At 45.3% G+C, this 57,671-nt stretch carries 48 protein-coding genes (1 of these 48 running past the window's edge); 41 read left to right on the top strand and 7 right to left on the bottom strand.

Annotated features, from left to right (window positions below; genetic code table 11):
• Positions 1–816 precede the first annotated feature (816 nt).
• Positions 817–2,739 carry a glycosyl hydrolase family 18 protein gene (locus tag HQN88_RS30200; protein ID WP_173119307.1) on the bottom strand — a complete coding sequence of 641 codons (1,923 nt, stop codon included), beginning with the start codon at positions 2,737–2,739 and terminating at the stop codon, positions 817–819.
• A gap of 176 nt (positions 2,740–2,915) precedes the next feature.
• Here HQN88_RS30200 and HQN88_RS30205 point away from each other — a divergent pair, with 176 nt between their 5' ends.
• From HQN88_RS30205 to HQN88_RS30240, 8 genes are all read left to right on the top strand, one after another.
• Positions 2,916–3,449 carry a DUF309 domain-containing protein gene (locus tag HQN88_RS30205; protein WP_173119308.1) on the top strand — a complete coding sequence of 178 codons (534 nt, stop codon included), beginning with the start codon at positions 2,916–2,918 and terminating at the stop codon, positions 3,447–3,449.
• The gene (locus HQN88_RS30210) at positions 3,446–4,174 is read left to right on the top strand and encodes a response regulator transcription factor (protein WP_173119309.1); all 729 of its coding nucleotides are present in this window, start codon (positions 3,446–3,448) and stop codon (positions 4,172–4,174) included. Before HQN88_RS30205 ends, HQN88_RS30210 begins: the two co-directional genes overlap by 4 nt.
• Positions 4,167–5,642: a sensor histidine kinase gene (locus tag HQN88_RS30215; protein WP_173119310.1), complete on the top strand. Its 1,476-nt coding sequence runs from the start codon at positions 4,167–4,169 to the stop codon at positions 5,640–5,642. The genes HQN88_RS30210 and HQN88_RS30215 overlap by 8 nt, the downstream gene beginning before the upstream one ends.
• A 75-nt stretch (positions 5,643–5,717) precedes the next feature.
• Positions 5,718–6,329, top strand: a complete 612-nt coding sequence (locus HQN88_RS30220; protein WP_173119311.1) for a hypothetical protein — start codon at positions 5,718–5,720, stop codon at positions 6,327–6,329.
• Positions 6,330–6,523: 194 nt separating this feature from the next.
• Positions 6,524–8,275, top strand: a complete 1,752-nt coding sequence (locus tag HQN88_RS30225; RefSeq protein WP_173119312.1) for an efflux RND transporter periplasmic adaptor subunit — start codon at positions 6,524–6,526, stop codon at positions 8,273–8,275.
• A 28-nt stretch (positions 8,276–8,303) separates the two neighbouring features.
• Positions 8,304–9,023 (top strand): ABC transporter ATP-binding protein, encoded by a 720-nt coding sequence (locus HQN88_RS30230; protein WP_216855886.1) that lies wholly within the window; start codon positions 8,304–8,306, stop codon positions 9,021–9,023.
• Positions 9,020–10,198 (top strand): ABC transporter permease, encoded by a 1,179-nt coding sequence (locus HQN88_RS30235; RefSeq protein ID WP_173119313.1) that lies wholly within the window; start codon positions 9,020–9,022, stop codon positions 10,196–10,198. The genes HQN88_RS30230 and HQN88_RS30235 overlap by 4 nt, the downstream gene beginning before the upstream one ends.
• 24 nt (positions 10,199–10,222) lie before the next feature.
• A complete protein-coding gene (locus tag HQN88_RS30240) occupies positions 10,223–12,379 on the top strand; it encodes a hypothetical protein (protein ID WP_173119314.1) in 2,157 nt (718 codons plus the stop codon).
• A 55-nt stretch (positions 12,380–12,434) separates the two neighbouring features.
• On the opposite strand, the gene HQN88_RS30245 is transcribed toward HQN88_RS30240, so the two are convergent.
• Together HQN88_RS30245 and HQN88_RS30250 are read right to left on the bottom strand one after the other, a co-directional pair.
• Positions 12,435–13,013 (bottom strand): beta-class carbonic anhydrase, encoded by a 579-nt coding sequence (locus HQN88_RS30245; protein ID WP_173119315.1) that lies wholly within the window; start codon positions 13,011–13,013, stop codon positions 12,435–12,437.
• Positions 13,014–13,064: 51 nt separating this feature from the next.
• On the bottom strand, positions 13,065–13,388 hold the full coding sequence (locus tag HQN88_RS30250) for an iron-sulfur cluster biosynthesis family protein (RefSeq protein WP_173119316.1): 324 nt from the start codon (positions 13,386–13,388) through the stop codon (positions 13,065–13,067).
• Positions 13,389–13,531: 143 nt separating this feature from the next.
• On the opposite strand from HQN88_RS30250, the gene HQN88_RS30255 reads away from it, so the two are divergent.
• The 17 genes from HQN88_RS30255 to HQN88_RS30335 all read left to right on the top strand — a co-directional run bounded on the left by HQN88_RS30255 (position 13,532) and on the right by HQN88_RS30335 (position 35,509).
• A complete protein-coding gene (locus tag HQN88_RS30255; protein ID WP_173119317.1) occupies positions 13,532–15,052 on the top strand; it encodes a carboxypeptidase M32 in 1,521 nt (506 codons plus the stop codon).
• Positions 15,053–15,635: 583 nt separating this feature from the next.
• A complete protein-coding gene (locus HQN88_RS30260) occupies positions 15,636–16,649 on the top strand; it encodes an ABC transporter substrate-binding protein (protein WP_173119318.1) in 1,014 nt (337 codons plus the stop codon).
• Between the two features lie 53 nt (positions 16,650–16,702).
• Positions 16,703–17,476 carry an ABC transporter ATP-binding protein gene (locus HQN88_RS30265; RefSeq protein ID WP_173119319.1) on the top strand — a complete coding sequence of 258 codons (774 nt, stop codon included), beginning with the start codon at positions 16,703–16,705 and terminating at the stop codon, positions 17,474–17,476.
• Positions 17,469–18,311 (top strand): ABC transporter permease, encoded by an 843-nt coding sequence (locus HQN88_RS30270; RefSeq protein WP_173119320.1) that lies wholly within the window; start codon positions 17,469–17,471, stop codon positions 18,309–18,311. The genes HQN88_RS30265 and HQN88_RS30270 overlap by 8 nt, the downstream gene beginning before the upstream one ends.
• A 78-nt stretch (positions 18,312–18,389) precedes the next feature.
• Positions 18,390–19,349: an aromatic acid exporter family protein gene (locus tag HQN88_RS30275; protein ID WP_173119321.1), complete on the top strand. Its 960-nt coding sequence runs from the start codon at positions 18,390–18,392 to the stop codon at positions 19,347–19,349.
• A 114-nt stretch (positions 19,350–19,463) separates the two neighbouring features.
• On the top strand, positions 19,464–20,030 hold the full coding sequence (locus HQN88_RS30280; protein ID WP_056620858.1) for an outer spore coat protein CotE: 567 nt from the start codon (positions 19,464–19,466) through the stop codon (positions 20,028–20,030).
• Positions 20,031–20,173: 143 nt separating this feature from the next.
• On the top strand, positions 20,174–21,643 hold the full coding sequence (locus tag HQN88_RS30285; protein ID WP_173119322.1) for a putative amidoligase domain-containing protein: 1,470 nt from the start codon (positions 20,174–20,176) through the stop codon (positions 21,641–21,643).
• 237 nt (positions 21,644–21,880) lie between these two features.
• The gene (gene mutS / locus HQN88_RS30290; RefSeq protein ID WP_173119323.1) at positions 21,881–24,520 is read left to right on the top strand and encodes a DNA mismatch repair protein MutS; all 2,640 of its coding nucleotides are present in this window, start codon (positions 21,881–21,883) and stop codon (positions 24,518–24,520) included.
• An 81-nt stretch (positions 24,521–24,601) separates the two neighbouring features.
• Positions 24,602–26,041 (top strand): S41 family peptidase, encoded by a 1,440-nt coding sequence (locus tag HQN88_RS30295; RefSeq protein ID WP_173119324.1) that lies wholly within the window; start codon positions 24,602–24,604, stop codon positions 26,039–26,041.
• Between the two features lie 4 nt (positions 26,042–26,045).
• Complete coding sequence (gene mutL, locus HQN88_RS30300; protein WP_173119325.1) at positions 26,046–28,181, top strand: DNA mismatch repair endonuclease MutL; 2,136 nt, start codon at positions 26,046–26,048, stop codon at positions 28,179–28,181.
• 4 nt (positions 28,182–28,185) lie between these two features.
• Positions 28,186–28,962 (top strand): class I SAM-dependent methyltransferase, encoded by a 777-nt coding sequence (locus tag HQN88_RS30305; protein WP_173119326.1) that lies wholly within the window; start codon positions 28,186–28,188, stop codon positions 28,960–28,962.
• Positions 28,953–29,924, top strand: coding sequence for a tRNA (adenosine(37)-N6)-dimethylallyltransferase MiaA (miaA, locus tag HQN88_RS30310; RefSeq protein ID WP_173119471.1), 972 nt, complete (start codon positions 28,953–28,955; stop codon positions 29,922–29,924). The genes HQN88_RS30305 and miaA overlap by 10 nt, the downstream gene beginning before the upstream one ends.
• 192 nt (positions 29,925–30,116) lie before the next feature.
• On the top strand, positions 30,117–30,356 hold the full coding sequence (gene hfq / locus HQN88_RS30315) for an RNA chaperone Hfq (RefSeq protein WP_056620871.1): 240 nt from the start codon (positions 30,117–30,119) through the stop codon (positions 30,354–30,356).
• Positions 30,357–30,582: 226 nt separating this feature from the next.
• On the top strand, positions 30,583–33,174 hold the full coding sequence (locus HQN88_RS30320; RefSeq protein ID WP_173119327.1) for a transglycosylase domain-containing protein: 2,592 nt from the start codon (positions 30,583–30,585) through the stop codon (positions 33,172–33,174).
• A gap of 180 nt (positions 33,175–33,354) precedes the next feature.
• On the top strand, positions 33,355–34,086 hold the full coding sequence (locus HQN88_RS30325; protein ID WP_246320541.1) for a peptidylprolyl isomerase: 732 nt from the start codon (positions 33,355–33,357) through the stop codon (positions 34,084–34,086).
• 44 nt (positions 34,087–34,130) lie between these two features.
• On the top strand, positions 34,131–34,790 hold the full coding sequence (locus HQN88_RS30330; RefSeq protein ID WP_173119328.1) for an alpha/beta hydrolase: 660 nt from the start codon (positions 34,131–34,133) through the stop codon (positions 34,788–34,790).
• A 5-nt stretch (positions 34,791–34,795) separates the two neighbouring features.
• A complete protein-coding gene (locus tag HQN88_RS30335; RefSeq protein ID WP_246320542.1) occupies positions 34,796–35,509 on the top strand; it encodes a YdcF family protein in 714 nt (237 codons plus the stop codon).
• Positions 35,510–35,559: 50 nt separating this feature from the next.
• Here HQN88_RS30335 and HQN88_RS30340 read toward each other — a convergent pair whose 3' ends face one another.
• Both HQN88_RS30340 and HQN88_RS30345 read right to left on the bottom strand, forming a co-directional pair.
• Positions 35,560–36,426 carry an SDR family oxidoreductase gene (locus HQN88_RS30340; RefSeq protein ID WP_173119329.1) on the bottom strand — a complete coding sequence of 289 codons (867 nt, stop codon included), beginning with the start codon at positions 36,424–36,426 and terminating at the stop codon, positions 35,560–35,562.
• Positions 36,427–36,460: 34 nt separating this feature from the next.
• Positions 36,461–37,267, bottom strand: coding sequence for a GNAT family N-acetyltransferase (locus HQN88_RS30345; RefSeq protein ID WP_173119330.1), 807 nt, complete (start codon positions 37,265–37,267; stop codon positions 36,461–36,463).
• Between the two features lie 127 nt (positions 37,268–37,394).
• On the opposite strand from HQN88_RS30345, the gene HQN88_RS30350 reads away from it, so the two are divergent.
• From HQN88_RS30350 to HQN88_RS30400, 11 genes are all read left to right on the top strand, one after another.
• Positions 37,395–37,874, top strand: a complete 480-nt coding sequence (locus HQN88_RS30350) for a GNAT family N-acetyltransferase (RefSeq protein ID WP_173119331.1) — start codon at positions 37,395–37,397, stop codon at positions 37,872–37,874.
• Positions 37,875–37,887: 13 nt separating this feature from the next.
• Positions 37,888–38,889, top strand: coding sequence for a lipoate--protein ligase (locus HQN88_RS30355; protein WP_173119332.1), 1,002 nt, complete (start codon positions 37,888–37,890; stop codon positions 38,887–38,889).
• A gap of 125 nt (positions 38,890–39,014) precedes the next feature.
• Positions 39,015–39,992 carry an AAA family ATPase gene (locus tag HQN88_RS30360; RefSeq protein ID WP_173119333.1) on the top strand — a complete coding sequence of 326 codons (978 nt, stop codon included), beginning with the start codon at positions 39,015–39,017 and terminating at the stop codon, positions 39,990–39,992.
• 189 nt (positions 39,993–40,181) lie between these two features.
• Entirely contained in the window at positions 40,182–41,669 is a 1,488-nt protein-coding gene (locus tag HQN88_RS30365; RefSeq protein WP_173119334.1) for an FTR1 family iron permease, read from the top strand.
• Positions 41,670–41,696: 27 nt separating this feature from the next.
• Positions 41,697–42,863, top strand: coding sequence for an EfeM/EfeO family lipoprotein (locus HQN88_RS30370; protein ID WP_173119336.1), 1,167 nt, complete (start codon positions 41,697–41,699; stop codon positions 42,861–42,863).
• An 18-nt stretch (positions 42,864–42,881) separates the two neighbouring features.
• Complete coding sequence (gene efeB, locus HQN88_RS30375) at positions 42,882–44,147, top strand: iron uptake transporter deferrochelatase/peroxidase subunit (protein ID WP_173119338.1); 1,266 nt, start codon at positions 42,882–42,884, stop codon at positions 44,145–44,147.
• Between the two features lie 211 nt (positions 44,148–44,358).
• On the top strand, positions 44,359–45,687 hold the full coding sequence (hflX, locus tag HQN88_RS30380) for a GTPase HflX (RefSeq protein WP_173119340.1): 1,329 nt from the start codon (positions 44,359–44,361) through the stop codon (positions 45,685–45,687).
• A 31-nt stretch (positions 45,688–45,718) separates the two neighbouring features.
• On the top strand, positions 45,719–46,939 hold the full coding sequence (locus HQN88_RS30385) for a methionine gamma-lyase family protein (protein WP_420794138.1): 1,221 nt from the start codon (positions 45,719–45,721) through the stop codon (positions 46,937–46,939).
• A gap of 95 nt (positions 46,940–47,034) precedes the next feature.
• Entirely contained in the window at positions 47,035–47,445 is a 411-nt protein-coding gene (locus tag HQN88_RS30390; protein WP_047676992.1) for a MerR family transcriptional regulator, read from the top strand.
• Positions 47,446–47,501: 56 nt separating this feature from the next.
• The gene (glnA, locus tag HQN88_RS30395) at positions 47,502–48,830 is read left to right on the top strand and encodes a type I glutamate--ammonia ligase (RefSeq protein WP_173119477.1); all 1,329 of its coding nucleotides are present in this window, start codon (positions 47,502–47,504) and stop codon (positions 48,828–48,830) included.
• A 490-nt stretch (positions 48,831–49,320) separates the two neighbouring features.
• On the top strand, positions 49,321–50,559 hold the full coding sequence (locus HQN88_RS30400; protein ID WP_173119345.1) for an aminopeptidase: 1,239 nt from the start codon (positions 49,321–49,323) through the stop codon (positions 50,557–50,559).
• 70 nt (positions 50,560–50,629) lie between these two features.
• Here HQN88_RS30400 and lexA read toward each other — a convergent pair whose 3' ends face one another.
• Positions 50,630–51,247 carry a transcriptional repressor LexA gene (gene lexA / locus HQN88_RS30405; protein ID WP_056620907.1) on the bottom strand — a complete coding sequence of 206 codons (618 nt, stop codon included), beginning with the start codon at positions 51,245–51,247 and terminating at the stop codon, positions 50,630–50,632.
• Positions 51,248–51,391: 144 nt separating this feature from the next.
• Here lexA and HQN88_RS30410 point away from each other — a divergent pair, with 144 nt between their 5' ends.
• From HQN88_RS30410 to HQN88_RS30420, 3 genes are all read left to right on the top strand, one after another.
• Positions 51,392–51,793 carry a LysM peptidoglycan-binding domain-containing protein gene (locus HQN88_RS30410; protein ID WP_246320544.1) on the top strand — a complete coding sequence of 134 codons (402 nt, stop codon included), beginning with the start codon at positions 51,392–51,394 and terminating at the stop codon, positions 51,791–51,793.
• 144 nt (positions 51,794–51,937) lie between these two features.
• The gene (locus HQN88_RS30415; RefSeq protein ID WP_056620911.1) at positions 51,938–52,123 is read left to right on the top strand and encodes a DUF896 domain-containing protein; all 186 of its coding nucleotides are present in this window, start codon (positions 51,938–51,940) and stop codon (positions 52,121–52,123) included.
• Positions 52,124–52,164: 41 nt separating this feature from the next.
• Positions 52,165–52,959, top strand: coding sequence for an HAD family hydrolase (locus HQN88_RS30420; RefSeq protein WP_173119481.1), 795 nt, complete (start codon positions 52,165–52,167; stop codon positions 52,957–52,959).
• 77 nt (positions 52,960–53,036) lie between these two features.
• On the opposite strand, the gene HQN88_RS30425 is transcribed toward HQN88_RS30420, so the two are convergent.
• Positions 53,037–53,576, bottom strand: coding sequence for a 1,2-dihydroxy-3-keto-5-methylthiopentene dioxygenase (locus tag HQN88_RS30425; RefSeq protein ID WP_171630840.1), 540 nt, complete (start codon positions 53,574–53,576; stop codon positions 53,037–53,039).
• Between the two features lie 218 nt (positions 53,577–53,794).
• Here HQN88_RS30425 and metH point away from each other — a divergent pair, with 218 nt between their 5' ends.
• Both metH and rnz read left to right on the top strand, forming a co-directional pair.
• Positions 53,795–57,232 (top strand): methionine synthase, encoded by a 3,438-nt coding sequence (gene metH, locus HQN88_RS30430; RefSeq protein WP_173119347.1) that lies wholly within the window; start codon positions 53,795–53,797, stop codon positions 57,230–57,232.
• 100 nt (positions 57,233–57,332) lie between these two features.
• Positions 57,333–57,671 carry the beginning of a ribonuclease Z gene (gene rnz, locus HQN88_RS30435; protein ID WP_173119349.1) on the top strand. It continues 591 nt past the right edge of the window, so 339 of the gene's 930 nt are visible here — the first part of the coding sequence; the start codon lies at positions 57,333–57,335; the stop codon falls past the right edge of the window.

Genomic DNA, 57,671 nt, shown 5'->3' on the forward strand with positions numbered 1-57,671 from the left:
CTTCTTTAAACTTTTGATTGTAACGCTGACGGGGTTGGCTCATCTTGGACACCTCTTAAATTTGGATAGTTTTATTATCTAACTCCCCAATTCGTTGTGTCCACTATTAAGTCTAATTGCACGTAGATCCCTTATTTATGTGAAATTGACTGATTTCCAATGAGTAGGGGAACGTCATTCCCTTATTTTGCCCAAAAAATGGGTTAAACGGTTCGAATCAGGCCAATAGAGGATCCACGTTCCCCTTCATCATCCATTGTTTCATTTTTGGCCTAAATAGAGCACTGACGTTCCCATACTTAACTAAATTTGTTGAGCTAGGTGGGCGGAGAAGGGGCATGACGTTTGACAGAATGAAGAGGTTTAGTTTAATTAAGCGTTACTTTAGGGGGCTAGGGGTAAGGTAGCGGAATGGATAGGAACAAATGTGACGGTAGTCCGAATATACTTGAAGTAGCGCATCAACGAACTTCAAGGGGATGAAGAGATGGCCGAGAAGAATGAGCTACAAACCTGTATTAGATGCAAATATGTTGCCGTTAAGGAAGACAGGTACTGCATACGTTGTGGGGCACCACTCAAGAATAAATGTACCAAAGAGAAATCCCTTATGCACAAGGGGTGCTATAAGGTTAATAAGGCGGATGCCAAGTACTGCGCAGATTGTGGTACGGAAACAACGTTCAGCCAGTTGGGGCTCATCTAGATCAAGTAGGCAGGGGTTTATCAAGAAAAAACCTGAGACTAGGACGGAGTCCTCAGCTCAGGTTTTTTGTCTTCTTACCACTCAATGTTTCTCTCAATTGCCCGTATCACTTACTTCTTCTGCAACACAGCCTGCCATAAATCCGGTGTATCATAGCCTAAGCGCCAAGCGGCGACACCAGCGATATCGTACTTCTTGGCAATGTCCATACGAGCCGTAACGGTTGCTTGGTTCTCCAACCAAAATACGAACGTGTAACCATTTTCTTTGTACTCGACCTTATATTGCCCGAATTCGTTGTCCCAAGTTTGTGTAGTTGCTTTGGATGCCATAAGCGCTGGAATGTCTTTCATGAGAACGGTGCGATTTCCGACTAAAGCACCTTTAGAATCCAACTGCCATTCGCGTACATAATACGGGATGCCCAGAATGATTTTATCGCGTGGAACACCGTAGGATAGGAACTCTTGAACGCCGCCATCGGTCCAAGGAATGCCAGCGACCGAACCAGGTGAGGTGCTTCCTTTCCAGTATTGATCGTAGGCCATGATTACCATGTAATCGACAATGGCACCAAGCTTTTCATGGTCAAAAGCGGAAAGATGATTCCATTTTACACTGCCACGCGGCAAATCAATGGAAATGACTAAACCTTTCGCATGTGCAGCGTCTGTCAATTTTGAAATAAATGTTGTAAACGCATTGCGATCAGAACCCGCTAGGCTTTCGAAATCGACATTGATTCCTGGAACCCCCAATTGTACGGAACGGTTAACCAAAGCGGTAATGAACTTATCTTGCGCAGCGCTGTTTGCAAGGAATTGTGTTGTTAAGGTAGAGCTGAATTGATTGCTAACTAATGGATATACGGTATACCCACTTTTTTGTAACCATTTAACCGTGTCAGCATTAGAGGTATCCTTCAGATTACCAGTGTTATCTGCCAACTCGAAATAAGAAGGAGAATCGACATCAAGCCCAATTGTATTCGACACATGAGCTTTAATAACCTCGGCACCTGAGCTGCCGTTCCAGCCCCAGACTTGCAGCTTTTTGAAATTATCCCAGAGTGTACGATTCTCCAATGTTTGAATGGAAGCATTACTGTACTGTTTCCCATAAGTTAAAGCTTCTGGTAAAGTTCGAAACTCACCAATTAGATTGGCGCTCTGATACACTTGATAAGAGGCATAATTGTTCCAAATTTTACGGCCTTCCCGGTAAATGGCACTGTGTCCCCATAGCTTAGCATAATTAATCGCTTCATCTATGGATGTAAACTCCTGAAGAAAAGCATCATTTTGAAAAACTTTGTATAGTTTAAGATTGCTGTAAACCGTTTGTTTGGAGTTCTTATTAACGACCGTGGAGTTTCCCCATTTGAGTGCTTCTTGAATCGCATCCTCTAAGGAGGCAAATCCCCAATTTGGAGCTGAGAACGTTCCTTGATAAACATTGTAGACTACGCTGCCCGCGCTGTTTGCCTCTTTAACGGCTTGGGGGATGTTGTCCCATACCCATCCGTTCGAGTTCAAATCGATAATATGCGCATTTCCCCACTTCTTGGCTTCTGCCATGGCTTCACTAAGACTCGTAAACTTCCACGAATCCTGCGTGATTTCATTTTGATAGAGTTGATAACGCGCATAATTGTTCCACACCCAGCCCGTAGACTGTAAATCCCGCACACTCGCGTTCGTCCATTTCTTGGCTTCTGCGATAGCCTCATTCAGTGTGGCGAATTGCCACTCCGGCAAGGTAATATCTTGCTGATAAACTTGATAGCGCGGGAGATTGCTCCAAACCCAGGTACGCGTGCCTATTTCTTCTACGTGGCTATTGGTAAACCATTTGGCATACGCTTCTGCCTGTCCATATGTTGCAAATTCCATAAGTACCTGGTTGTACTGGTAGACGCGGTATTTCGTCGTTTTGTCTATACTGGAAGGACCATTGCTAGCTGCAAGAACAGTGGAAGGTAACGTCATTGAGAGAAGTAAAGTACCACTAAGTAACCATTTTCCTATTTTCATTCATTCGCCTCTTTCTAGTAAGCTACTCTATTGGACGCATGAAGTAGTAGATTGGTTGCGCTTTCGACTAGTTGGAAGTTCATGGATGATTGCGCGAAATTGGACGATGACCTGACTTTTTAGTAACATGAGAGATATTGGTTTACCGTGATGAACTTAAGGTGAGGGGAATACAAATGACGCAATATCCAGAGGCATACACCGATTATTTATGTTATTTTCACGGAGCGCGGGATTATTTCGAATGTCATGAAGTTATGGAAGAGTATTGGAAAGAGCATCCCAAGGATCCAGCAAGATTAACGTATGTTGGGCTTATTCAAATAGCCGTAGGGATGTATCACAGCCGAAGAGGGAATTATGCGGGTGCTGTGAAAATGCTGCAAAGTGCAGCAAAAAACCTTCAGGCGGAGGATGTTCGTACGTTGGGGCTGGACGATGTGGAGCTGCAGGCGAGAATTACGCAGGCTTGGCAAGCGATCGGAACCGAGAATTATCGCTTTGAAGATATGAATTTGCCTATATCTGATCCTGAGCTATCCAACTTATGTTTTGAATTATGTCAGCTTAAAGGGTGGGGCTGGCAAACGCCAAGTCTGATGTCCGATGAGATGATTATTCATAAGCACACGCGAAGAGATCGGTCCGAAGTCATTGAAGAGCGAGCGAGACAACAAGTTATTCGAAAGGAATTAGGTGATACCCGATGAATTCGGAAGGTAAAATTCTAGTCGTAGAAGATGAACCCAATATATCAGAGGTTGTTAAGTTATACTTGGAGCACTCGAATTATGAAGCGGTACAATTGTTCCGCGGCGGAAACGTATTGAAAGCCATCGTTAGCGAGCGACCTAGTTTGGTACTGCTTGACATTATGCTGCCTGATATTTCAGGTTACGAGCTGTGTGAGCAAATTCGCAAAATGGATGCTCCCTTTCATCATACACCGATCATCTTCTTAACTGCGAAAGGGGAGTCCCTGGACAAGCTGAGAGGTTTTAATTTGGGTGTAGATGATTATTTAGTGAAGCCCTTTGACCCGAACGAGCTCATTGCGCGAATTAAGGCTGTACTTCGGAGAACCATGCAACCACCTGCTGATATGACTGGGCGGCAAAGCTCACCACGCAAATGGTTAGAAATGGGTAATATTATGATCGACTTAGAGCAATATCGTGTTACGGTTGGCGGCAATCGGATTGAATTAACGCCTAAGGAGATTGAACTTTTATTCTTCTTAATGAGCAATCCAGGTCGCGTGTTTACGCGTGAAGATTTGCTAGGGTATGTGTGGAATTTTGATTTTACAGGTGGCACTCGTACCGTGGATGCGCATGTGAAAAACCTACGGAAGAAGTTAGGCCAACATGAGACTTGGAATATTCAAACCCTATGGGGGATTGGGTACTCATTCGAGGTTGTACAGCATGTTTAAGCGTTGGGTCATGGGGAAATATAATAGCTTATATATCAAAATTTTCCTTTCTTTTCTCGCGACCTGCGTACTTTTTTTTATTGGGCTTTTCGTGTTTTGGAATTCTTATTTTACGGATCTTTTTTACAAGGATAAGATTGAGCTGCTGCAAAAAAGAAATACGGAAATTATCGGATTATTGAACTCGGTTCAAGATGGCACCATTTCGACCCGTGAACTCAAGTATACCGTTCGGATTTTGGCTAGAAGTATTAACGGACAAGTCTGGCTCGTAGATGAGTATGGCAACATTGCTACTGGCTCATCGGATAGTGAAGGAAGAGCGATTCCGAAACAGATGGATCCATTGTATATTGATGGCTTGCATGGTCGTACTGGGCATAGCATGATAAGTCTAGAAACGCCGGATGGGAAGCGTAATTTATTTGCGTACTATGCACCGTATCAATTAAATGAACAACCGATGGTGATCATTCTTCATTTCCCAGCAGGTGATATTCGTGAGGTCATCTCTGCGGTACGATTGAACCTCTGGTTGCCTTTGTTGTTTTCTCTCATTGCAGTTGGTATCATCCTGTTCGTTCTGTCACGTAAACTCGCAGGTCCACTTCAACAAATGAATCGTGCGGCTATAGAATTGGCACATGGGGATTTCAAGACACGTGTACCTGTCAATTCACAGGATGAGGTTGGGCAGCTAGCTAGAAGCTTTAACTTTATGGTGGAGAAATTGGAAGAATGGGAAGAGACAAGGCAGGAGTTTCTCGCTAATGTCTCTCATGAACTCCGCTCACCTTTGACATCTTTACGTGGTTTTATCGTTGCCATGAATGATCAAGTTATCCCGCAAGATAAGTACCCGCATTATTTATATATTTGTGATCAAGAGGTACAGCGTTTGCAACGTCTTGTCACAGATCTTCTAGACCTTGCTCAGATTCAAAATGGGGTGGATGTATTTCGATTACGTCCAGTTGACATCATCGAACTTGTTGAGGATTCGCTCGAGCTTTTGAAGCCAGCCATTGTGGAGAAGAATATTACACTGCATCTCATTCTGCCTGACGAAAATGCGGATGGTTGCTTCGTGCAGTTAGATCCAGATCGTTTTGCCCAAATCATTCGGAATTTAATGTATAATTCGCTGAAATTCACCCCAGAAGGGGGAACTTTAACTGTTGCATTAGAAGAGCATCAGAAAGAAGTCCATCTGTATATTCGAGATACGGGAACGGGGATGACAGAAACCGAATTATCACGAATTTGGGATCGATTCTATAAAGCAGATGAAGCTCGGACTTTTGATTCGGATGCTATTTCAGGAACAGGGTTAGGGCTAACTATTGTGAAACATCTGGTCACGGGAATGAAAGGCACCGTTGGCGTGCGCTCCCGAGTTGGGGAAGGTACGGAGTTTCGTATCGTTTTTCCTAGGAACTTTGAAACATTCACAAAATTGTCACAATAGTATCATACTTCATACACATTTATCGCCTATCCTTTTGCTGATGGATAGGTTTTTTTTTGTGGAGGTGTATGTTGGTTGAGCAGTAGTACACGCAATATTTTGCTGTGTGTAATCCTCACGACCTTCTTGTTAGTCGGTTGTACCAAACAGGATATTGGACAAGCTGAATCCTCTGCAACTGGGAACCCGACTATGCCTGCTTCCTCTGATATCTCGCAAGAGATCCCTATGGCTGAAGATGTTCAGAATGCAACAGAACAGCGACTGGTTATGCTATTTCAAGGTTTAATCGTCATGGATCGACAACCTTTATTAGCATTGACTGCAGAGCAATCTCGATCCATTTTGCCCATCGTACGCAAAAGTGAAGAAGAAGGCAGCATTGACGAATCCGAACGAAAAGCAGTCATCCAAGTGTTAACGAATGAACAGAAAGCTTATTTGGATGAACAATCGAAGCAATTGAAGCAGCGTATCGCGGAACGAGTGAAAACTCACAGGGAAGCGTTGACTGCTGCGGAGAGGGAACGATTTGTAAACGCTTTCGAAAAGAGGAGGAAGTCTGAGCAGCGGGTTGAAGCTGGTGTGACAGAGCATGTAAACAATGTCATGCCATCTTTGGACACACGAGGAATGGGAATCAGTGTTGAACAGCAGTTAATCCAATTGCTGATCTCGAGGTTGTAAGGGTCATGTACAAGCATCAGAAAGCTTCTCTCGAAGTACTTTCGAGGATGTGTGACCGCGGTTTAGTAGAGATTTTGGTCTTCGACCAAAGATCCCTATAACTGGTTGTTTTTATTGCCAAATAGAAAGACGTTTTCGAGAACAGAAAGCTTAAACTTTCTAATGTGGAACAATGCTAAGGGGGAAGTAACAGAATGAAATTTTTTCGCAGTAAATGGTTCATTTTGATTGTGGCAATTCTCGTTTGCGCTGGTGGTTCCTATGTGTATCTAACGAAAGGGAAGAAAACCAAAGCAGCAGAGACGAAAGAAGTTACGGTAGATGTCAAAAAAGGGAACATACGCTCATCTGTTTCGGGAACTGCTCAATTTGAGCCTAAGGATACCCAAACGATTTCGTCTACAGAAAATGCTCTCATAAAATCGATTAACCTGACTCGTAATCAAACGGTTAAAGCGGGAGATGTTCTGATCGAGCTGACAAGCTCAAACTTGGAAAACGATCTTCAAGATGCCAAAACGACTTATGAGCAATTGGAGAAGGATTTGAAAACGAAGGAGCAACAAAGAGGAATAACTGGTGTTACTGCACCTATTAGCGGGAAATTAACGTACGCCAATATTGATGTTGGCGCAACGATTAATAAATCGACGAAAATCGCTACGATTGGCGATGCCAGTACTCTAACCGTTACCTTGCCATTTTTTGTGGAGGATGCTGCGCAATTACATAAAGGCGATACCATTGACATAACGGTTGATGGCTTCATGATCACCAAAACAGGAACAATAGCAGCCATTTCCAAAGATCCGAAATCGGATGGTAAGGGTGGTAAGCTTGTTGATATCGATATTCAAATTAAGAATGACAATTCCATGGATGCAGGTTTGAATGCAATGGGATCTGCGACGATTGGCGGACGTGCGGTTGATTCGCAAGGGAAAGCAGCACTTCAGTACGTGCAGGTTGCTACAATTCTTGCAGGAACGACGGGGAGTATCTCCACATTGCCTTTCAAAACAGGTGTAATTGTACACCAAGGTGATCTGCTTGCCGCCTTCCTGAATGATACCTTAGACGATGATATCACGACGGCGCAAGCTGCCCTTGAGCGTCAGAAGTTGAAGGTTGATGCGGCACAAGATCGCGTAACTGCCTTGAAAATTCTTGCTCCTTTCGATGGCGTATTTTCAACCGATTTCGTGAATAAAAAAGTAGATATACTTAGCAACTTCCGACCTGGAACGAGGGTTACAAGCGGTACGCAGTTTGGTACTGTAGCAAGTTTTGCTAAAATGCAGCTTCCAGTTCAAGTGGATGAGCTTGATTTGCCTAATATTAAAGTAGGCATGAAAGCCGAAATTAAAGTTGACTCTTTCCCTGGACGCAATTTCCCAGCAGAAGTGACACAAGTCTCTACGGTTGGTACAACTACGAACGGAGTAACGTTCTATGACGTTATCCTGGCCACTGAGAATAAAGATAATCTGTTGAAATATGGGATGACAGCAACAGGCGAAATTTTGATTCAGGATAAGAAAGATGTGCTTTATATCCCGCCAGAAGCGCTTCAACTGCAACGTGGTAAACGTGTTGTAACGGTGAAGAAAGCGGATGGAACATCAGAACCCGAACATGAAGTTAAAATTGGTATACGTTCGACTACACAAATAGAGATCACAGAAGGACTTAAAGAGGGCGACAAAGTCGTATTGCCTGCGGCTGTGAGAAGACAGCAGAATTTAAGTACAGATGAGATCAATCGCTTAAGACAGCAATTCCAGCAAGGCGGCGGAGCCGGTGGAGCAGGTGGCTTTGGCGGTGGCGGAGCAGGTGGCTTCCAGCAAGGTGGAGCAGGTGGAGCTGGCGGAGCAGCAGGTGGTAATGCTGGTGGTGCTGCACAGCGTACTACTGGTGGTGGTAATGCCGGTGGCGGTAACAGATAAGGCTGCCCTGAAAGGAGCTATTTCTTTGATGAATATCATTGAACTGAAAGATATAACGAAAACGTACAGGCGCGGAGAGGAAGATCTTCCCATTCTGCGTAACATATCGTTAACTGTTGCCGAAGGTGATTTCGTTGCTATTATCGGACCCAGTGGATCCGGTAAATCGACACTGATGAATACGATCGGTCTGTTGGATGTACCAACATCAGGCAGCTATATCTTGGACGGTGTCGTAACGGAGCGAATGAGTGATAATGAGTTGGCAGAGCTTAGAAATCAGAAAATCGGCTTTATTTTCCAACAGTTTAATCTGCTCCCCCGACTAACTGCGATGGAAAACGTGGAGCTCCCGATGATCTATGCTGGCATTTCGAAGAAAGAGCGTAAGGAACGTGCCAATGCCATGTTGAAAATGCTCGGCATGGGCGAACGTGGTCATCACCGTCCAAGCGAGTTGTCTGGTGGCCAGCAGCAACGGGTAGCTATTGCGCGTGCATTGGCGATCTCACCCTCTCTGATTTTGGCCGATGAGCCTACAGGAGCTTTGGACTCACGTACGGGTGAAGAAGTGTTGGAGCTAATCCTTCAGCTCAACGCACAGGGTAATACCATTGTTCTCATTACGCATGATCATCATATTGCTGACAATGCGAAACGTGTCGTTGCTCTTCGTGACGGAATAATCGTGGATGACTATCGGAATGACACGAAGAAGGCTCTGTTGCAGCAAGAGGTGAGCGTATGAAGGTAAGTGAACTGATCCGGATGTCGCTTCGGACCATCATTTCAAGTCCGATGCGTACATTTCTGACCATGCTTGGTGTTATTATTGGCGTAAGTTCCGTTGTCACACTGGTTTCCATCGGTCAAGGAACTTCAGAAGCGATTGCGAAGCAATACGAGAATATGGGAACGAATCTGCTCGTCGTGACAGCGACGGGGAACGGTCGAGCGACACAGCTCAGCTATGATGATTTGATGAATTTTGAGAATTTCCCAGAATTCAAATCCATTGCGCCAACGATGTCCAAGAATGGTTCTAATGTTAAATATGATCGCACGCAAGAAAAATATAACGTACTTGGCACGAATGACCGCTATTTCGACATTATTAAAGCGGCTATCGACAAAGGTCGAAATTTGTCGCCGACGGACCTCGAATTTCGTTCGAATGTCGCTATTCTGGGCAGTGAAGTGACGAAAAAATTCTTTGGGACACTTAACCCAGTAGGCGAAAATATCAACATCGATGGTGTTGTTTTTAACGTGATCGGGACACTCAAGGAAAAGGGATCCAACATTGGCGGAGCTTCCGTAGACAGCTCTGTGATCGTGCCGTTAGAATCTGCTAGACGTCAATTCAAGCTGGGCCAAATTCGAACAACGTATGTCGAAGCACCTACGAAGGACGATATTTATACAGCGCAAGAGACAATGAAGCAGTACCTAACGTATAAGTTCAAGAGCGATACAGGCTTTGTATTAACGAATCAGGACGAACTGTTGAAAGCACGGACTGAAGCAACGAATACACTTACGAATCAATTAGTGGCGGTTGCTCTGATTTCCTTGCTTGTCGGTGGTATTGGAATCATGAATATTATGTTGGTTACGGTAAGTGAACGAACACGTGAAATTGGGATTCGCAAATCTATTGGCGCAAAGCGTCGCAATATTTTGCTGCAATTCCTGGTGGAAGCGGTTGTGATCAGTGGAATGGGTGGTTTAATCGGACTTCTCATCGGTATCGGCTTCTCATATGCACTGCCATATTTTAGTCCGAAGCAATCGACCAGTCTTTCCTTTGATGTAGGCCTTTATTCCTTCTTATTCTCTGTTTTAGTCGGAGTGGTTTTCGGTTTGTATCCGGCAAACAAAGCATCTAAACTGCGTCCGATTGACGCATTGCGTTCTGACTAAATGTAACTACAAGGAGGACTCCCTGTGATCCAACAACGTAAGATGAAACGACTGCTCAGTCGTTCGGCTTTATTGCTAACTGCTGCAAGCTTCTTAACACTTCCACTGGCAACATCAGCTTTCGCTGGTAAGGAAGGTGTATTTCTCAGTGATTCCGTCTATTTTACTTTAGACAAAGTGTCGTTATCTGTGGGAGCCGATGATGGTTCGCTTCGCTTCTCATTAGGTTTGAATAACCATAGTAATTCCATCGTCGATTTCAATAATTATGGTGTAAAAGTCATAGACGCGAATGGCATTACGTATACAGCGAAGCTCAATGAGAAGGTTGTTGCTCGTGTGAAGGCAGGAGAGACGGGGACGTTTAAATTTACGTCAGAAATTCCGAATAACCTGACACCTTCCGATTTGAAGGTTGATATTTTCCGTTGGAATAATAACTCGACATCAGATATCGGTGCACTTTCTGTCGAATCTGCGATGATCGAAACAGGTCAGACGTTGGAACAACAAGCCGTTATTAATTTAAAAGAGATTGATACGACGCTTGCAGAAGAAACGTTAGTTACCGCAAAATTAGGACATAGCTATAAAGTGTACAAAGATGGCGTGTGGATGGTTTATACAGATCTGACTCTGTCCAACGAAAGCAGCGCAAGCGTGAAGCTGCCAGAAGGACTAGAACTCAATTTCCAAGATAGCAAAGGGCTGACGTATGGCGCTCAGTTTGTTGCTAGTGTAGGTGCCTTGCTTCCTGATCAACCAGTGACCGTGAGGCTTCAAGCGGCGGTTCCCGCTTCACTAGATACGAATAAATTATCACTGCTGTTCTCGCCCAAAGGAAAAGTGAAAACGACACTCCTTGGTACACTGAATGCAGCCAAAACATTCTCAGTAAGCCGTCTAGGCGATAAAACGCCGTACCCGAATAACGAGGAGAGCAATGCTTTGAACGGGCTAGTTATTTCGACTTCATGGGCATCAGCTATTCAGCAAACAGATGGGTTACATGTGCAGGCGAATGTGACATTGACGAATGAAAGTGATGGGATTGTTACAGTTCCTAGCTTGACTGGAGAATTCCAGGCGAGTCGTAGTAATGTAGGCGTGACCTCGAGTGATAATGCCGTTCGTTCTGCTTATTTATCTCCGAATGAGTCGACTACGTTCCATTTCCAAGGTGTAGTACCTGCTTCGCTCAATGCAGAAGCGTTACAATTGGTCGTGCTTGAGAAGCAAAGTGGGACTGCCCCCACTACAACAGGAACAGGCACTGGATCAGGAGCAGCAACAGGAACAGGAACAGGTGCCACAGGCAACACGGATAATACGAAGCAAGCAGTATCTCTGCCCGTTTCCGTGACTTCACTTGCAGGTGCTGGCGTTGCTGGTGAAGCGACGACTTATGCTGCTGCGCAGGCGTATAAGATTGGTGATCCATTTAAGTTAGCGTCAACGAATAGCATAGATTCGAATATGGATATGTCACTTGTTGAGCTTGGGATGAGTGTAAACACAGACTTCGGGTATAAGACAGTTGTTGCGAAATATAAATTAACGAATAAGAGTACGACAACATTGGCTTTGCCTGATTTCCAAACCGATCTGACAAATGAAGAGGGCTACACCTATACTGGTGTTCGTCAAACCAATGTGGCCAAAACGATTACACCGAACACGAGCTATGTGTTGAATTACTCTTACATGGTGCCAGATAGTGAGGATGCAGATAAACTGGCATTAAGTCTATATGACACGAATCGTTTGGCAATCGGTTCATACAAAACGGAAGTACAGCCAATTCCAGCAACGGGTCCTATTTCTGTGTATCCATTTACAATCGACTTCGATGATTACTCACTAAGCGCTACCTATAGCAAAGATAATTCCTATAGCTATCGTCTGCGATTAGATCTAGATGTACAGCGACAAGCGCAAGTCATCACGGATGCGAATTTCTCTTCCCTTGTGTTTGAGGTTGTGGATACGGAAGGACGTCTACTGAGCTCTAAACCAATGACCTTTACGGGGCAGCAACGTATATTGTCCGGCGTTCAGTTCCTCGAATTTAACAATATTAGGTCTGAGCAAATTACTTCAGACTCGTATTTCAACATTTATGAGGTTATTACCACGCCAAATGGTGAAGCGAAACGTTTGATCCGTACGATTAAGCCATAACGGTTGCAAATAAAAAAAAGAGTAGGTCCAGTAACTAACTGGATCTACTCTTTTTCTATTCTAGCTCTGATGCAACTGGATATGCCGCATCAACAAGATCTATGCGACCTGTTTCTGGGTCGATGATCATGCCGTGCACAGGTAAATTTTTGGGAAGTAAAGGATGATTCCGAATGATATTAACACTTTTCTCGATGCCCTCGCGCACATGCTCGAAACCAGTGAGCCAGCGTTTAAGGTCAATGCCAGCATGTCCCAAGGTTTCAATGACATCGTCAGAGATTCCTCTACTTTTTGCGTTGGCTATAACTGTTTCCGAGTTAAGACCTGTCATACCACAATCATAGTGCCCAATGACGAATACTTCATCCGCTTCCAGTTGATAGACAGCGACGATAATGCTGCGCATCAGACTACCAAAGGGGTGAGAGATAATGGCACCGGCATTTTTCAAAATTTTGGCATCCCCATTATGTAAATTCATGGCTTTAGGGAGTAATTCAACTAATCGTGTATCCATACATGTGACAACGACCATTTTCTTGTCTGGAAACTTCGTGGTCAGAAATTCTTGATATTGTTTCGTTTCTACGAAATCCTTGTTGTAGCTCATAATCTCATTGACTAAAGACATGGTATTCCCTCCAAGTAAGTTGATGTGCTGCATGTCTATGTTTGTGCAGCTTTATCGTTTATCGACTAAGCTCATACCCGCATTGTAAATCTGATTATTACTCTTCAGTATATAGGATTTATTGCCTTCATGGAAGTCGATTTTCATGTTGTCCTCAAAAAAGATCTCATCCTTCGCTTTATAAATCAATGGAATCGTGTCGGTTACTGCAGCGATATCATCTGCATTTGCCGCAGGAACCAACCACAAAGTAGGTACGCCATTGACGGAGCAGCCACAGCCTTCTGTATCAAAAACGAGCTTAAGTAACGTATTATTTTGATCCATCCACGGCGTTAAGCGTTGTTTTGCTGTATCGGTAAATGTAATGTTCATGGGGTCATCTCCTCACGTAGTTGCACATCAAATAGCCTAATAAATGAAGACTAGTCCTCATTCTACCACATTCAGACCGAAATTTGATTCTAACCCTCGTTGGAAGTATGATAATTATGAAACATTTGGGAGGAGATGAGCACATGAGTGTTGGTGTTGTAAATGCCAAATTGGCATCGTTCAAAGCTTATGTTCGTAAAATGAAGCAGTACGAAGAGGCAATCTCTTTGATCTATTGGGACATGCGGACAGGTGCTCCAAAAAAAGGGATCGAAACGCGTTCAGAGGTTGTCGGTGAACTCTCCACCGAGGTATTTCGAATGTCTACGTCTGATGAGATGGGTGACTACGTCAAGTTCTTCATGCAGCCGGCTGAGCTGGAGCAATTAGATCCCATTTCCCGCAAAATGGTGCAGGAATGCAAGAAAGAATATGATCGCAGCAAAAAAATTCCAGCTGAGAAATATCAAGCCTATGTCGTGTTAACTTCACAAGCGGAGTCAGCATGGGAAGGTGCGAAGCATAATTCGGATTGGGCTTCTTTTCAGCCATATTTGGAGAAAATCGTGGCAACTACGCAGGAGTTTATTGAGCTGTGGGGCTATGAAGGGCATAAATATAACACATTGCTGGATATGTACGAGCCAGGGATGACCGTTGAAAAACTGGACGAAGTATTCGGTTCCCTCCGAGAAAAGGCAGTGCCGCTCCTAGCGCGCATTAGTGCTTCGGCAAATCAGCCGGATCGTTCTTTCTTAGATCAACAATTTGATATTGGCAAGCAGAAGCAATTCTCTCTCTCCATTTTGAAACAGATGCAATATGACTTTGAAGCGGGTCGTTTGGATGAAACCGTTCACCCGTTTGCAACTGCTTTGAATCCAGGCGATGTGCGAATTACGACGCGATATTTGCCCAATGACATCACATCAGCCTTGTTCGGAACAATTCATGAGGGCGGACATGCGCTTTATGAGCAAAATATTTCTACTGACCTTGTAGGCACCAATCTGTGCTCAGGAACATCCATGGGGATTCATGAGTCGCAGTCCCGCTTCTGGGAGAACGTCATCGGCCGCAGCAAACAGTTCTGGAATCGCTATTACGGTGAACTTCAGACGACATTTAGCGGGCAAATTGATGAAATAGGCGTAGATGATTTTTATCGTGCGATTAACCACATTGAGCCATCCTTGATTCGAATTGAAGCGGATGAGCTTACGTACAACTTACATATCATGATTCGTTATGAGCTGGAAAAAGGGTTATTCAGCGGAACGATTGCTGTAGCTGATTTGCCTGCGGCGTGGAATGCCAAATACGAGGAGTATTTGGGTGTGACACCTCCGAACGACGGCGAAGGCGTCCTTCAGGATGTGCACTGGTCTGGCGGAGCGTTCGGTTATTTCCCATCGTATGCACTAGGCAACATGTACGCGGCGCAATTCACGAACACGCTACGTAAAGAATTACCGAACTTTGATAGCTTAATTGCCGAAGGCAACCTAGCACCGATTAAAGAGTGGCTAACGGAGAAGGTGTACCAGCATGGCAAGCTGCTGACCCCGAACGAAATCATTCAACAAGTAACAGGCGAGCCGTTGAATCCGGAGTACTTGGTGGCGTACCTAGAAGAGAAGTACTCGGAAGTTTATGGGATTTAGTAATTATAGAGTAGTAAATTAGGAATGAAACAGCTTTCCACGACGATTTGTTTCGTTGTGGGAGCTGTTTTTTCGTGTTGCTATTTGTCTCATCAACAGCTACTCCCGCGATCAACTGCCATCTCAAGGTTAACTTTCCCACCCACCACCACCAAGCTCCCCCTCTACATCAAAGTTGCAAATAGGCATCTCTTATTAGCACCATTAGTACGTTTGAGCAAAATTGATGCATATAGGCACTTATTTTTGTGATTTCATCCCATTTTGCGATAAATATTGAAAAATAGTTGCACTTTCGCACTTAATTCTAATTTGCTCCCCAAAAAGCAACAAAAAGTTGCTCATTTGCACTTTTACCAACAGAGAAGTCGCCAACTTCGCCGATTCGCCTCGAAAGGATTGCGGTACGCTCAAACCCTCATTCAATCCCTCAACATGTCTTCGTGCACACGCACAAACACATCGGCATCTTCGTTTTAAATCCCAAATTTTATAAACACCAACAGCTTTTCTGGAAGAACCATTAACCGACGTCTGGGCTCCTGCATAGGATACATTACAATTCAAATCGGAGGGACGTCCTATGAACAATCGGAAAAGATGGGGATTCACATTATCCGTCGTTCTGCTCTTAAGCTTAATTGCTTCAGCGTGTGGAACCAAGACGGAAGAGACAACGAAGGTACGCATTGGTGAGGTGACGCGCTCCTTGTTCTATGCACCGCAATATGTCGCTTTATCGCAGGGGTTTTTCAAAGATGAAGGGCTCGATGTAGAGCTGACAACAACCCCTGGTGGAGACAAAACGATGACTGCACTGCTCTCGAATGCGATTGATGTCGCGCTTGTAGGATCAGAAACATCGATCTATGTGTCGCAACAAGGCTCGGATGATCCTGTGATCAATTTTGCCCAACTGACCCAAACGGACGGCACATTCCTAGTTGCTCGAACAAAAGTAGATAAGCTGGACTGGAACGCGCTCAAAGGGAAAGTGTTCCTTGGTCAAAGAAAAGGCGGCATGCCGCAAATGGCTGGCGAGTTCACATTGAAGAAGCACAACATCGACCCGCAGAAGGATTTGCAGTTGATTCAAAACATTGATTTTGCCAATATCGTATCCGCATATGCTTCTGGAACTGGTGAGTACGTACAGCTTTTTGAGCCGCAAGCATCGATCATTGAGAAAGAGGGCAAGGGCTATGTACTTGCATCTTTCGGTGTAGAGAGCGGACAGCTGCCGTATACCGTATTTATGTCGAAGCAAAGCTTCATCAAAGCCAATCCGGCCACCATTCAGAAGTTCACGAATGCAATTCAACGGGCGCAGCTATGGGTAGCCGCTAAAAGTGTGGACGAAATTACAGAAGCGGTATTGCCATATTTTAAAGATATCGACGTCGCGATTGTAAAAAATGTGGTGAAACGTTACAAAGATCAAGGATCCTTCGCAACGGATGGCATTGTGGATGAGAAAGAATGGAATAACTTGCTTGACGTAATGACATCAGCTGGAGAGCTGAAAGAGAAAGTGGCATGGAGCAAACTGGTGAATAATACTTTTGCAGAAAAAGCGAAATCAACTGTTAAGAAATAATCACATGAACGAAGTAGTCAACGCAGGATGAAGATAAGAGGAGGTTCGGTGCCATGGACACAGCTGTGCAGGTCGGAGATGTCACACAGGTTTACGTAACTGAGGAGCGGGCAACGCTTGCCCTACAAGGAATATCATTTGACATTGCGAATGGCGAGTTCGTCAGTCTGATTGGACCTAGCGGTTGTGGCAAAACAACACTCTTATCCATCATTGCGGGACTCCTTCCGCCGACGTCGGGCAGAATCATCGTGGCGGGGCATCACGTCCAGGGACCATCGCCCAAAGTAGGTTACATGCTGCAGCAGGACTACTTATTTCCTTGGCGGACGATTGAAGCTAATGCTTGTATGGGACTAGAAATCGCAGGCACTCTGACGAAAGAGAAGAAACAGGGGGCGCTTCATTTATTGGAGGAAATGGGCCTGCTAGCATTTAAAGATTATTATCCTGCACAGTTGTCTGGCGGCATGCGGCAGCGCGTCGCACTTGTCCGAACGTTGGCAACAGAACCTGAGCTGCTTCTATTAGATGAGCCTTTCTCGGCACTGGATTACCAAACGAAGCTGCAGCTTGAAGATTTGGTTGTAGAAACGCTTCGCGCCAAGAAGAAAACAGCGATTCTGGTCACACATGATATTTCAGAAGCGATTGCAATGAGTGATCGCATTATCGTATTGGCTCCGAATCCAGGGCGTATTCGCAGAACCTTCCAAATGCCAGAGGTGATTCGGGCAGCTGTGCCGTTTGAAGCGAGAGAATTGTCTGAATTTCATGTGCTATTTCGGCAAATTTGGCAGGAATTTGGGGGTGTGCAGCATGGATAATCGAGATGAGCAGCACATCCTAATTGACCAACCGAATGAGAAACTAAAGCTGGACGTACATCAGCGGTTTCTGAAAGCAAGAAAGAAAGAGACGAAGTGGGTTCGGCTTTTTCAAGCAGCCATATTACTTCTATTTTTATCCCTGTGGGAGCTAGCCTCGCGGTTGAAATGGATTGATGTCCTGCTATTTAGCTATCCGACCAAGGTATTTGCGCTCCTGTGGGAGAAACTGCTCGATGGCACGCTGCTCCCACATGTTGCTGTCACCGTAGAAGAAACGATTATTGGTTTTTTCCTTGGAACGATCTTGGGGACGGCACTAGCCGTAGTTATTTGGTGGTCGCCATTTCTGTCGCGCGTGCTTGATCCTTACATTGTCGTGCTGAATAGTATGCCTAAGGTAGCCTTAGGGCCTCTGTTTATTGTCGGATTTGGTCCTGGCTTGCTTTCGATTATCGCAACAACACTGTCGATCACAGTCATTATTACGACCCTTGTTGTTTATGGCAGCTTCAAAGAAGTGGATCATAACTACGTCAAGGTCGTGAAGTTATTTGGAGGCAATCAGCGTAAAGTATTTATGAAAGCGATTCTGCCATCCTCTTTTCCTGCTATTGTGTCTACGCTGAAAGTCAATGTCGGCTTGGCCTGGATCGGCGTTATCGTTGGTGAATTTCTAGTGTCCCAGAAGGGGCTGGGATACTTAATCATATATGGTTTTCAAGTTTTTAACTTCACCTTAGTGATATCTACCCTGTTCGTGATCGCAATCGTCGCAACAGTGATGTATCAGCTTGTAGCCAAACTAGAGAAGAAATTAACGAAGCATCAGTAAACAGGAAAGACTTGCCACAGACCCATGCAAAATGAAATAATGAGCCCATAGAAAAACCTGTAAAAGAGGTGAAGGACTATGGGCTTTCGTGTGCTCAAAACAGCCGTTGCGGTCATAATCGCTATGTATCTGGCGTATATATTAGGGGTTCATACGCCTGGCGCAGCGGGGCTTCTTGCCATTCTGGGCATTGAAGTGACGAAGAAGAAAGGCATCCAAAGTGCCTTGCATCGTATCGCGGCATCCATTCTGGCACTACTCATCGGTTCGGTCTTATTTAACCTGCTTGGGTTCCATATTTGGGTCGTTAGTTTATTTATTCTTATCGTATTTCCACTTCTAGTTCGGCTGCGTATTACCGAGGGTGCTGTAACAGGTGCAGTCGTGATGCTGCATCTTTTTGCATATGAATCTGCGGACTGGCCATCTGTGCTCAATGAGCTCATCTTGCTGGGCATTGGATTGGGTTCAGCAACAGTAATTAATATTGCTTATATGCCGAAGGCTGATTCCGCACTTATCGCTCATAAACAACAAATCGAGGGATTGTTTTCCGACATTTTTGTCAACATTGCGAAGCATCTTCGGGATAATACGGTGATTTGGGATGGGAAAGAGCTTCTCGAGGTCAGTGAGGAAATTGAAAAAGGGGCAAACTTGGCGAAACGGTCGATGGAGAATACGTTGTTGTTTGGCTGGGATCCGTATTGGCGCGTGTATTTCTACATGAGAGGCGAGCAGCTGGAATCCATCCATCGGATGATTGATCTCGTTGCCGGTGTGTATCAAACTTTGCCGCAAGGAGAGTTGATTGCTGCGATCTTCGAAGATATTAGCCAATCTGTGAAGGAAGACTATTATACAGGGGAAGCAGAGAAAGAATTACAAGAGCTGAATGCTCGTTACAAAGGAATGCCATTGCCTGAGAGTCGGGAAGAATTCGAAGTGAGATCAGCGATTTTACAGCTTAACAGAGAGTTAATGCAGTACTTAGCTATTGCCAAAAAGCAAAAAAAACACCGTCCTGAAGCGGGTTGACTCTGACAGATATCCATATTTTCGAATCTCAAAAATAATATAAAATAATTGTCACTCTAGACTACTGTCCTGCATACACTTGTAATGAATGATTGTATGGAGGAGGTTGAAAGGATGTCATTAGATAAAGATTTGCAATGCAGAGAGATCATTACAAAGGCTGTCTGCGGTAAAGGTCGCAAATTTTCTCATGTAAGTCATACCGTGACTCCGCCTTATTCTCCAACCAGTATTTTGGGCGCTTGGATTATTAATAACCAATTCGAGGCTGTCCATTCTGGAGAGGGCGTAGAAGTAGTTGGTACTTACGATATCAACATCTGGTATTCTTACGATCGTAACACCAAAACAGACGTAGCAAAAGAAACCGTATCGTATGTAGAAATCGTTGGACTAAGCTACTTGGACAAAAAACATAAGCCGACGACAGCCGAAGTATCAGCTGTCGCGACGCAAGAGCCGAACTGCGTAGAGGCCAGCATCTCTTCAAGCGGCGACAGCGTCATCATTCGGGTGGAACGCGAGTTTCAAGTTGAGCTCATTGCCGAAACGAAAGTCTGTGTAGTCGTTTGCACCAACGGCTGCAATGACTTCGACGACAAGCACGTGGATTTCGATGACAGTGGCGATGGGGATTTTGAGGATCTGGACGCCGATCTGCTCGAGGATGAACTGGATTAAGGAATCTTATACGCCATTATATGCGGGCTAAAGAGGTTCGGCAGAGGGCATTTGCCCTCTTTTTTGTTGTATTCGCACAATTGGGCATCTGGTGTTAATAAAGCGTTAGTAGTAGTGGGAATAGGTGAACGGGAGGTGTTAGAATGGAAACCTTCTTCCTGCACGCACAGGAGAAAGATGCACAGGAGCTCGCAGAACGTATCCGAATTCCGAGTGGGAGTAGGCTCCCCGATAACTGGCAGGGGCGGATCATTATTCATTGGGGTGCGGCGCATGATGAATACCCGCACCAACTTGCTCTGCAGCCCATTAAAGCGATCATGCGAGCTCAGAATCGAAGGAAGCGGGATGATCTGTTACAGCTTCATGGGATGAAAACGATCGCCTCACAGGCAGTCACAGTTCGAGGTAAAAGGGAACCCCTGCTTTTTACACATAAATATAAGGTAGCGGTATTTCATCTGCAAACACTTCTTATCTATGAGAAAAAGGAGACGCTCCTGCTTTCGGAGAAGTCCTTACAACATCAAAGGCAAGTAAATGTAAATGCTGCTTACATAGAAGTAGGTCCAAGTCACATCAACTTCCACTCTCGCAGAGCGAGCCGCGAATCCGTCAAAGCGATCTATGCGCTAGGCTTAGATTACGGCCTCGTCACCATCGGCATCACGCCCACAGGGCATACGCTCGTACTGGATGTCGATCCCGTTCCGAAGTTGAACGGGAGATTGGCACAGCTCTTCGCGCAAGCGATTGATCAATACGATCAATCACTTGCGAAAGAGCTGGAACGGAAAGAGCGAGCGATGCTCGGCTGCGATCCGGAGTTCCTGCTCGTAAACTCGCAGGGCAAGGTCGTCTTTGCCGACCGCTTCCTAACCCGCGATGGCGCTGTAGGCAGCGACGCCATTGTGTTAAGCGGGCATCGCGTGATCCTGCCGCTAGCTGAACTGCGCCCGCAGCCAAGCGTGGACCCGCTGCAGCTCGCTAAGAACGTGCGTGTAACCATGGGGATTGCCGCACGGAAGATCACAGACCATAGCCTAGCCTGGTGTTCAGGCGGCATGCCCGTGCGCGGCTACCCGCTTGGCGGTCACCTGCATTTTAGCCGCTGCTGGATGAATGGGCATCTGCTGCGTGCGCTGGATAACTATCTCGCGCTGCCGCTGATCTTGATCGAGGATGAATCGACACGTGGTCGGCGCCCGCGCTATGGGTATCTTGGTGACTTCCGTAAGAAGTCCCATGGGGGTTTCGAGTACCGAACGTTGCCGAGTTGGCTGGCCTCTCCCGACATCACGCGGGGTGTATTCGCACTGGCAGCCCTGATCGTTAATAACTACTGGCGTTTAACGCGGATGCCTCTTCAAGAACCAGATATCCAAGCTGCGTATTACAGCGGTAATAAGCGGAGGCTGCAAGATGAAGTAGCGAAGCTATGGAAAGACTTAGAGCAGCTCAAAGGGTATGAGGTCCATGCTGGATTGTTGGAGGGTCTTCGTTCACAAATCACGTCCATGGCGTCGTGGAACGAAATGGCAGATATTCGATTCGCTTGGAAAATTGCACCCGGGGTGCGGAAAGAAGCTTTTGATGAAGGAATCATGTTATAATAGATTATCTATCGCATCATAGAGTTAGGGATGTTTAAGAGATGATTAGTAGTTGGAAATTGTGTGAAAAAGGGTTGGAATGTGAAGGCTGTACACGAATTTCGTTGTTCTGCTTGTTGGCGGCACTAGGGCATGCTGCAAGCAGAATGACTTCTATTAAGCTGTGTATGGATGAAAATAAGAATGATAGTTTCATAGAGTTCACCTTAATTCCGGAATAGGTTGGAGGAACACAAGTTGGCTACATACACGCCGATGATTCAGCAATACTTAGCCGTGAAGGCACAGGTTCCAGATGCATTTTTGTTTTTTCGTCTGGGCGATTTTTATGAGATGTTTTTTGAAGATGCCATCAATGCATCACGTGAACTGGAGATTACCTTAACAGGCCGTGAAGGTGGCGGTGAAGAGAAAATTCCGATGTGCGGAGTTCCTCATCATGCGGCAGACAACTATATGTCCCGCTTAATTGAGAAAGGCTACAAAGTCGCCATCTGTGAACAGGTAGAAGATCCTGCTGAAGCCAAAGGCGTTGTCCGCCGAGAAATCGTAAGGATCGTAACACCAGGTACAGTGATGGATAGCAAGCTGTTAGGAGAATCCGTCAACAATTACATCGTATCCTTAGTTAATCAAGACAGCGGTTATGCATTTACAGCCTGTGATATTTCTACTGGTGAGCTTTACACGACACAGCTTCCTAATTCCTGGGAGCACGTAGTGGATGAGTTGAATGTCTATAATCCATCGGAAATCGTGACTAATCAAGCGTTGCTGACAACGATCCGCGAGTCTGGCGCTGCATGGGGACGCAATATGGTTCTAACGGAGTGGACAAGAGCGGATGAGACACTGCTTGATGAACATTTCGCAGAAGATGCCGCACTATCGAACTTATCTAGCATCAGTCGACAAGGCGTGGCTTCGTTGCTTGCTTATTTGAAAGAAACTCAAAAAAGAGCGCTCACACACGTGAAACACATTCGTATCTATGAGCCGGATCAATTTATGACGATGGATCCGTTTACTCGTCGAAATTTAGAGCTGGTTGAAACGGTTCGTGAGCGCGCGAAAAAAGGTTCGTTACTGTGGCTTTTGGACAAAACGGTAACTGCCATGGGCGCGCGTATGCTGCGCCGGTGGATTGAGAAGCCGCTTATGAACGTGGCTCGGATTGAGGAACGATTAGAAGCTGTCAATTTGCTCTACAATCAATTGATTGTGCGAGAAGATGTAAAACAAGCGCTGAAGGAAGTCTACGATTTGGAGCGCTTGGTCGCTCGAATTTCCTATGGTAATGCGAATGCCCGCGATATGATCGCGTTGAAGCACTCCTTGCAGCAAGTTCCGATGCTCCAGCAGTTATGTGCCACATCAGGATCTGAGACACTGCGGAAGCTCGTAGATAATATGGATGTCTGTGATGATGTCATGTCTTGGATTGCCAATGCGATTGAGGACGAGCCTCCTGTTTCAATTCGGGACGGAGGAATGATACGCGAAGGCTATCAACCTTATCTAGATCAGCTTCGCGAAGCTAGCAAAAACGGGAAGCAATGGATTGCCGAACTGGAGCGTCAAGAACGTGAAGCTACAGGCATTAAGTCGCTCAAAATCGGCTACAACAAAGTGTTTGGTTACTTTATTGAGGTAACGAAAGCGAATATGTCCGCCCTGCAGGAAGGGCGTTACGAGCGTAAACAGACGCTTGCGAATGCTGAACGATATGTGACGCCAGAGCTCAAAGAGAAAGAAGCGCTCATTCTGGAAGCGCAGGATAAAATGATTGATCTGGAGTACGAGCTATTCACGGAGCTGCGCGACCGGATTTCAAAGCATATCTCCAGATTGCAGAAGCTGGCGGAGGTTATTGCCACCGCCGATGTGTACCAATCGCTGGCAACGGTCAGCGCAGCGCATCACTTCCGCAAGCCAGAGATCGGCGAAGGCTTCGATCTTGCGATTGAAGACGGCCGACACCCTGTGGTGGAGGCTGTCATCCAGGACGGCTCGTTCATCGCGAACGGAACGAACCTGCTTCAAGAGCAGGGCCGCATCCTGCTTATTACCGGGCCGAATATGGCCGGTAAGAGTACGTATATGCGGCAAGTTGCCGTGATCTGCCTCATGGCGCAGATCGGCTGCTTCGTGCCTGCGAGCTCCGCGCGCATCCCGGTCACCGACCGGATCTTTACGCGGATCGGCGCTGCCGATGACCTCATCGGTGGACAGAGTACGTTCATGGTCGAGATGATGGACATCCAGGTTATGACAGAGAAGGCGACGAGTCGGAGCCTTGTCATTATTGATGAGCTTGGCCGCGGTACCTCGACAGGCGAAGGGATGGCGATCGCTCAGGCCGTCATTGAATTCCTTCACGATCGGATCGGCTGCAAGACGCTCGTGTCGACGCATTTCCATGAGCTCGCCCATCTGGAAGAGAGCCTTGTGCATCTGCGCAACCACTGCATGGCAGTGAAAGAAAGCGGCAGGCAGGTAACCTTCCTGCGCAAGCTTATCCCTGGGGCAGCGAGTACGAGTTACGGCATCTACTGTGCCGAAATCGCCGGGCTGCCCGATACGATCATTCAGCGCTCGTACGCGCTGCTGAATGGCTTTGAAGAGCGCGCCGCGGCGTCCGCAGTACCGCAAGCCGCAGCGACCGCAGCGGTTGCCACGGTTGCAGTCACCGCGGCAGCGCCGATTCGGCAGCTGTCCCTCTTCGAAGAGGACAGTCCAGCTGAAGTTGCCGTTAAGAAGAAGCCGGACGGCAAATCTCAACTGGTTCTTGACCAGTTGAAGGGGATTGATCTCATCAATATGACGCCGCTACAGGCGCTCAATTTAGTGTATGAATGGAAGCAAAAACTACAGTAAACCCAGTCGCCAGTTTCAGTTATTTTTAATTGCACACTTCATTACTTGACTTTATATCACTACTGGAACGGAGATATGTATATGAGTTTCTCACCATTGAATAAGAAAGCAGTTAAAGCAACTCTGGCACTCGCATCGGCTCTAGCCGTCGTTATGCCTGCAAGTGCCATGGCAGAAGAGGATCTACAAACCGTTCTCGTGCGAAAGACGCTTGTCGAAAACCATGTGAGCGGCGTTTCCCTAGAGGCTTTGGCAAATCAGAGCATTGAGCAGATGATTGCTGGTTTGAAGGATCCGTATACGGTACTCTTCACACCTCAGGATTACGGTCAATTCTCGAATAGCCTTGAAAATAGCTTTGAAGGCATAGGTTGTGTTATTGGTCTTGATGACCAGGGTGTATATGTATCGAGAACAATCCCAGGTTCCCCAGCAGAAGCTGCGGGGCTGCTCCCGGATGATTATATAAGAGCCGTGGATGGAACGCCTGCTTCGACGACATCCATTGATGCGGTTCGAAGTAAAATTATTGGCGTCGCAGGCACCAAAGTTAAGGTTACCGTACTTCGCGGAGAAAAAGAATTAACGTTCGAGCTTACTCGCCAAGCTGTAAATTCCCCTGAAGTGTACAGCAAAAGCTTTACAAATGGCGTTGGTTACGTTCAAATCACGGACTTTTCAGATGAAGCTGATGAAGAATTTGACAAACAATTAAGTGAGCTGCAAGAAAAAGGACTGAAGTCTTTAATCTTAGATGTTCGAGATAATCCTGGTGGTTATTTAGAAACGGCTCGTAATATTGCCAAGCATTTTGTAAAAGAGGGCGTCCTCATTCATACGCAGAATCGTGATGGTGTGGATGATCCAGTGGCTTTTCAAGGTGGAAATCCTCTGTCGATTCCTGTCTATGTTTTAGCGAATGAGAATAGTGCAAGTGCTTCAGAAGTACTCTCGGGTGCCTTACAGGACTATGGGGTTGCGAAAGTGATTGGCATGCAAACATTTGGTAAAGGAAGTGTACAGCAGCTGTTCGAGCTTCCAGATCAAAGTGTATTGAAGGTCACGGTCGAAGAATACTTAACACCAAAAATGCGAAAAGTGAACAAAGTAGGCATTACACCGGACTTAAAGGTTGATGGCGTATCGGCACAGCTGATTACTGCACTTCATGAAACAGGTATTTCAGATATCCAAGTGTCGTTTACGAAACATAATGTTACGTATAACGGTGTTGACCTTGGTTATGGCTTTGGCAGTTTTAGTGAAAAAGGTAAGTTCTATGCTTCCGCACGTGGACTTGCTGCTCTAATCGGAGCCACGATTACATGGAATGATCCGAATCGTACCGTGGATATCACGGATAGCAAAGGAACACATGCATTTGCGATTGATTCCGATAAGCTGATGATTGTAAACGGGATGAGCTACGTCAATGTCGATGCATTTGATGATTATTTTCCGCAGCTGAAGGTCATTCATCAAGGGGAGAACGTTTCTATTCAGGCTACAAAGGGGAATTAAAACGATGGGTAAAATTCAGCTCTTAAGCGAGCATATTGCGAACCAAATTGCAGCAGGTGAAGTGGTGGAGCGGCCTTCATCAGTCGTGAAAGAGCTGGTTGAGAACTCGGTTGATGCGGGGAGTACCCGTGTTGACGTCACGATTGAAGAAGGTGGCTTAACTTTAATTCGAGTATCCGATAACGGATCAGGCATGGCTCTTGAGGATTGTGAATTGGCTTTCCAGAGGCATGCTACGAGCAAGATTGCAACGAGCAAGGATCTGTTCTCGATCCGCACGCTGGGCTTCCGTGGCGAAGCCTTGCCAAGTATCGCTTCTGTCTCCAGGCTCGAGTGTGTAACTAGTTCGACGACGGATGGGTTGGGACGTAAAATCACCATCGAAGGTGGCACGATTCGTGCTTTGGAAGAAACAGCGGCATCGCGCGGTACGGAAGTGACGGTGCGCGATTTATTTTATAATACACCAGCTAGACTGAAATATATGAAAACGATCCAGACAGAGCTTGGACATATTTCCGATTATTTATATCGTCTTTCGCTCGCGCATCCCGGCATTGCTTTTACCTTAAAGCATAATGGGAACGTACTGCTCCAAACACTAGGCAACGGGGACCTGCTCCAAGTCATTGCCGGCATCTATGGCACGGCAATTGCCAAACAAATGCTTCCACTCCAAGTGGAAAGCTTGGATTATACGATCTCGGGCTTCGTTGCCAAGCCCGAAATGACACGCGCGAATCGCGGCGGTATATCGACTATTGTGAATGGTCGATATGTGCGCAACTTCGCGTTGAATCAAGCCTTGCTGCAGGGGTATCACACCCTGCTGCCAATCAACCGCTTTCCCGTGGCTGCGCTGCACATCGGGATGGACCCTGCACTCGTGGATGTCAATGTGCATCCATCCAAGCTTGAAGTCCGCTTCAGTAAGGAAGCGGAGCTAACGGCTCTAATCGAAGCCGAAGTGAAGCGGCTATTCGGCAGACAAGTGCTGATTCCTACGGGAGTCAAGGCATCAGCGCCGAAAGGTGCTTACGTTCAGGAACAATTGGAACTTACACGTACCGTGGAGCCGGCAAAGGAAAACCGTAGTGCATCACTGGAGTTGGATCCGGAGTTTTATAAGGATCATAAGGATGTTGTTGATCCGAAGGGGTCGCAGGGTTTGGAAAACTTGCAAGATTTGCAAGGATTGAATGCTTTAGATGGTTTGAGTGGCGGCTTGAGGGAATCAAGCCCAATGCAGAGGACGGATGATTCCCGACGGTTGCCACCTCAAATTAAAGAAGCTGCTTCTGACTATCGTCAGGTTGCGTCATTTCCTTCCACGTCACCTTCGCAAAAGCAGCCGTCTGACGCGTCTTATTCAAGAACCGTTTCACCTTCTGATAGTGGATTTGCATCAAACAGAACGTCAGCAACTAATCAGAGCTACAAGCCTGTAAGCGATGCAGCATTTCGAAACACCTCCATTCAACAGCAAAGGCGTACAAATGAAGCGTTTATGGATTTGATGCCATCGAATGCGGACGGCGATGCACCTAAGCTCCCAACGTTTCCTCGTTTGGATCCGATCGGACAAATGCATGGTACCTATTTGATTGCACAGAATGAAACAGGTTTATACTTAATAGATCAGCATGCAGCACATGAACGCATCAATTATGAATATTTTTATGAGCATTTTGGCAATCCTGCTGAGGCGAGCCAAGAATTGCTCGTTCCGATTACGTTGGAATTTACTCCGTCTGAAGCGGGTGTTATTGCGGATAAGCTAGCCTTGTTTGAACAAGTTGGCGTGTATATGGAAGCCTTTGGCGGTAACACGTTTCTCGTACGCGCGCATCCTCATTGGTTCCCTTCTGGGGAAGAGAAAGCGATCGTCGAAGAGATGTGTGAACTCATTATTGCTGATCGTAAAGCTTTGGATATCGCCAAACTGCGCGAGAAAGCAGCGATTATGTGCTCATGTAAGGCATCCATAAAAGCTAATCAAAGCCTTAGTATTTTGGAGATGGAGACATTAATTGATCGTCTGGCTGGCTGTAGAAACCCGTATACGTGTCCACATGGGCGGCCGATAGTAGTTAGTTTTACAACTTATGAGTTAGAAAAAATGTTTAAGCGAGTGATGTAATCCTGTGTTAGTAACAACTTCGTATAATCCGTCCGCTGAATTGGTGGCGGAAGCCGCACGCTTATCCGTATTATATGGGGGCCGAAATGTACCCCGGAAGAAGTATTCTTTGGAACTTCTTAGGAGAAATTATAAGGATAGTTCTGTTCTGCTTGTGACAAGAGAAGAGATCAGGTACTATGAAGAAGACCACCCTGCAACTTTTTTCCATCCAAGTATGTCTCTCGTTCGTGTCAAACGGATGCAGAGGGGTGAGACTGATTTACTCATTGAGGCGTCAGGAGCAGTTTCCGGCGACCGTATTGTGGATTGTACAGCGGGGCTTGCGTCGGATGCTATCGTTTTCTCCTACGTGGTCGGTATGGAAGGGCGTGTAACAGCGCTTGAAAGTGAAAAGATCCCAGCCATGCTTATTCAAGAAGGCTTGGTGCAGTATCAATCGGAAATCCCGGAATTGAATGCTGCAATGAGACGCATTGAAGTTAAGCATACTCATCACCTAACCTATTTGCGGCAGTTAGACACGCAGAGTGTGGATGTGGTCTATTTTGATCCCATGTTTCGCAGTCCGATTGAGGAATCGCATGCGATATCCCCACTTCGGCATCGTGCGAACGATGAAGCCGTTAGCTTGGCTTCGATCGCTGAAGCAAGACGCGTTGCGCGCAAAAGTATTGTGCTTAAGGAGAACCGAGACAGCGCTGAGTTTGCTCGGCTCGGGTTCGAGCATGTGTTACGTTCAACAACGAAAACAACGTATGGAGTGATTCGATTGTGTTAGCCCCATCAGCCAAGCCGAAATTACTCGTGCTACTTGGTCCCACCGCTGTTGGCAAGACCAAGCTCAGCTTGGAAATTGCTCAGCGCTTCAACTGTGAAATTATTTCCGGAGATTCCATGCAGGTGTATCGTGGCATGGATATTGGAACCGCCAAAGCGAGCGAGGCGGAGCAGCAAGTTGTCCCGCATCATCTAATTGACATTCATGATCCGTCGTATTCGTTTTCTGCTGCAGAGTTTCAAGAGCGAGTAAAAGGATTAATTCAAGACATCCACTCGCGTGGCAAGTTGCCTTTTATCGTAGGTGGCACAGGATTATATATCGAATCGGTTTGCTATGATTATCAATTTACGGATGTCAGTATGGATGAGGGATTCAGGCAGCTGCAGGAAGAATTCGCAAATACGCAGGGGGAAGAAGCCCTTCATGCCAAGTTGCGGGAAATTGATCCCGAGAGTGCCAACCGTCTGCATGCGAATGATCGCCGACGTGTCATTCGAGCACTTGAGATTTTCCATATATCTGGAGAAACCATGACTGCTCACTTGGCCTCCCAGAAAAAAGAATCTCCGTACGAACTATGTATCATTGGACTAACGATGGATAGAGCGCTGCTCTATCAGCGAATTGAAGAACGCATCGATGCGATGCTTCAGGAAGGATTGGTCGAAGAGGTACAAGCGCTCCTTGCTGCTGGTACCCCAAAGTCTGCCATCTCGATGCAAGCTCTTGGCTACAAGGAGATCGTTAGTTATTTGGAGCATGAGCTCAGTTTCGAAGATGCCGTGATCCTGCTCAAGCGGGATACACGTCGGTTTGCGAAGCGTCAATTGTCTTGGTTTCGGCATATGAAGGACATTGATTGGGTTGATGTGACAGATACAGCAAATTTTTCTGCCCATTTCGAAATGATTAGTGATATACTAGCAGGAAAGTTTGTACATAAAATAGAATATAATTAACAAATATCACCATTGATAAAAGCTTCTATCGAAGTCATTTCGAAGATGAGCGACCGCGTTTAGAGGTGGTTTTTATCGCCAATAGGAAAGTTTGTTACGCACTTTATTGCTTAACAAAGGTAAACTTTGCTATGTGGTAGAAAAATAGCGCCGTTTGGGCGAAAGTTTCATTCCATTAAGGGGGACATACTGATGAACCGATCCATTAATATTCAGGACAATTTTCTAAATCAGCTGCGTAAAGAAAGCATTCCCGTTACCGTTTATTTAACGAATGGCTTTCAAATTAGAGGACTTATTCGTGCATTTGACAATTTCACCATCATTATTGACAGTGAAGGTCGTCAACAAATGGTGTACAAGCATGCCATTTCTACCTTTACACCTCAGCGTGCTGTTTCATTAATGGCGGCTGCAGAAGCTACGGAATAATCCCTATATCGCTTCAATTTGCAACTTTTTAATGGACTGAAACGTCTAACCGAATAGAAACTTTTGGGAGCAACCTTGTATAAAGGTTGTTCTTTTGTTGAAATCTAGGGGATTTTTCTTGGATTTGAAAAGTCGACTAGATTTTTGGGTAATCATACTGTAAAGCCTTTTATTTCAGTTCCATCTTCAAACTAGAGAGAAACGAAACGTAAGGGAGTTGGTGAATATGGATAAACCTACTAGAAATCCATCCACGCCGCAATCCAAGCCAAGGGAGTCCAAACAAAGCAAGAATAAGGGACCTAAGAAGAAAAAATTCAGTGCACGTAAACTCATTATGGGCTCCATCATTGCTGCGATTATCGCGGTTATCTGTGCAACAGGGATCTATATTGTTGTCATCATGAGCGGCTTCAAAATCTTGGATGCGAATATTGACAAAATTATTTCTACGACAGAGTCGACCCTTATTTATGCGCAAGAAGAAGGTAAGGATAAGGATGGAAAAGATAAACCAGCCACTGAGATTTCGAAAATTTATCGCGGTGAAAATCGGGAAAGCGTCAATATCAAAGACGTGCCTGAACGGCTGAAGCAAGCTTTTATCGCTACGGAGGATCGTCGCTTCAAAGAGCACTCAGGTGTTGATTTAAGAGCAATCGGTCGTGCCTTAGTCACGGATATCATCCACATGAGTGCGGTTGAGGGTGGAAGTACGATTACGCAACAGTTGGCCAAAAACGTATTCCTAAGCTCAGAGAAGACTGCGTTCCGAAAAGGGACTGAAATGTCGATCGCGTTTGCGCTCGATGAGCGGTTTACGAAGGATGAAATTCTGGAGAAGTATTTGAACCGAATCTTCTTTGGAAGTAACGCTTACGGGATTAAGGCAGCAGCTAAGGTTTATTTTAACAAATCTAATTTGAATGAATTGGAAGTATGGGAAATGGCGACACTTGCCGCGTTACCTAAAGCGCCTTCCCGTTACTCGCCGTTAACCCATCCGGATTTATCGAAAGAACGTCGTGCAGTTGTTCTAAGGCTGATGACGGATCAGGGTTACATTACAGAGGCAGAACGTGCCAAAGCTGCTGCTGTCGATTATATGCCGCCTGCGACTGTAAGCACGGGTACCAAAGAATATGCTTCGTTCGTGGACTATGTCGTGAATGAAGCGGAAGACATGTACGGCATCGAAGAAGATGAGCTGCTGACCAAGGGTTACCGAATTTACACAACGATGAATATCAAAGCTCAGCAAACCATAGAGCAAACCTATGCGGATCCGAGTTTCTTCCAAAAGGATGCATCAGATGGGCAGAAAATTCAAAGTTCCATGGTTATTTTGGATAATAAAACCGGTGGTATCATGGGATTAATCGGTGGCCGTGATTATAAAACCAAAGGCTTCAGTCGTGTATATTCCAAAAGACAGCCAGGATCGTCTTTTAAACCAATTGCCGTTTATGCACCGGCTTTAGATAGCGGGAAATATACGCCGTATTCGTTGTTAGATGATACGCAGACGTCTTTCGGTTCGTATTCACCACAAAACTATGATCGCCAAACACATGGGCAAGTTACGATGTTTGAAGCAGTCAAGAAATCATACAATCTAGCACCTGTTTGGTTATTAAGTAAAATGGGTGTTGGGACGGGGACTGCGTTTGCTAATAAGCTAGGTACCACCCTGAATCCTCAGAAGGATCAGAATCTGGCGATTGCGTTAGGCGGTCTTACGGATGGCGTATCGCCATTGCAAATGGCTAGAGCCTATACAGCTTTTGCTAATCAAGGGAATCAGAACAAAACGCATGCGATTTTACGAATAACCGATTCACAAGGTAAAGAAATTGCGGCATACAAGCCAGAGAAGAAGCAAGTTATGCAGCCGAGTACGGCCTACTATATGACCCTGTTGCTGCAGGGTGTTGTGGAGACAGGTGGTACAGGTGTGAAAGCGAAGTTCAACCGTCCGGTTGCTGGGAAAACGGGATCGACTGGACTTGATATTAAGGGCATTGAACAATACGACCGGGATGTATGGTTCGTAGGCTATACCCCTGAATGGACTGCGGCCGTATGGGAAGGCTTCGATAAAGTCGATTCCAAACATTATGTGACGGTGGGAAGCGGCAGCACGGCTGCCATTTTCAATAAAGTCATGTCAAAAGCGTTAGAAGGCAAGCCAATTACTAACTTTGTTAAGCCTGCCAATGTGGATGATTTGAAAGAACCGCCTAGTGGAATTTCTGATGTTAAGGCTACTTATGTACCAGAGTCAAAACGTGTTAAAATCGAATGGACGTCTCTAGGAGATAAAATTAGTTACGAAGTGTATCGCAAAAGCGCGACTGAGGCTGAAGCGAAAATGATTATTCAAACACCTAAATTGCTGGTCGAGGACACGACGGTAAATAGCGGAGAAACTTATCAATATTACGTGGTCCCGTTGGCGTCGGAATCGAATACACCAGGAGCGAAGTCAAATATCGCTACAGTTGAAATTCCGAAGGATGATTCGCTTCCAAATGGCGGAATTACGTCTCCTACTCCTTCAGGTTCGCCGTCACCTTCGCCTGGTAATGGGGGGAACAATCCTAATCCATCCCCTTCACCAAGTGGGAAGCCTGGTACTTCACCATCGCCAGGGGCAACGATTAAACCTGGCACGGGGACGGAAACAGGGCCTAGCCCAACGCCATCGCCAACACCAACACCAACACCAAGCCCATCAATAAGTCCTAAGCCAAGTCCAATGCCGACTCCATTACCGGTGAATAAGCTGAATGAAGAGTTGCCGAAGAATGGCACGTAAGTTGTCAGAGTGAGCATAGTAAGGCCCCGTAAGGGCCTTACGGCTCCAGTTGGCCGAAGTGTACAAGCCGTACCGGACAAACCGTAGCGCCCAAAAAAGGTGTTATAAAATCTTTCTCGTCCGGCTAACCCTTGTTTGCCCGTATCATCACAAAACAAAATCAAACTGGAGGACAATTTAATGAAACTTGCAACCAAATCCATGAAGTCAAAAATGCTTCTCACTGCTTCTTTGCTTACCTTAACCCTTATCGCAGCCGCGTGCGGCAATAAACCGGCGGAAACAACTGGCGGCACGGCAACGCCTGGTTCTAGCACTACAGCACCAACATCCTCTGCAACAGCAACCCCTGCGGCATCGACATCGGCAGCAGCGGGCAAGCAATGGAGCAAAGCCCCAGATATGATCATTGATACGAACAAAACATATCAGGCTGAAGTAACAACGTCGAAAGGGACTTTTACAATCGACTTGTACGCCAAAGAGGCACCGAAAACGGTGAACAACTTCGTCTTTTTATCCAAAGAGGGCTTCTATAACAATGTGACGTTTCACCGGATTATCAAAACCTTCATGATTCAAACGGGAGATCCGCAAGGAACAGGCAGAGGTGGACCAGGATATAAATTCGCTGATGAATTGAAAACGACGCATAAGTATGAACCGGGTACTGTGGCGATGGCTAACTCAGGAGCGAATACAAATGGCAGCCAATTCTTCATTTGTTCGGGTACGGATTGCGCTAACTTGAACAGTACGCCGAATTATTCGATTTTCGGAAAAGTCACAGCAGACAGTATGGCCACAATTACGAAAATTGCAGAAACACCAGTGGAAATGGGTGGAGAATCCACCCCTAGTAAACCAAAAGAGAAGGTAACGATTAACACCATTTTAATCAAAGAAAAATAAACTAATATAAACAACGCTTTCATTAAAGGATAGGAGTGGATCTCATGAAACAACCGTGCCTATTGTTCCATGGATTTACAGGTGGACCTTATGAGGTTGAGCCGTTAGCTCGGCATTTACGAGAGCGTGGTCAGCTGTGTGAGGTGCCAATCCTGCCTTGGAATGGAGAAAGCCGTCATCAGCTTCACGCTTCACGCTGGGAGGATTGGGTGCAGGCAGCCGAATGGCATGCGGCCAAAATGACAGAAACGTATGGTTCCTTTGATATGGTTGGATTTTCAATGGGAGGACTACTGGCGGCATACTTATCGGTTCGGTATCCTGTACGGAGACTCATTTTGTTAAACACAGCGGTCATTTATGTGAGCCCAGGGCGGCTCTTGAACGTCCTTCGTGAGGAATGGAAGTATCAACGTAAAATTAGTTTAATTAAGGGGAAAGCGACGCCACTCGTTGCTACTTGGCAATTTACAAGGCTTGTCCGACATCTAAAGCCGGAGCTTAGTCTAGTCAATAAGCCAACCCTAATCGCACAAGCAGAAAGAGATCAAGTGATTCATCCGCAGAGTGCACGGTATATTTATAGCAAGCTCAGAGGGCAGCGCGAGCTACACTGGCACGCTAAATCGGATCATTTAATCTGTTTGAGCGAGGACGCTCCAGCCTTATTTCGGCAGGTAAGTACATTTCTGGATAAGGAGTAGGAAGGATGCCGGCTAAGCCTATCATGAACAAAAAACAACGCGCCATCGCACCTGCGCCAACGAAGAAAAAGGCCAGCACTTCAAAAGGAAAACCACCATCTAAGTTGTATCGGCTATTTGTTAGGACGTTTCAATTCATATTGATCTCCTTTGCTTTGCTGGTGAGTTGGGTTGTGTTTATCCAGTGGAAAGTACAGTTAGGCCCCAATCAGCCGAGCTTGCCTAAACAAGTTGATGTAGGAATTGTATTGGGAGCATCGCTGCGTAATGATATCCCAAGTCCTGGACTGCAAGAGCGTCTGGACTTAGCCCTGGAGTTGTACAAGCAGGGGCGTTTCAAGCAACTTATTGTGTCTGGTGGTTTGGATCATAATGGCTCTAAACTGACAGAAGCTGAGGGTATGAGGGATTATTTGGTGAAAAATGGTTTACCGAAGTCAAGCATACTCATCGAGCCTAAGGCAACGAGTACCTATGAGAACTTACTGTTCAGTAAGCAAATTATGGATGAGAAGTCGCTCGTAAGCGCAATTATCATCACGCATAAATTTCATAGTTCTCGTTCACTCGATATTGCAGAAACGATTGGTTTCAAAGATCCGCTAGTCTCCGGAGCCGAGTCAGACGTGCTTTTCATGCCTTATCATGATACGAGAGAAACGCTTGCCTATACGAATTGGTATTTGACCAAACTACAATTGAAACTCGGATTGAAATGAAGAAAGCATGACAGGATAGCGGGAGTTGCCGCTGCTTGTCATGCTTTTTCTTATCCATTGACGATGGTTCCACCGTTGATATGCAGAATCTGACCAGCCATGTAAGAAGAGTCTTCACTTGCTAAGAACACATAACTTGGTGCCAATTCACAAGGCTGTCCAGCTCGTTTCATAGGTGTCGTAGAGCCAAAGACCTCAACTTCCTGAGCTGTAAATGTAGATGGAATTAACGGTGTCCAGATGGGACCTGGAGCAACGCCGTTCACTCGAATGCCTTTGGCATTCAGCTGCAGGGAAAGCGAACGCGTGAAGGTGACAATCGCACCTTTCGTTGATGAATAATCAATTAATTGTTCGTGACCATGGTAAGCCGTGATTGAAGCGGTGTTAATAATCGCACTACCTGGCTTAAGATGAGGAAGAGCGGCTTGCGTCATATAAAAGTAAGAGAAAATATTCGTACGGAACGTTCGTTCAAGTTGTTCTGACGTTATATCCGTTATACTTTTCTGAGGATGCTGCTCAGCGGCATTGTTAACAAGAATATCAAGCTTGCCGAATTCATTGATGACTTGAGCAACGACTTGTTTGCAAAAACTCTCTTCGCCAATGTCACCTGCGACGTGTAGGCACCTGCGACCCGCCTGTTCCACATGTCGGTGTGTTTCTTCTGCGTCCTTATGCTCATTCAGGTAGACGATGATAACATCAGCCCCTTCTTTGGCGTAAGCCACGGCAATTGCGCGTCCTATGCCGCTGTCACCTCCAGTGATGATGGCAACTTTATCCTTTAACTTGCCAGCGGGCTTGTAGTTCGCATTCTCAAATTCGGGATGTGGTTTCATTTCAGCTTCGATGCCGGGTTGATGGTTCTGTTGCTGTGGTGGGAAAACTGGTTTTTCCTTGGTGGCCGTCATGTAATCGGCTCCTTTCATCCTAAGAAATTCTTAGTTAGGATGATACAAGACCAGCCAAATCATACTTCACTCGGTAATGATAGCCATATGTCATTTGATACCCTAGCTTCTCGTATAACGTAACTGCGGGCACATTGTTTGCAATCACCTGTAAATATTGCCTGGTCGCGCCTTGTGTGATGCTCCATGTCGTCATGGCATGAAGAATGGCATAGCCGTAGCCCTTGCCGCGGTGTTCTTCGTGTACGATCACATTGACAAAGCCAGCCCATTCTCCCTCTACAATGGCTGTGCCCAGTGCAACAATCTGACCTTGATTTTTCAATGTAATGAAGGCTTTCGGTGTCGGCATGCGATCACTTAATCCTTGATAAAAGCTCCGACGTTCCTCAGGGTACTGTTCTAAGAGGAGGAAAGCATCCAGCCACTCTTTCGTGACGGATCGTGTAGTTTCTAATTCAAGCTCCAGTGCTGAGGGATATTGCTTATCTAGGCGTTCTTTAGCCTGAGCGGCCACTTGCTGGCAATCCGCTGTCATCATATAACAAGGTGTATCTAATTCATATCCCTGGTCTCGCAATAAGCTATCCAATTGGTCAGGAGAGGCGGTGCTAATATGAAAAATAGCAGGTAACCCTTGACTATGGTAAAATTGTTCAACATGCGATAGCCAATTGTCATCATGCGGGTAAGCCCCAATAGCAAACACACTGTTTGCTCGTTTCGTTATCCCGTTTGAAGCTCTAATGAGCCATTGATCAAGCATCGTGTTGCTTTCCGCAGGCCAAGTATTTGCAGCTATACGATCAAGACATTCAAATAAATCATGTTCTGTTTGCATGAAAAGTGCCTCCATCCCCAGAAGATATTATATTACATAAATATACAATTCAATGTATAAAAATTCAACAAAAAAATTGAAATACTTGTTTACATGTTACCAATTTTGGTTGGGGAGGAAGCCTGCGATGGAACTACGATTGCGAACGGCCACTTGGGATGACTATGATGCTGTGAATACGATCATACGTGAAGGCCAGGAAGAACATGCGGAGGCATTGCCAGATCGATTTGCCAAACTGGATCATGTTGTTGCGATGGGCTGGTACCGAAGCTTCTCCGATAGGGAGGACAAAGAGATTATTGTGGCAGAGCTTGGAATGGAAGTTGTCGGTGTAGCTATGTTAGAGATGAAGCAAAGTCCAAACTATGAAGCACTTGTGCCGCGTAAGTATGCATATTTAAATGAACTTGCCGTTGCCTCCACACATCAACGCCAGGGAATTGGCAAGAGACTTTATCAGTCTGCAGCAGATTGGGCACGAACACGCGAAGCCGAATCACTCGAGTTAAATGTTTGGGAATTTAATGAACGTGCGTTGCATTTCTATGCATCCCTTGGCATGACGACCTTAAACCGCACCCTTACGACAAATTTACTGAAATAGAAGGAGAATACCTATGCTTTTTATAGATAATGAAGGAATTACGGATCCAAGAATTAATTTGGCTATTGAAGAATTCGCTTTGCGAAAACTCCCAGCGGGAGAAACTTATTTACTTTTTTATACGAATGAACCTTCGATCATCATTGGCAAAAATCAGAATACGCTAGAAGAAATTAACCCCGAGTACGTGAAAGCGAATAACCTGCACGTGGTTCGTCGATTGTCTGGCGGAGGTGCGGTGTATCATGATTTAGGCAACTTGAATTTCAGCTTCATCACTCAAGACGACGGGAATTCGTTTCATAATTTTCAGAAGTTTACGGCGCCTGTCGTTGAAGCCTTGCATGCACTTGGGGTTGGAGCTGAATTAACAGGGCGCAATGATATTCAAGTAGGTGAACGTAAAATTTCAGGCAATGCGCAATTTGCAACGAAGGGAAGAATGTTCAGTCATGGGACGCTTCTATTCGATTCAGAGATAGAGAATGTTGTTTCGGCACTGCGTGTTGACCCTGATAAAATTCAATCTAAAGGCATTAAATCGATCCGTAGTCGGGTTGCGAATATCGTGGAGTTTCTGGAAGAATCGATTACGATGGATGAGTTTCGGTCAAGGTTGCTTAGTTCCATTTTTGGAGTCAACACTGAGCATGTACCTACCTATAAGTTAACAGAAGAAGATTGGAATCAGATTCATGAGATCTCGGAAGAGCGGTATCAGAATTGGGATTGGAATTATGGGAAATCACCTAAGAGCACTGTTCAACATGCCAAACGAATTGAAGGTGTTGGTAGAGTGGATATTCGTTTGGACATCGATGAAGGTCGTTTGCGTAATGTTAAAATATTTGGTGATTTCTTCGGTGCCCATGATGTCGCTGAACTTGAAAATTCGCTGGTTGGCACGCGATATGAGGAAAGTGCGGTTCTTGAACGATTGGCAGAAGTGGAGTTGAAGCGCTATTTCGGTGCTTTGGATAAGGATACATTCGTAGCATTACTTATGCTGACTTAACCGCCATTGATGTCAATAAGCAAAGACTATAGGTTTCTAGCATAGGCTGCGGTCTAAAATGGTGTTTACAAGCGTAGGATGGTGGATACGCACTAATAAACCATCATGTAAACGAGGTGATCCTCATGAGTGGTAGAAGCTTGCCATCCAGACAAATCAACATCGTTTTACGGCAGCCGGAACCTGGCAGTCAGCGGCGAACTGTTGAGGGAGCAGGCGGGCAGTCAGGCGCTTCACCCCTTGCCGACGCCGAGCCGATGATCTCTAGCAAAAGGACGCCAATGGAGGGTCCGCTATCGGATGTTTTCAAAGAGCTGAATGGATTGATTGGCTTAGAAAATGTCAAAGAACTCGTACACGAAATTTATGCGCTCCTGCAGATCTCACAATTTCGAGTAGAAGCTGGACTTATGAGCAATGCTCATGTGTACCATATGATTTTCAAAGGCAGTCCTGGAACTGGGAAAACGACGGTAGCACGATTATTAGGTCGTATGTTTCATGCGATGGGTGTGCTGAGTAAAGGACACTTCATTGAAGTAGAGCGTGCAGACCTCGTAGGTGAATACATCGGACATACCGCACTAAAAACGCGTGAACTGATGAAAAAAGCGATGGGCGGCGTCCTATTTATTGATGAGGCATACAGCTTGGCACGTGGCGGTGAGAAGGATTTTGGCAAGGAATCGATTGATGCTTTGGTCAAAGGTATGGAAGATAAGAAAAATGATTTCATTCTCATCCTAGCGGGGTATAGTGAAGAAATGGAGCAATTTCTTGCCACTAACCCTGGACTTCCCTCACGCTTTCCTATTCAAATTGATTTTGAGGATTATGCCATCGATCAATTGATCCAAATTACTGAGTTGATGGCGAAGGATCGGGAATATGTCCTATTGCCACAAACCTTAGCGAAGCTAAAGCAACACCTCGCGGAAGAGAAGGCAATGACCTGGCGTTCTTTTAGCAATGCGAGGTACGTTAGGAATATTTTGGAGAAAGCGATGCGGCATCAAGCTGTACGATTGTTAAGTCAATATGTGAACGCGCCATCCAAACTTGAACTGATGTCGATACGACCAGAAGATGTGAAATTTAAATGACAGATCAAAAAGCCAATTAACTTATTTAAGTTGATTGGCTTTTTTTCGTATGGGAAGAAAGTAATTGACAGTTGTGAGGATCGGAGTAAAATAAACAGAGTAATTATTTTAGTGATAATGATTATCAATATTATTTATAAATGCGTGAGGGAAGGTAACGTATTTACCACTCCAAAGGAGTTGACAGGAATGAGGAAAGTCATTTTATCCAGTTGTATTGCACTGCTATTGTTTCTTTCAGTGCCTATACTCGTCAGTGCCAAGCCTCAGGATGATCTAGCCAAAGAAGATGCAGGTATCGTGAGTGCAGTTCAAGCAGCAGAAAGCGGTAATATTGAGCAAGCGACGAAGTTGTTCGAAGCGTTTCAAATCAATTGGCTGAGTTATGAAGATGGCATTAAAGAGATCTCCTTAGCGGCTTATCAGAAAATTGAAGGGGCCATGGGCGAAGCATCCTTGCAAACGATGAAACAGCCGGTCGATGCTCAGAAACTTGCAGCAAAGCTAAAGGATTTACATAAGTTGAACTCTTATTTCATAGAAGGCGATCTTACTGCGTTTGGGTCTTCAGCGAAGAGTGACAGCACGGTCACAGTAGCATCACTAGTTACATTGTTGGAGAAAGCATCCAATCAAGTGAAGGAGAAGGACATAGAGGGAGCTTCCGACAGTATTCAAACTCTTCGTAACTCATGGCTGCTTATTGAGGGAATCGTGTTGACACAGTCCTCAGCGGTGTACTCATCTATGGAACGCGACATGGTAACAGCGTATGCACAGTTGTCTGCTACTCCTCCTCAAGCACAAGAAGCAGCTATAACAATTGCTCGTATGCATGCTGATTTACAACCCATGGCGGCAAAGACAAGCTACAGCATGTTTGATGCCACGACGATTATCCTTCGGGAAGGGCTAGAGGCCTTGCTAGTTATTATTGCATTACTCGGATTTCTCCAAAAGGCAGGACATGAAGACAAGAAGAAATGGATTTGGTTTGGTGTTTATGGCGGACTCATACTCAGCTTGGCGCTTGGAATTGTGGTTCAACAGTTATTTTCGGCTAGCGCTTTTGGAAATAATAATTTTCTAATTGCTGGGTGTACAGGGGTTTTTGCCGCTCTGATGCTTCTGTATATGAGTTATTGGCTGCATAGCAAGTCAAGTATTTCGAATTGGCAGTCTTATATTCGTAACCAAAGTGTAAAGGCGTTGGCAACTGGCAGCTTAGCATCACTTAGCTTACTTGCCTTTCTTGCTGTGTTCCGAGAAGGGACAGAAACGGTTCTATTCATGATCGGGATGGCATCCTCGATTTCTTTGGCTTCATTGCTTAGCGGAATTGGGATTGGTGTAGGTTTGCTGCTTATTATTGCCTTTCTGATTCTGAAGATCGGAGTGCGTATCCCAATGCGTCCTTTTTTCTTAATTTCCAGTGTATTTGTTTTCTATTTATGCTTCAAATTTGCAGGAATGGGCGTTCATGGTCTTCAATTGGCTGGTTATTTGCCTGCAACGACAGCAGATTGGCTGCCAAGTTGGGATGCCGTTGCATTATATCCTACTTTAGAGAGCGCCATCCCGCAGTTCCTCTTGTTGCTTCTTGCACTCCTTGCTGTGGTAAGGGATCGTCTTAAAACTATTTCTAACCGAAATATGTCAATAAACAATAAATCTTAATTTAGAGAAAAGTGGAGGAATTATCCCATGAAAAAAAGCCAACAACTTATTATCTTAGCAGCAGCAACTACGCTTGTTCTCGCAGGTTGCGGTAAATCAGAGCCAACCGAAATTGCTAAAGTGCCATTTAAAGAAGGTTCGACGACTTTAGTAACAAGTGTCGATAGTCTGAAGGGTCAATTAGATGCTTCTAAAGTTAAAGATGCTAAGAAGCTTGCTGATCAGCTGCAAGATCAATGGGCAAGCTTCGAGGATGAAGTAAAGCCTAAATTCCCTGAACTATATTTTAAAGTTGAAAAATTTTTGACACCGCTTGAAGCAGGATTGAAAGAAGATAAACTGGATTTCCCTACATTAACAGCTTTAAATACGAATTTAAAAGCGGCGTTGACGGAGCTGACCACTTCTTTTGCAGAGAACAAAGGAGCTGTTAATAAAGACGTCATTGAAGCTTCTGCTGCGCTTAAGGATGCCGCCAAGGCATACAACAAGTATGTGCAAGACCAAGGAAACCAACTTGTGACATTGCTCGATCAATTGAACACTGCCGTCAAAAGTGGTGATATGAAAAAAGCGACAGAAGCATATGGACTAGCTCGTATGCCGTATGAGAGAATTGAGCCAATCATCGAAACGTTCAGTGAGCTGGACGGTGTGATGGATGCGCGTGTGGATGATTTTAAAAACGAGAAGGATCCTGCTTTTACAGGGTATCACCGAATTGAATACTTATTGTTTGTGAAGAAAAACATCAAGGATGCAGAGCCATTTGCTGCCCGTTTGCTTGAAGATGGTAAGAAAATGCAACAAGCCATTGCGGCTACTACGATTGCTCCTACCGATTTTATCGCAGGTGTCGGGGAATTGATGGAGGAAGCGCAATCCAGCAAAATTACAGGTGAAGAAGAGCGTTGGAGCGGTGCGACAGTACCAGTAATTCGCGCAAACGTAGAAGGTGCCCAAGCGATTTATGATCTTGTAAAAGTGGAATTGAAGAAGAAAGATGCGGCTTTGGATGAGAAGATCAGCAAGAGCTTAGCAACAGTGATCGAAACTATGAACACACTGTCACCGGTTGGCCCAACTTGGAATGATTTCAGTAAACTCGAGCAAGCCAAACAAGTTGATTTGAAAAATAAATTAGAAGCATTGGCTGAGCCGCTTGTGAAAATGCCGGGGACGCTAAGCAAATAGAGAAATGAGGTGTGCGGTATGTCGGACAAAATGAATCGTCGAGCCTTCTTAGGAATGACCGCAGCGGGGGCAGCAGGCGTTGTTTTGGGAGATTTGCTGGGGAAGGCGCAAGCCGCACTGCCAACCAATAAAGCTGCCGCTACCACAACCAATGAGACGCTGGATTTCTATGGTTCCCATCAGTCGGGAGTTGTCACTCCGGCACAAAATTTTGCTAATGTAGCGGCTTTCGATGTAACGACCAACGATGCGAAAGAACTGCAAGCACTGTTGAAGCAGTGGACGGAGATGGCGGCATCCTTGATGGCGGGGAAACCGCTGGCTGTTGAACCTCAGGATGCGGCTTTTCCGCCAACGGATACCGGTGAGCAGCTGGGTCTTGATACAGGTAAATTAACACTTACATTTGCCGTAGGCTCTTCTCTTTTTGAAAAGGATGGCCTTGACCGTTTCGGTCTTCGATCCCGTAAACCGGCAGGATTGACTGAGATGCCAATCTTTCATAAAGATTCCTTACAGGATCAACTAACGCACGGAGACATCGTCGTGCAAGCGTGTTCTGACGATCCGATCATCTGTTTTCATGCGATTCGCAACTTGTCTAAAGCAGCTAGGGGCGTTGCTCATTTACGTTGGCAGCAAACAGGTCAACTTGGTGTGAAGGCGCAAGGGACGAAACGGAATTTATTTGGATTTAAGGATGGTACAGCTAACCCTGCTTTACAAGATGAGTCTTTTATGAAAAACAACGTATGGATTGATTCTAACGATAGGGATAGCGCACCGTGGTTAGCTGGCGGTACCTATATGGTTGTACGTCGCATTCATATGCGGATTGAAACGTGGGATCAACAAACTTACGCCGATCAAGAAGAAATTATTGGCCGCCAGAAGGTTTCCGGGGCACCCATGGATGGTACAGCAGAATTCGATACGCCGCAGTTTGCCGCAGACGCCGAAGGCAAGGTAACAGCTTTAGATTCTCATATCCGTTTATCTAACCCACGTACGGGGGAGAATTCGGAGCGCGAACGGATCTTACGGCGTGGATATAATTTCATGGAAAATCTAGACAGTGTTGGTCGAATCAATGCAGGGTTGTTGTTTGTGTGTTTCAATCGGAATATCCAAACTCAGTTCGAATCGATTCAGAAACGCTTAACGAATCCGAAAATGCCGGATCAGATGCTGGCCTATACGGATACGACAGGCGGCGGCTATTTTGCTGTATTGCCAGGAGTTCATGCGAAGGGTGCTTATCTGGGCCAAGCTTTGTTTGAGTGAAATAAGGTTGAAAGAGCAGGGTTGTTCCGCGAGTAGCGTGATCTACTTGGGTGACTGCCCTGTTTTTTTGTTAGCAAGACCGTTATAATCGAATTTTCCTGCGCATCAAATTGACTTTCCTAAACATTTCCTCCACAATGATGAAGGAATAGGCCAATTTGGCCTTATTTCGGTCATTTTAAGCATTTTGAAGGAAGTAAAGGAGACGACTATGAAAACAACTTCACATATGGTAGAAAAAGAAATTGACGACAGAGCGGTGCTCGTTAGTTTGATTACACAGAAGCAAAAGAAGAATGAGCTGCTGGCCGAATATTCGTTGCAAGAGCTTGTGAAGCTGGCTGAAACTGCTGGCGTACAGGTGCTGGAGACGATGACACAGAACAAAGAAGCTAAGGATACCAAATGGTTTATTGGGAAAGGGAAAGTCGAAGAGTTAAAGTTGATGCTGGAAGAGCTTGGTGGCAATACAGCAATCTTCGATCAAGAGCTCTCAGGTGCACAAGTTCGTAATCTGGAAGCAGCGCTTGATGTGAAAATTATTGATCGTACGCAGCTCATTCTGGATATTTTCGCACAGCGTGCCAAAACGCGTGAAGGGATTATTCAAGTTGAACTGGCACAGCTAAGTTATCTCTTACCGAGACTCTCAGGGCAAGGCAAAAACTTATCGCGTTTGGGTGGCGGTATCGGTACTAGAGGACCAGGGGAATCGAAGCTTGAAACGGACCGTCGGCATATCCGCGGGAGAATTGATGAACTGAAAGCGCAATTGGAAGAAGTGGTTCGTCATCGAACTTTGCATCGGGAACGCCGCAAGAAAAGTGGTGTATTTCAAGTAGCGTTAGTTGGGTATACCAATGCAGGGAAATCTACGTTATTGAAACAATTAACACAAGCAGACGTCTATATTGAAAATCAACTTTTCGCAACCCTAGATCCGACGTCCCGGACAATGACATTGCCAAGCGGCAAGGAAATCGTTCTCACAGATACGGTAGGCTTTATTCAAAATCTACCCCATGATCTAGTCGCTTCGTTCCGTGCTACGTTAGAAGAGGCGAATGAGGCAGATTTGATTCTCCATGTGGTGGATAGCTCCACGGATATGCGGGGCGAGCAAATGCGTGTTGTTGGAGAGGTGCTGGAACAGTTGGGCGCCCATCAGAAGGAACAGATTACTGTCTTCAACAAAATTGATCTTATCTCCAAAGAAGAGCGGGAATTGCTAACTGACCAAGGTGAGTTCATGAAAGTGAGTGCATACACACCTGAGGATTTAGAACATCTTCGTAATACGATCGAAGGTAAACTGATGGGTGATAGCAAAGAATTCCGCATTCCAGCCAATAAAGGGGATGTCATTGCCCTCATGTATCGTATTGGTGAGGTACTTGAGACCGATGTGGATGGGGAAGACATGATCTTCAAGGTTCGTGTGAACAAGGAGGATTATGTGAAGCAGGCTTATTTGTTGGTAGATTATGATCAATCTTCAGCGAAGCCAGAGCAGGATGAGAACGAGGGAGAGAGCAACTAAGATGCATTTCGGGGAACAAGTAATGGCTAGAATGGAGAGGGCGGAACAGCGAGTAGAGAGCGCTTTTCGTCAAATTGAGAAAACGATCGATCTTAATCAATGGAAGGTCATTCGTGCTTTCCAGACACATAAAGTAAGTGATTATCATTTTGCTTCTTCAACGGGTTATGGCTACAATGATCGAGGCAGAGAAGTGCTTGATCTTGTCTATGCAGATGCAATGGGAGCAGAAACAGCACTTGTTCGCCCCCACTTTGTATCGGGCACACATACCATAGGTACCGCTTTGTTCGGCGTTTTGCGTCCTGGCGAACATCTACTTTACATCACAGGTAAGCCCTATGATACGTTGCACAAGGTCATTGGCAAGCCTGGCGACGGCACAGGCTCCCTACAAGACTTCGGCATCGGCTACAGTGAAGTCGCACTGCTAGAGGACGGTTCGCCGGATTGGACGGCAATCACGACAGCGATCCAGCCGAACACGAAGGTGATCGGCATCCAACGTTCACGCGGCTATTCCTGGCGGCCGTCGTTCACAGTTGAGCAAATCGGGGAGATGGTCCGATTTGTCAAAGAAATCAACCCAGAGCTCATTGTCTTCGTGGACAATTGCTATGGTGAATTCACAGAGCCGCAGGAGCCGACGCAGGTTGGCGTCGATCTGATGGCCGGCTCGCTGATCAAAAACCCCGGCGGCGGCATCGCCCCTTCGGGCGGCTATATCGCCGGGCGACGCGACCTCGTGGAGCTCGCCGCGTACAGATTGACCGCCCCCGGAATCGGGGGCGAGGTCGGAGCCATGCTCGGCGCGACGCGAGCGATGTTTCAAGGGCTATTCCTTGCCCCGCATCTGGTGGGGCAGGCCGTCAAGGGCTCGGTCTTCGCGGCAGCGATATTTGAAGACCTCGGTTTTGTCAGCTCCCCGCGCTGGGATGCGCAGCGAACGGACTTGATTCAAGCGATCCGCTTCACGTCGGCGGAGCATTTGATTACTTTCGTGCAAGGCATTCAAAAGGCGTCTGCTGTCGATTCACATGTCGTACCCGAGCCTTGGGACATGCCTGGGTATGAGAATCCTGTTATCATGGCAGCAGGGACGTTCATTCAAGGTGGCAGCTTAGAACTGTCTGCGGATGCTCCAATTCGTGAGCCATTTATTGCATATATGCAAGGTGGCTTGACCTACTCACATTGCAAGTTAGGTGTACTAACGGCCATCCAACATATGGAAGACAAGGGATTACTGTGAAAAATTAAACTGTGAACAAACCTGACACTCCTTGACACGTTTTTGTTAGAAAGGTACAATGAGAATGAGGTACTTACTGACCAGGAGTGATTAGCATGAGTGATGAAATACGTAGAAATATGGCGTTATTCCCCATTGGGATCGTCATGAAGCTGACAGATTTAACAGCACGACAAATTCGTTACTATGAGCAACACGAGTTAATTATCCCAGCTAGAACAGCTGGAAATCAACGGCTCTATTCGTTTAATGACGTGGAACGTCTTCTTGAAATTAAAGATTTGATTGAAAAAGGTGTGAACATTGCGGGTATCAAGCAAGTTCTTATTCCTGTGGATAAGGACTCAGAGGATGCAACAATTCTAAACGAGCACACCGAAGTGAAACGGAAAGAATTAACTGACTCTCAATTGCACAAAATGCTTAAGCAACAATTGATTGGCGGGGGCAAACGTCCGGATCAAGTTTCCTTAATTCAAGGACAGTTGTCCAGATTTTACAAGTAAAGTCGGTTGTTAAATCGCTTAACATTTGAGAGGAGAATGCACACGTGAGCTATAACATTAACTATTCCAAAGAAGATATTCTTCGCATTGCTAAAGCTGAAAACGTTCGCTTTATCCGTTTGCAATTCACAGACTTGATGGGAAGTATTAAGAACGTTGAAATTCCTTTGAGCCAACTTGAGAAAGCGCTTGATAATAAAATGATGTTCGATGGCTCTTCCATCGAAGGCTATGTGCGAATAGAAGAATCGGATATGTATTTATATCCAGATCTAGATACATGGGTTATTTTCCCATGGGTAACGGAAAGCAAAGTCGCTCGTTTGATCTGCGATATCTATATGCCAGACGGTACTCCGTTCCCTGGAGATCCGCGTGCGATTTTGAAAAATGCGTTGAAGCATGCAGAAGATATGGGTTACACAGCAATGAATGTTGGACCTGAGCCGGAATTCTTCTTATTTAAAACAGATGAAAAGGGCAACCCAACAACTGAATTGAATGACCAAGGTGGTTATTTTGATTTGGCGCCAATGGATCTTGGGGAAAACTGTCGTCGTGATATCGTACTTACGCTAGAAGAAATGGGCTTTGAAATTGAAGCTTCTCACCATGAAGTAGCGCCAGGACAACACGAAATCGACTTTAAATATGCAGATGCGATTAAAGCGGCTGACCAAATTCAAACCTTCAAACTGGTTGTGAAAACAGTAGCTAGACAGCATGGTTTGCACGCAACATTTATGCCGAAGCCATTGTTCGGAATGAATGGTTCTGGTATGCATTGTCACCAATCCTTGTTCAAAGGTGAGACGAATGCATTCTACGATGAGAGTGACAAGTTAGGCCTAAGCACGGTTGCAAGACAATATATGGCTGGTGTACTTCGTCATGCGCGTTCGTTCGCTGCAATTACGAACCCAACTGTTAACTCATACAAACGTCTAGTTCCTGGTTATGAAGCACCATGCTATGTAGCTTGGTCTGCTAGTAACCGTAGTCCAATGATTCGGATTCCTGCTTCCCGCGGTTTAAGTACACGTGTTGAAGTTCGTAACCCGGATCCAGCAGCTAATCCTTACCTAGCACTAGCTGTTATGCTTGCGGCTGGTTTGGATGGTATTAAGAACAAAATGCAACTTCCTCCGCCAACAGATCGCAACATTTATGTGATGACGGAAGAAGAGCGCGAAGCTGAAGGCATTCCAAGCTTGCCTCTTAACTTGAAACAAGCTCTAGACGAATTGCTTCGTGACGATGTTGTCTGCGACACACTTGGTGAACATGCTCTCGCGCATTTCTATGAGTTGAAAGAAATTGAGTGGGACATGTATAGAACGCAAGTTCACCAATGGGAGAGAGATCAGTATCTGTCTCTGTACTAATATGAATGAAACCCTCGGCGCTGTAAGCGTTGAGGGTTTTTCTTTTTAAGCAGAATGGCGGGGGAAATTTCTGGGTGGAGGAAATATTGTGAATCTCCCGTGTTCCCAACAAATAAATGGATTATATCCAGTTAAAATTATGGGTTTTCCCTTCAACCGCAGAATAGATGGATTTCCTACAGTTAGTTTTAACCATTTTATTCGATCTGGCCAAAAGTGAGAGAATTACCTACATGTTTTCCATCTAATTCAATTTTTCGAGAAAAATCCTCGTAAATAGCTGTATATTTTCCAGTTACTGCATGACGAAAACATGTATATTGGAGGTGAGACAATGCCAGAAGTCTCCTTATCGATTGCTGTTCTCGTTACATTGCCAACCTCTAAGGGGGTATTGTATGATAAGAAGGACTCATACATACGTAATGCCCGTCACCCTAGTATAGAATGTGCTGATGGGCTTTTTACCGCGAAGGAGAATAATTGAACTATGGACAATTTTGAACGAAATTTAGAGAAGTACGCTGAGTTAGTAATCCGGATCGGTGTTAACTTGAATAAAGGGCAAGATTTGTTGGTTGAAGCTCCTATCGAAACATTGGATTTAACGAGACTAATTGTACAGAAAGCCTATGAGGCTGGTGCGAATTTTGTCCATGTCCATTGGCAGGATGATGTTGTTACTCGGAACAAGTTTGATTATGCATCCGAAGCGTCAATGGATTACTACCCGGAGTGGTATACGACGATGCTCGAACGTTTTGTTGAAAATGGTGGAGCTTTACTGAACATTAAGGTGCCGAATCCGAATTTATACGAAGGCATTGATGCTAGCTTGATTTCAAGAGCTTCCAAAGCCGCATCAACGGCAAGAGCCAAATATCAGCACTATGTTCGTACAGGTGAGTTTAGCTGGTGTTTAATTAAAGCGCCAACAGAAGCCTGGGCTTCGATCGTGTATGCAGATCTTCCGGAGGAGCAGCGTATTCCTGCGATGTGGGATGCCATTTTCAAAATCAACCGAGTATATGATGAGAATCCCGTTGCAGCTTGGCAATCTCATTTGGATACATTGAAAGCTACGCATAGCTTATTGAATGAAAAAAGCTATAAAGCTTTGCGTTATCGAGCTACAGGTACTGATTTACGCGTCGAGTTGCCAGAAGGGCATATTTGGCTAGGTGGAGATAATGAGAATGCTCGGGGTATCCGTTATGTAGCGAATATGCCGACGGAAGAAGTGTTCACCATTCCAAACCGGACAGGTGTTAGCGGTACGGTAGCGAGTACTATGCCTTTGAATATTAATGGTGCCTTGGTGGATCGATTTACCTTTACGTTCGAAGAGGGGAAGGTTGTGGACTTCCAAGCCGAGGTTGGTTATGACCATTTGGCACGTTTACTAGATATGGATGAAGGCGCGAGGTATTTAGGTGAAGTTGCACTCGTACCGTTCGATTCCCCGATTTCCAATTTGAATCGTATATTTTACAACACAGGTATCGACGAGAATGCTTCATGTCACTTGGCTTTGGGGAGCTGCTATCCCATTAATTTGAAGGATGGTACTAAGTTGTCGAATGCAGAGTTGAAGGCTCGCGGTGGGAATAGCTCCTTGATTCATGTGGACTTCATGATTGGTTCTGCGGAGCTTGAGATCGACGGGGAACTAGCTGATGGGACGATCGAGCCGATCTTCCGTGCGGGGAACTGGGTTTTGACGTTTTAAACAAAAAAAGCAAGGCTCTCAAGTGTACGCACACTGGTGAGGGCCTTGCTTTTTTTGTTTTCTACCGTTATTACATATCCCGGAACAAGCCAATTACTCGTCCAAGGATTGTTACATTCTTCAATAAAATAGGTTGTAAAGCCGAGTTCTCAGGTTGAAGGCGAATATGATCCTTTTCCTTGTAGAAACGCTTAACAGTCGCTTCATCATCTTCCGTCATCGCGACAACGATATCGCCGTTATTCGCTGTTTGTTGTTGTTTAACGATGACATAGTCGCCATTATGAATACCAGCTTCAATCATACTGTCACCCATAATGCTAAGCATGAACACGTTGTTATCACCAACCATACTTGAAGGAAGTGGGAAATAATCTTCGATATTCTCAGTGGCCGTAATAGGAACACCAGCCGTTACTTTACCAACAAGGGGAACACGAGCGACGGAGACTGCGAATTGAGACTCGGCACCATCAAGCCCTAGGATTTCAATAGCACGCGGTTTGGTTGGATCTCGACGAATCATCCCTTTTTTCTCAAGACGCTCCAAATGGCCATGTACGGTAGAACTAGAGGCTAGTCCAACAGCTTCGCCGATTTCTCGAACGGAAGGCGGGTAACCTTTATCTTTCACTTCGTTCTTAATGAATTCCATTATTGCTTGTTGACGCTGCGAAATTTTACTCATAAGATATCACTCCAATACTGGGAATCATTACCCAAAGTATAACATAGAACCCGAGTTCGTACAAACATAAGTTCGAGAAATGGTTGACTCAAACATGTGTTCGTGTTATTCTAATACCAGAACAAATGTTTGGGGGATGATTTTATGTATATGGCTTATTCACAATCGAATGGAAGAACAACACTTCAAGGTACTGCTCATGCATCCAAAGGGATGACAATTAAACGGGGTTATGCGAAGCTACTACTTCGTTTCTTAGTGATAGCAGTAATTCTTGGAACAGTGTTCTCGTTCGGTGCGATCGTACAAGCCTATGCAGGTGATGGTACTGCTACCGTGACCATACCGATTACTTCCACACAACCATCAGCTAAAGCCACTCCAAACGAGAAGATCGTTGTTCAAAGTGGTGATACGCTTTGGGAGATTGCAAATGCTCACAAAAAGAAGGGTGAGAACACGCGTTCTTATGTTGAGAAATTGAAAACAGTTAACCACTTGTCGAGCAGTTCATTACAAGAGGGGCAAGTTCTATTACTTCCTTAATGAGCTAATTCTTCGTTCACTATATAGATGATTGTTTGAGACATAGCCGTCAGTTGCTATGTCTCTTTGCGTTGTAACCTTGACAATCCTAATCGGTGATGGCAAAGTAGTACTCATATTGAAATTTTGACTGGGAGGATTACAATGAGTGACAGCATGGATAAAACGATTGAGCGAATCAATGAACTAGCTCGAAAGGCGAAGACAGTTGGCCTAACGGATGCAGAGATTGATGAGCGAAATGAGCTAAGGAAAATCTATATTAATGCATTCAGGGGTAACCTGAAGGTTCAACTAGATTCCATTAAGTTTACTGACGAAGAGAAATAAGCCTACTACAATAGATATTACATTCAAAGGGGAAATGAATGATGACGTTGAAAGCTGTGCTTTTTGATTTGGATGATACGCTGTTATGGGATGATCGTAGTGTCGAAGAAGCTTTTGCTGCAACATGTGCAGAAGCGGCGAAGCAAGTCAATGGGTTAAACCCTGAGGAATTAGAAGCATCTGTTCGTAAAGAAGCAAGGGGTTTGTATGAATCCTTCGAGACGTTCCCATTTACCAAAATGATTGGGATTAACCCGTTTGAAGGACTATGGGCTAACTTCACGCAAGGCGAGGACGAAAACTTCCGCAAATTAGAGAAGCTAGCACCTGGCTATCGTACAGAATCTTGGACTAGAGGGCTTGCAGGTCTAGGGATTGAAGATCGTGAGCTAGGGTACAAGCTGGGTGAATTGTTTGCAGCCGAACGCCGCAGTCGTCCCTATGTATATGAAGAAACTTTCCGCGTACTAGATGCGTTGAAAGGCACGTACAAGCTTCTGCTTTTAACAAATGGATCCCCGGACTTACAAAAAGAGAAATTAGCAGGAGTTCCTGAGATTGCTGCTTACTTTGATCATATCGTGATTTCTGGTGAATTTGGACAAGGGAAGCCAGCGGCGGCAATCTTCAACTATGCCTTGGGTTTACTTGAAATTAATGCGGAGGAAGGCATTATGATCGGGGACAAACTGACGACAGATATTTTGGGATCGGGAAGCATTGGTATGCGTAACATTTGGATTAATCATCATGGGCTTCAAAGTGGTGATGAGATCGTACCTGCTTATGAAGTGACGCGTCTTCAAGATATTTTGCCTATCATCAGTAACGGTTAGTCTCGTATAGAAATAAAGCCCAACAGCTACTTCGGACGCTAGGTCTGAAATGCTATTGGGCTTTATTATGTTACTTATTAAGCTTTGATAAAGTCTGGATCATCAATGTTGTAAGCAACCCAGCCATCTTTTTCGATGAAAAGGCGAACAGCGACAATTTCACGGTTATCCATCAAAGTGAAGAAATGATTCGTATTCTCAGGAACAGAAATGACATCCCCTGGCTCAAGTTCAACATCGAAATAACCAAGTTCTTCGGATTTGATGATGAAAATTCCTTTTCCAGAAACGATAGCGCGGATTTCATCTTCGGTGTGTGTGTGCACTTGTTCGAATTTTTTCAAAAGCTCTTCAATATTAGGGGTTACATCAGATAGGGAGATGACATCCCAAATTTCATATCCGCGTCTAGCAGCTAGATCTTTAATTTCAGCTTCGTACGTGGAAATGATTTCTGCCTTCTCTTCATCGCTAAGAATGAATTTCTCGCGAAGTGCTACAGGAAGTTTGTTCGCATCCCAATGCTCGTATACGACTTCTTGACTATCTAAGAAGGCTTTAACTTCTGCTTCGCCTTCAATGCGCTCATTGGTATTCCGGATTCTAATTTGTGCCACGTTACATCCCTCTTTCATTAAATAAATATAACCATATTATAGAGGATAACAAGCTAACTGTCGATGGAAGGATATAAATTTTTCCGATAAATCCTATAGGAATTTATCATAATTCAAAATCTTTTCATAGAAGCCGTATTCTGTTACACTAAATCTTAACATAATTTGTCGTTTTTTTTTGAATTTTGCGTAAGGAAAAGTTGAAAGGGAGTCTTGCCATGAAGAAACCACCGATTCAAGAACAGCTTAAGAAGAAGATTATGATCCTAGATGGTGCCATGGGTACGATGATTCAGCAAGAGGATTTGACTGCTGACGATTTCGGAAGTGATGACCTCGATGGGTGTAATGAAATTCTATGTGTCACACGCCCAGATGTTATTCAAAAAATTCATGAAGCTTATTTCGCCGCTGGCGCTGATATGATAGAAACGAATACATTCGGTACGACGAGTGTCGTGCTGGCGGAGTATGATTTACAAGACCGTCATCGGGAGTTGAACATCGCCGCTGCGAAATTGGCGATTGCTGCCGCTGAGAAATATTCGACGCCAGAATGGCCGCGTTACGTTGTAGGTGCAATGGGACCGACGACCAAGACTTTATCTGTGACAGGTGGCGTGACGTTCGAGCAACTGGAAGAAAGCTACTATCAGCAAGCACTTGCACTTGTCGAAACAGGCGTTGATGCCATGCTGCTGGAAACATCCCAAGATACGCTGAACGTAAAAGCGGGCAGTATCGGGATTCGCAGAGCTTTTGAAACTTTAGGCGTAGAGCTTCCGATTATGATCTCGGGTACGATTGAACCGATGGGGACAACACTAGCTGGTCAAAATATCGAATCTTTTTATATTTCCCTGGAACATTTGAAGCCAATTTCGATGGGGTTGAACTGTGCGACAGGACCTGAATTTATGCGGGATCATATTCGTACACTTTCTGGAATCGCAGATACAGCCATCAGTTGCTATCCGAATGCAGGGTTGCCTGATGAGAATGGGCATTATCATGAGTCTCCAGAATCTTTGGCCAAAAAGATGGCAGGCTTTGCTGAGCAAGGTTGGCTCAATATTGCCGGTGGTTGCTGCGGAACGACGCCTGAACACATTCGGGCAATGGCAGAAACACTTGCGAATTACAAACCAAGAGGGGAATACGGTTCACATCCGCCTGCGATTTCAGGTATTGAGACTGTTTATATCGAGCCGGAGAATCGACCTATCATGGTTGGAGAACGGACGAATATCTCCGGATCTAGGAAGTTTAAACGCCTTATTAAAGAAGGCAAGTTTGAGGAAGGTTCTGAAATTGCTCGTAACCAGGTGAAAAATGGTGCTCATGTTATCGACATTAATTTACAGGATACGGACATTGATGAAGCTTATGCAGTAGAAGAATTTATGCAAGAAGTTGTGAAAAAGGTCAAAGTTCCGTTAATGATTGACTCCACTTATGATCACATTATCGAACTAGGGCTCAAGTATTCGCAAGGTAAAGCAATTATTAACTCGATTAACTTAGAGGATGGAGAGAGTAAATTCGAAGGAATTTTACCTCTGATTCATCGCTATGGGGCATCAGTTGTTTGTATCCTAATCGACGAGCGTGGGCAGGCGGTTTCCCGTCAAGCCAAAATCGAAGTAGCAACACGTTCGTATGAGCTTCTTACTGGTAAATATGGCATGAACCCGGAGGATATCATTTTTGATCCGAATATGTTCCCAGTTGGGTCAGGAGATCCGCAGTACATTGGCTCTGCCGTGGAAACAATCGAGGGGATCAAGCTGATTAAGGAGAAGTACCCTCTAGCTAAAACGATTCTAGGACTAAGTAACATCTCATTCGGTCTACCGGATGCGGGGCGTGAGGTTCTGAATTCTGTTTATTTGTACCATTGTACGAAGGCGGGACTTGATTATGCCATTGTAAATACGGAGAAACTAGAAAGGTATGCGTCGATTCCTGATACAGAGCGTCAACTAGCAGAGGAACTCATTTATAATACGAATGATGACACCTTGGCGCAGTTCGTTGCCCATTTCCGTGAGAAGAAGGTCGAGAAGAAGGAGAAAATTTCGAATCTATCTCTGGAAGAAAGATTGGGTTCTTATGTTGTTGAAGGCACGAAGGAAGGTTTAATACCGGATTTAGAGATTGCTCTTCAAACGTATTCACCGTTAGAGGTCATCAATGGGCCACTTATGAAGGGGATGGAGGAAGTTGGGCGTCTGTTCAATGGTAACGAACTTATCGTAGCTGAGGTACTTCAAAGTGCTGAGGTTATGAAAGCATCCGTTAATTTCCTAGAGCCGTTCATGGAGAAGTCCGAGACTGCGGTGAAGGGTAAAATTATTTTGGCAACAGTCAAAGGGGACGTTCACGATATTGGGAAAAATCTCGTTGAAATCATCCTTTCCAATAATGGATACAAAATTATCAATTTAGGAATTAAAGTACCACCGGAGCAGATCATCGAAGCCTATCGCAAAGAGCAAGCAGATGCGATCGGGCTGTCTGGATTGTTAGTTAAATCCGCGCAACAAATGGTAATCACTGCGCAAGATTTACGGACTGCAGGTGTGGATGTACCGATTCTTGTCGGTGGCGCTGCACTTACACGGAAATTCACTAAAACACGTATTCAGCCGGAATATGAGGGTGTTGTTCTTTACGCAAAAGATGCGATGGATGGACTGGATATCGCGAACAAGTTGAGTGACCCTGAGCAGCGTAAACGGTTGATTCAAGAACTTCGTGAAAGTCTGGAATCCGATGTTATGGATACAGGGAAAAAAGAAGAGAAACTGCCACAGCTTACGCGTGTGAGTTCTTCCGCAGTTTCGAAGGATTTGCCTGTTCAGGTGCCGCAAGACACCGATCGTCATATTTTACGCGATTACCCAATTAGTCATTTGATGCCTTATGTGAACATGCAGATGCTATTAGGTCATCACCTTGGTTTGAAGGGCAAAGTAGAGCAGTTATTGAGTGATAAGGACACTAAAGCACTTCAATTAAAGGACACGGTAGATTCAATCCTTCATGCTGCACAGCATAACGGTATCATTAAAGCTCACGGCATGTACCGTTTCTTCCCAGCGCAATCGAACGGGAATGATGTCATCATTTATGATCCGCAAGATACGAGCAAGGTGCTGGAGACATTTACATTCCCGCGTCAAGATAAAGAGCCTTACCTCTGCTTGGCTGACTATTTAAAATCTGTTGAAAGCGGCGAGATGGACTATGTTGGATTCCTACTCGTGACAGCTGGACATGATATTAACGAATTGGCCAAAGAATGGCGTGACAAAGGGGATTATTTGAAATCCCATGCATTGCAGGCGACAGCGCTTGAAGTAGCGGAAGGGTTTGCAGAACGTGTTCATCACATTATGCGTGATGTTGTTGGTATTGCAGATCGTGTTGATATGACGATGCAAGAAAGATTTGGAGCCAAATATATCGGACAACGATTCTCATTCGGGTATCCAGCTTGTCCTAATCTGGAAGATCAAGCGAAGCTGTTTAATCTGCTGAAACCTGAGGATATCGGCGTTGAGTTGACGGAGTCGTTCATGATGGAGCCCGAAGCTTCCGTATCCGCGATTGTATTTGCACATAAAGAAGCACGTTATTTTAACGTAGGATAAGATTGTGAGAGCGAGGCAGCGAGTTGGAACGATCATGTTCCGCGGCATCCTCGCTTTCCGTTTTGACGATGTGATATTGAGATAGAATGGGGTTTGTTTTGTGGACTTGTATTTTCTAGGAACGGGTGCAGGCATGCCCTCCAAACAACGAAATGTAACTTCAATTGCCTTGAATTTGTTAGACGAACGGGGCACATATTGGCTTGTTGATTGCGGAGAGGGGACGCAGCAGCAGATTCTGAACTCTCCCGTGAAGCTGGGTCGAACGGAGAAAATTTTCATCACTCATTTACATGGTGATCATCTGTACGGACTCCCAGGATTATTGACGAGTCGCTCCTACTTGGGTGGGGATACACCATTGACCTTATATGGTCCGCGGGGGCTCAAACAATTCGTAGAAACTGCGCTGGAAGTCAGCGGGGCTCATCTGACTTAT

Source organism: Paenibacillus qinlingensis (assembly GCF_013204845.1).
Classification (GTDB): domain Bacteria; phylum Bacillota; class Bacilli; order Paenibacillales; family NBRC-103111; genus Paenibacillus_E; species Paenibacillus_E qinlingensis.

Coding starts and splice junctions, on each gene's coding strand:
- HQN88_RS30350 (WP_173119331.1), top strand. CDS start 37,395: ATGGAACTACGATTGCGAACGGCCACTTGGGATGACTATGATGCTGTG.
- HQN88_RS30360 (WP_173119333.1), top strand. CDS start 39,015: ATGAGTGGTAGAAGCTTGCCATCCAGACAAATCAACATCGTTTTACGG.
- HQN88_RS30225 (WP_173119312.1), top strand. CDS start 6,524: ATGAAATTTTTTCGCAGTAAATGGTTCATTTTGATTGTGGCAATTCTC.
- HQN88_RS30245 (WP_173119315.1), bottom strand. CDS start 13,013: ATGTCTTTAGTCAATGAGATTATGAGCTACAACAAGGATTTCGTAGAA.
- HQN88_RS30410 (WP_246320544.1), top strand. CDS start 51,392: ATGTATATGGCTTATTCACAATCGAATGGAAGAACAACACTTCAAGGT.
- HQN88_RS30340 (WP_173119329.1), bottom strand. CDS start 36,426: ATGACGGCCACCAAGGAAAAACCAGTTTTCCCACCACAGCAACAGAAC.
- hfq (WP_056620871.1), top strand. CDS start 30,117: ATGAACCGATCCATTAATATTCAGGACAATTTTCTAAATCAGCTGCGT.
- efeB (WP_173119338.1), top strand. CDS start 42,882: ATGTCGGACAAAATGAATCGTCGAGCCTTCTTAGGAATGACCGCAGCG.
- HQN88_RS30260 (WP_173119318.1), top strand. CDS start 15,636: ATGAACAATCGGAAAAGATGGGGATTCACATTATCCGTCGTTCTGCTC.
- metH (WP_173119347.1), top strand. CDS start 53,795: ATGAAGAAACCACCGATTCAAGAACAGCTTAAGAAGAAGATTATGATC.
- HQN88_RS30355 (WP_173119332.1), top strand. CDS start 37,888: ATGCTTTTTATAGATAATGAAGGAATTACGGATCCAAGAATTAATTTG.
- mutL (WP_173119325.1), top strand. CDS start 26,046: ATGGGTAAAATTCAGCTCTTAAGCGAGCATATTGCGAACCAAATTGCA.
- HQN88_RS30385 (WP_420794138.1), top strand. CDS start 45,719: ATGGAGAGGGCGGAACAGCGAGTAGAGAGCGCTTTTCGTCAAATTGAG.
- HQN88_RS30295 (WP_173119324.1), top strand. CDS start 24,602: ATGAGTTTCTCACCATTGAATAAGAAAGCAGTTAAAGCAACTCTGGCA.
- HQN88_RS30345 (WP_173119330.1), bottom strand. CDS start 37,267: ATGCAAACAGAACATGATTTATTTGAATGTCTTGATCGTATAGCTGCA.
- HQN88_RS30400 (WP_173119345.1), top strand. CDS start 49,321: ATGGACAATTTTGAACGAAATTTAGAGAAGTACGCTGAGTTAGTAATC.
- HQN88_RS30210 (WP_173119309.1), top strand. CDS start 3,446: ATGAATTCGGAAGGTAAAATTCTAGTCGTAGAAGATGAACCCAATATA.
- HQN88_RS30335 (WP_246320542.1), top strand. CDS start 34,796: ATGCCGGCTAAGCCTATCATGAACAAAAAACAACGCGCCATCGCACCT.
- HQN88_RS30325 (WP_246320541.1), top strand. CDS start 33,355: ATGAAACTTGCAACCAAATCCATGAAGTCAAAAATGCTTCTCACTGCT.
- HQN88_RS30280 (WP_056620858.1), top strand. CDS start 19,464: ATGTCATTAGATAAAGATTTGCAATGCAGAGAGATCATTACAAAGGCT.
- HQN88_RS30320 (WP_173119327.1), top strand. CDS start 30,583: ATGGATAAACCTACTAGAAATCCATCCACGCCGCAATCCAAGCCAAGG.
- HQN88_RS30370 (WP_173119336.1), top strand. CDS start 41,697: ATGAAAAAAAGCCAACAACTTATTATCTTAGCAGCAGCAACTACGCTT.
- HQN88_RS30215 (WP_173119310.1), top strand. CDS start 4,167: ATGTTTAAGCGTTGGGTCATGGGGAAATATAATAGCTTATATATCAAA.
- HQN88_RS30250 (WP_173119316.1), bottom strand. CDS start 13,388: ATGAACATTACATTTACCGATACAGCAAAACAACGCTTAACGCCGTGG.
- HQN88_RS30265 (WP_173119319.1), top strand. CDS start 16,703: ATGGACACAGCTGTGCAGGTCGGAGATGTCACACAGGTTTACGTAACT.
- HQN88_RS30415 (WP_056620911.1), top strand. CDS start 51,938: ATGAGTGACAGCATGGATAAAACGATTGAGCGAATCAATGAACTAGCT.
- HQN88_RS30420 (WP_173119481.1), top strand. CDS start 52,165: ATGACGTTGAAAGCTGTGCTTTTTGATTTGGATGATACGCTGTTATGG.
- HQN88_RS30205 (WP_173119308.1), top strand. CDS start 2,916: ATGACGCAATATCCAGAGGCATACACCGATTATTTATGTTATTTTCAC.
- HQN88_RS30235 (WP_173119313.1), top strand. CDS start 9,020: ATGAAGGTAAGTGAACTGATCCGGATGTCGCTTCGGACCATCATTTCA.
- HQN88_RS30230 (WP_216855886.1), top strand. CDS start 8,304: ATGAATATCATTGAACTGAAAGATATAACGAAAACGTACAGGCGCGGA.
- HQN88_RS30270 (WP_173119320.1), top strand. CDS start 17,469: ATGGATAATCGAGATGAGCAGCACATCCTAATTGACCAACCGAATGAG.
- HQN88_RS30285 (WP_173119322.1), top strand. CDS start 20,174: ATGGAAACCTTCTTCCTGCACGCACAGGAGAAAGATGCACAGGAGCTC.
- HQN88_RS30330 (WP_173119328.1), top strand. CDS start 34,131: ATGAAACAACCGTGCCTATTGTTCCATGGATTTACAGGTGGACCTTAT.
- HQN88_RS30200 (WP_173119307.1), bottom strand. CDS start 2,739: ATGAAAATAGGAAAATGGTTACTTAGTGGTACTTTACTTCTCTCAATG.
- HQN88_RS30275 (WP_173119321.1), top strand. CDS start 18,390: ATGGGCTTTCGTGTGCTCAAAACAGCCGTTGCGGTCATAATCGCTATG.
- hflX (WP_173119340.1), top strand. CDS start 44,359: ATGAAAACAACTTCACATATGGTAGAAAAAGAAATTGACGACAGAGCG.
- lexA (WP_056620907.1), bottom strand. CDS start 51,247: ATGAGTAAAATTTCGCAGCGTCAACAAGCAATAATGGAATTCATTAAG.
- HQN88_RS30390 (WP_047676992.1), top strand. CDS start 47,035: ATGAGTGATGAAATACGTAGAAATATGGCGTTATTCCCCATTGGGATC.
- HQN88_RS30365 (WP_173119334.1), top strand. CDS start 40,182: ATGAGGAAAGTCATTTTATCCAGTTGTATTGCACTGCTATTGTTTCTT.
- HQN88_RS30255 (WP_173119317.1), top strand. CDS start 13,532: ATGAGTGTTGGTGTTGTAAATGCCAAATTGGCATCGTTCAAAGCTTAT.